60 protein-coding genes, 1 tRNA gene and 1 pseudogene are annotated in these 54,594 nt (G+C 63.0%); 27 read left to right on the forward strand and 35 right to left on the reverse strand.

All coding sequences use genetic code 11. The features are described from left to right. From AC07UW_RS13120 to AC07UW_RS13190, 15 genes and pseudogenes are all read right to left on the reverse strand, one after another. Positions 1 to 361, reverse strand: a pseudogene (locus AC07UW_RS13120) (type IV secretion system protein); the annotation flags it as partial. A 588-nt stretch (positions 362 to 949) separates the two neighbouring features. Continuing rightward, positions 950 to 1,519, reverse strand: coding sequence for a DUF4189 domain-containing protein (locus AC07UW_RS13125; protein ID WP_080278374.1), 570 nt, complete (start codon positions 1,517 to 1,519; stop codon positions 950 to 952). A gap of 27 nt (positions 1,520 to 1,546) precedes the next feature. Beyond that, a complete protein-coding gene (locus AC07UW_RS13130) occupies positions 1,547 to 2,698 on the reverse strand; it encodes a TrbL/VirB6 family protein (RefSeq protein ID WP_425518196.1) in 1,152 nt (383 codons plus the stop codon). Positions 2,699 to 2,750: 52 nt separating this feature from the next. After that, positions 2,751 to 3,575, reverse strand: coding sequence for a TrbJ/VirB5 family protein (locus AC07UW_RS13135; RefSeq protein WP_336029317.1), 825 nt, complete (start codon positions 3,573 to 3,575; stop codon positions 2,751 to 2,753). Continuing rightward, positions 3,572 to 6,016, reverse strand: coding sequence for a VirB4 family type IV secretion/conjugal transfer ATPase (locus AC07UW_RS13140; RefSeq protein WP_248149073.1), 2,445 nt, complete (start codon positions 6,014 to 6,016; stop codon positions 3,572 to 3,574). The genes AC07UW_RS13135 and AC07UW_RS13140 overlap by 4 nt, the downstream gene beginning before the upstream one ends. A 75-nt stretch (positions 6,017 to 6,091) precedes the next feature. Further along, positions 6,092 to 6,400, reverse strand: coding sequence for a VirB3 family type IV secretion system protein (locus tag AC07UW_RS13145; RefSeq protein ID WP_025878714.1), 309 nt, complete (start codon positions 6,398 to 6,400; stop codon positions 6,092 to 6,094). Continuing rightward, positions 6,393 to 6,797 (reverse strand): TrbC/VirB2 family protein, encoded by a 405-nt coding sequence (locus tag AC07UW_RS13150; protein ID WP_140227287.1) that lies wholly within the window; start codon positions 6,795 to 6,797, stop codon positions 6,393 to 6,395. The genes AC07UW_RS13145 and AC07UW_RS13150 overlap by 8 nt, the downstream gene beginning before the upstream one ends. Before the next feature lie 73 nt (positions 6,798 to 6,870). Next, complete coding sequence (locus AC07UW_RS13155; protein ID WP_336029326.1) at positions 6,871 to 7,827, reverse strand: lytic transglycosylase domain-containing protein; 957 nt, start codon at positions 7,825 to 7,827, stop codon at positions 6,871 to 6,873. Between the two features lie 3 nt (positions 7,828 to 7,830). Further along, the gene (virB11, locus tag AC07UW_RS13160; protein ID WP_100436501.1) at positions 7,831 to 8,874 is read right to left on the reverse strand and encodes a P-type DNA transfer ATPase VirB11; all 1,044 of its coding nucleotides are present in this window, start codon (positions 8,872 to 8,874) and stop codon (positions 7,831 to 7,833) included. 11 nt (positions 8,875 to 8,885) lie between these two features. After that, the gene (locus tag AC07UW_RS13165; protein ID WP_495212201.1) at positions 8,886 to 10,157 is read right to left on the reverse strand and encodes a TrbI/VirB10 family protein; all 1,272 of its coding nucleotides are present in this window, start codon (positions 10,155 to 10,157) and stop codon (positions 8,886 to 8,888) included. After that, positions 10,154 to 10,933, reverse strand: coding sequence for a TrbG/VirB9 family P-type conjugative transfer protein (locus AC07UW_RS13170; protein ID WP_025878719.1), 780 nt, complete (start codon positions 10,931 to 10,933; stop codon positions 10,154 to 10,156). The genes AC07UW_RS13165 and AC07UW_RS13170 overlap by 4 nt, the downstream gene beginning before the upstream one ends. Further along, entirely contained in the window at positions 10,930 to 12,018 is a 1,089-nt protein-coding gene (locus tag AC07UW_RS13175; protein WP_140227289.1) for a VirB8 family type IV secretion system protein, read from the reverse strand. The genes AC07UW_RS13170 and AC07UW_RS13175 overlap by 4 nt, the downstream gene beginning before the upstream one ends. Before the next feature lie 89 nt (positions 12,019 to 12,107). Beyond that, positions 12,108 to 12,554, reverse strand: a complete 447-nt coding sequence (locus tag AC07UW_RS13180) for a hypothetical protein (protein WP_025878721.1) — start codon at positions 12,552 to 12,554, stop codon at positions 12,108 to 12,110. Between the two features lie 415 nt (positions 12,555 to 12,969). Then, a complete protein-coding gene (locus tag AC07UW_RS13185) occupies positions 12,970 to 14,649 on the reverse strand; it encodes a type IV secretory system conjugative DNA transfer family protein (protein ID WP_336029340.1) in 1,680 nt (559 codons plus the stop codon). Positions 14,650 to 14,685: 36 nt separating this feature from the next. Continuing rightward, entirely contained in the window at positions 14,686 to 14,943 is a 258-nt protein-coding gene (locus AC07UW_RS13190; protein ID WP_223495500.1) for a hypothetical protein, read from the reverse strand. Positions 14,944 to 15,065: 122 nt separating this feature from the next. On the opposite strand from AC07UW_RS13190, the gene AC07UW_RS13195 reads away from it, so the two are divergent. Next, positions 15,066 to 15,518: an HD domain-containing protein gene (locus AC07UW_RS13195; RefSeq protein WP_336029345.1), complete on the forward strand. Its 453-nt coding sequence runs from the start codon at positions 15,066 to 15,068 to the stop codon at positions 15,516 to 15,518. 77 nt (positions 15,519 to 15,595) lie between these two features. Beyond that, on the forward strand, positions 15,596 to 16,804 hold the full coding sequence (locus AC07UW_RS13200) for an MFS transporter (protein WP_099784627.1): 1,209 nt from the start codon (positions 15,596 to 15,598) through the stop codon (positions 16,802 to 16,804). Between the two features lie 91 nt (positions 16,805 to 16,895). Here the strand turns inward: AC07UW_RS13200 and AC07UW_RS13205 are convergent, their stop codons facing one another. After that, the gene (locus tag AC07UW_RS13205) at positions 16,896 to 17,183 is read right to left on the reverse strand and encodes a barstar family protein (protein WP_336029349.1); all 288 of its coding nucleotides are present in this window, start codon (positions 17,181 to 17,183) and stop codon (positions 16,896 to 16,898) included. Between the two features lie 177 nt (positions 17,184 to 17,360). Here AC07UW_RS13205 and AC07UW_RS13210 point away from each other — a divergent pair, with 177 nt between their 5' ends. The 4 genes from AC07UW_RS13210 (at position 17,361) to AC07UW_RS13225 (ending at position 18,585) form a co-directional block, all read left to right on the forward strand. Next, positions 17,361 to 17,609 carry a hypothetical protein gene (locus AC07UW_RS13210; RefSeq protein WP_025878727.1) on the forward strand — a complete coding sequence of 83 codons (249 nt, stop codon included), beginning with the start codon at positions 17,361 to 17,363 and terminating at the stop codon, positions 17,607 to 17,609. Positions 17,610 to 17,618: 9 nt separating this feature from the next. Then, a complete protein-coding gene (locus tag AC07UW_RS13215; protein ID WP_315828887.1) occupies positions 17,619 to 17,795 on the forward strand; it encodes a hypothetical protein in 177 nt (58 codons plus the stop codon). 144 nt (positions 17,796 to 17,939) lie between these two features. After that, positions 17,940 to 18,209 (forward strand): hypothetical protein, encoded by a 270-nt coding sequence (locus AC07UW_RS13220; protein WP_312106567.1) that lies wholly within the window; start codon positions 17,940 to 17,942, stop codon positions 18,207 to 18,209. Between the two features lie 127 nt (positions 18,210 to 18,336). Beyond that, entirely contained in the window at positions 18,337 to 18,585 is a 249-nt protein-coding gene (locus tag AC07UW_RS13225) for a hypothetical protein (RefSeq protein ID WP_495212202.1), read from the forward strand. Between the two features lie 38 nt (positions 18,586 to 18,623). Here the strand turns inward: AC07UW_RS13225 and AC07UW_RS13230 are convergent, their stop codons facing one another. Then, the gene (locus AC07UW_RS13230) at positions 18,624 to 20,159 is read right to left on the reverse strand and encodes an FAD-dependent monooxygenase (protein WP_495212203.1); all 1,536 of its coding nucleotides are present in this window, start codon (positions 20,157 to 20,159) and stop codon (positions 18,624 to 18,626) included. Positions 20,160 to 20,241: 82 nt separating this feature from the next. Between AC07UW_RS13230 and AC07UW_RS13235 the strand changes: the two genes are divergently transcribed. Both AC07UW_RS13235 and AC07UW_RS13240 read left to right on the forward strand, forming a co-directional pair. Then, positions 20,242 to 20,886 carry a TetR/AcrR family transcriptional regulator gene (locus tag AC07UW_RS13235; RefSeq protein WP_336029362.1) on the forward strand — a complete coding sequence of 215 codons (645 nt, stop codon included), beginning with the start codon at positions 20,242 to 20,244 and terminating at the stop codon, positions 20,884 to 20,886. Positions 20,887 to 20,959: 73 nt separating this feature from the next. Further along, positions 20,960 to 23,101, forward strand: a complete 2,142-nt coding sequence (locus tag AC07UW_RS13240) for a TonB-dependent siderophore receptor (RefSeq protein ID WP_495212204.1) — start codon at positions 20,960 to 20,962, stop codon at positions 23,099 to 23,101. Positions 23,102 to 23,158: 57 nt separating this feature from the next. Here AC07UW_RS13240 and AC07UW_RS13245 read toward each other — a convergent pair whose 3' ends face one another. After that, positions 23,159 to 23,440, reverse strand: a complete 282-nt coding sequence (locus AC07UW_RS13245; protein WP_033831436.1) for a hypothetical protein — start codon at positions 23,438 to 23,440, stop codon at positions 23,159 to 23,161. 210 nt (positions 23,441 to 23,650) lie between these two features. On the opposite strand from AC07UW_RS13245, the gene AC07UW_RS13250 reads away from it, so the two are divergent. From AC07UW_RS13250 to AC07UW_RS13280, 7 genes are all read left to right on the forward strand, one after another. Then, positions 23,651 to 24,325, forward strand: coding sequence for a response regulator transcription factor (locus tag AC07UW_RS13250; protein ID WP_025878734.1), 675 nt, complete (start codon positions 23,651 to 23,653; stop codon positions 24,323 to 24,325). Next, the gene (locus AC07UW_RS13255) at positions 24,325 to 25,674 is read left to right on the forward strand and encodes a sensor histidine kinase (protein ID WP_495212205.1); all 1,350 of its coding nucleotides are present in this window, start codon (positions 24,325 to 24,327) and stop codon (positions 25,672 to 25,674) included. The genes AC07UW_RS13250 and AC07UW_RS13255 overlap by 1 nt, the downstream gene beginning before the upstream one ends. A gap of 96 nt (positions 25,675 to 25,770) precedes the next feature. Continuing rightward, the gene (locus AC07UW_RS13260) at positions 25,771 to 26,418 is read left to right on the forward strand and encodes a hypothetical protein (RefSeq protein ID WP_495212206.1); all 648 of its coding nucleotides are present in this window, start codon (positions 25,771 to 25,773) and stop codon (positions 26,416 to 26,418) included. Positions 26,419 to 26,554: 136 nt separating this feature from the next. Further along, on the forward strand, positions 26,555 to 27,745 hold the full coding sequence (locus AC07UW_RS13265; protein WP_495212207.1) for an efflux RND transporter periplasmic adaptor subunit: 1,191 nt from the start codon (positions 26,555 to 26,557) through the stop codon (positions 27,743 to 27,745). 8 nt (positions 27,746 to 27,753) lie between these two features. Beyond that, entirely contained in the window at positions 27,754 to 29,706 is a 1,953-nt protein-coding gene (locus tag AC07UW_RS13270; protein ID WP_495212208.1) for a MacB family efflux pump subunit, read from the forward strand. 90 nt (positions 29,707 to 29,796) lie between these two features. After that, positions 29,797 to 30,189 carry a hypothetical protein gene (locus tag AC07UW_RS13275; protein ID WP_088100240.1) on the forward strand — a complete coding sequence of 131 codons (393 nt, stop codon included), beginning with the start codon at positions 29,797 to 29,799 and terminating at the stop codon, positions 30,187 to 30,189. A 31-nt stretch (positions 30,190 to 30,220) separates the two neighbouring features. Then, positions 30,221 to 30,598 carry an EF-hand domain-containing protein gene (locus AC07UW_RS13280; RefSeq protein ID WP_495212209.1) on the forward strand — a complete coding sequence of 126 codons (378 nt, stop codon included), beginning with the start codon at positions 30,221 to 30,223 and terminating at the stop codon, positions 30,596 to 30,598. Positions 30,599 to 30,644: 46 nt separating this feature from the next. Here the strand turns inward: AC07UW_RS13280 and AC07UW_RS13285 are convergent, their stop codons facing one another. The 3 genes from AC07UW_RS13285 to AC07UW_RS13295 all read right to left on the reverse strand — a co-directional run bounded on the left by AC07UW_RS13285 (position 30,645) and on the right by AC07UW_RS13295 (position 33,289). Next, positions 30,645 to 31,970: a Smlt3024 family type IV secretion system effector gene (locus AC07UW_RS13285; protein WP_495212210.1), complete on the reverse strand. Its 1,326-nt coding sequence runs from the start codon at positions 31,968 to 31,970 to the stop codon at positions 30,645 to 30,647. 26 nt (positions 31,971 to 31,996) lie between these two features. Further along, positions 31,997 to 32,866: a Smlt3025 familytype IV secretion system inhibitor gene (locus AC07UW_RS13290; protein WP_495212211.1), complete on the reverse strand. Its 870-nt coding sequence runs from the start codon at positions 32,864 to 32,866 to the stop codon at positions 31,997 to 31,999. 129 nt (positions 32,867 to 32,995) lie between these two features. Then, positions 32,996 to 33,289, reverse strand: coding sequence for a hypothetical protein (locus AC07UW_RS13295; RefSeq protein ID WP_495212212.1), 294 nt, complete (start codon positions 33,287 to 33,289; stop codon positions 32,996 to 32,998). Between the two features lie 97 nt (positions 33,290 to 33,386). Between AC07UW_RS13295 and AC07UW_RS13300 the strand changes: the two genes are divergently transcribed. Further along, complete coding sequence (locus AC07UW_RS13300; RefSeq protein ID WP_495212213.1) at positions 33,387 to 33,746, forward strand: helix-turn-helix domain-containing protein; 360 nt, start codon at positions 33,387 to 33,389, stop codon at positions 33,744 to 33,746. Positions 33,747 to 33,819: 73 nt separating this feature from the next. On the opposite strand, the gene AC07UW_RS13305 is transcribed toward AC07UW_RS13300, so the two are convergent. Next, positions 33,820 to 34,227, reverse strand: a complete 408-nt coding sequence (locus AC07UW_RS13305) for a hypothetical protein (protein ID WP_336029404.1) — start codon at positions 34,225 to 34,227, stop codon at positions 33,820 to 33,822. A gap of 523 nt (positions 34,228 to 34,750) precedes the next feature. Between AC07UW_RS13305 and AC07UW_RS13310 the strand changes: the two genes are divergently transcribed. Continuing rightward, positions 34,751 to 35,182 carry a hypothetical protein gene (locus tag AC07UW_RS13310; RefSeq protein WP_336029406.1) on the forward strand — a complete coding sequence of 144 codons (432 nt, stop codon included), beginning with the start codon at positions 34,751 to 34,753 and terminating at the stop codon, positions 35,180 to 35,182. Between the two features lie 129 nt (positions 35,183 to 35,311). Here AC07UW_RS13310 and AC07UW_RS13315 read toward each other — a convergent pair whose 3' ends face one another. Continuing rightward, positions 35,312 to 35,728, reverse strand: a complete 417-nt coding sequence (locus tag AC07UW_RS13315; RefSeq protein ID WP_336029409.1) for a hypothetical protein — start codon at positions 35,726 to 35,728, stop codon at positions 35,312 to 35,314. 37 nt (positions 35,729 to 35,765) lie between these two features. On the opposite strand from AC07UW_RS13315, the gene AC07UW_RS13320 reads away from it, so the two are divergent. From AC07UW_RS13320 to AC07UW_RS13330, 3 genes are all read left to right on the forward strand, one after another. After that, on the forward strand, positions 35,766 to 36,251 hold the full coding sequence (locus tag AC07UW_RS13320; RefSeq protein ID WP_495212214.1) for a DNA methyltransferase: 486 nt from the start codon (positions 35,766 to 35,768) through the stop codon (positions 36,249 to 36,251). A gap of 55 nt (positions 36,252 to 36,306) precedes the next feature. Next, positions 36,307 to 36,528, forward strand: a complete 222-nt coding sequence (locus tag AC07UW_RS13325; RefSeq protein WP_495212215.1) for a helix-turn-helix transcriptional regulator — start codon at positions 36,307 to 36,309, stop codon at positions 36,526 to 36,528. 223 nt (positions 36,529 to 36,751) lie between these two features. After that, positions 36,752 to 37,930: a tyrosine-type recombinase/integrase gene (locus AC07UW_RS13330; RefSeq protein WP_495212216.1), complete on the forward strand. Its 1,179-nt coding sequence runs from the start codon at positions 36,752 to 36,754 to the stop codon at positions 37,928 to 37,930. Between the two features lie 25 nt (positions 37,931 to 37,955). Here the strand turns inward: AC07UW_RS13330 and AC07UW_RS13335 are convergent, their stop codons facing one another. Further along, on the reverse strand, positions 37,956 to 38,837 hold the full coding sequence (locus tag AC07UW_RS13335; protein ID WP_495212217.1) for a hypothetical protein: 882 nt from the start codon (positions 38,835 to 38,837) through the stop codon (positions 37,956 to 37,958). Position 38,838: 1 nt separating this feature from the next. Next, positions 38,839 to 39,453, reverse strand: a complete 615-nt coding sequence (locus AC07UW_RS13340) for a hypothetical protein (RefSeq protein ID WP_495212218.1) — start codon at positions 39,451 to 39,453, stop codon at positions 38,839 to 38,841. 37 nt (positions 39,454 to 39,490) lie between these two features. Here AC07UW_RS13340 and AC07UW_RS13345 point away from each other — a divergent pair, with 37 nt between their 5' ends. Then, positions 39,491 to 40,390, forward strand: coding sequence for a hypothetical protein (locus tag AC07UW_RS13345; RefSeq protein WP_495212219.1), 900 nt, complete (start codon positions 39,491 to 39,493; stop codon positions 40,388 to 40,390). Positions 40,391 to 40,419: 29 nt separating this feature from the next. Here AC07UW_RS13345 and AC07UW_RS13350 read toward each other — a convergent pair whose 3' ends face one another. The 3 genes from AC07UW_RS13350 to AC07UW_RS13360 all read right to left on the reverse strand — a co-directional run bounded on the left by AC07UW_RS13350 (position 40,420) and on the right by AC07UW_RS13360 (position 43,664). Continuing rightward, positions 40,420 to 40,902 carry a hypothetical protein gene (locus tag AC07UW_RS13350; protein ID WP_495212300.1) on the reverse strand — a complete coding sequence of 161 codons (483 nt, stop codon included), beginning with the start codon at positions 40,900 to 40,902 and terminating at the stop codon, positions 40,420 to 40,422. 779 nt (positions 40,903 to 41,681) lie between these two features. Next, the gene (locus AC07UW_RS13355; RefSeq protein WP_495212220.1) at positions 41,682 to 42,509 is read right to left on the reverse strand and encodes a CPBP family intramembrane glutamic endopeptidase; all 828 of its coding nucleotides are present in this window, start codon (positions 42,507 to 42,509) and stop codon (positions 41,682 to 41,684) included. A gap of 297 nt (positions 42,510 to 42,806) precedes the next feature. After that, positions 42,807 to 43,664, reverse strand: a complete 858-nt coding sequence (locus AC07UW_RS13360; RefSeq protein ID WP_495212221.1) for an SOS response-associated peptidase family protein — start codon at positions 43,662 to 43,664, stop codon at positions 42,807 to 42,809. Positions 43,665 to 43,679: 15 nt separating this feature from the next. Here AC07UW_RS13360 and AC07UW_RS13365 point away from each other — a divergent pair, with 15 nt between their 5' ends. Further along, entirely contained in the window at positions 43,680 to 43,892 is a 213-nt protein-coding gene (locus AC07UW_RS13365) for a helix-turn-helix transcriptional regulator (protein WP_495212222.1), read from the forward strand. Positions 43,893 to 43,956: 64 nt separating this feature from the next. Here AC07UW_RS13365 and AC07UW_RS13370 read toward each other — a convergent pair. Together AC07UW_RS13370 and AC07UW_RS13375 are read right to left on the reverse strand one after the other, a co-directional pair. Then, a tRNA-Ser gene (locus tag AC07UW_RS13370) sits at positions 43,957 to 44,046 on the reverse strand. 85 nt (positions 44,047 to 44,131) lie between these two features. Beyond that, positions 44,132 to 45,124, reverse strand: a complete 993-nt coding sequence (locus AC07UW_RS13375) for a LysR family transcriptional regulator (protein WP_025878750.1) — start codon at positions 45,122 to 45,124, stop codon at positions 44,132 to 44,134. Between the two features lie 122 nt (positions 45,125 to 45,246). Here AC07UW_RS13375 and AC07UW_RS13380 point away from each other — a divergent pair, with 122 nt between their 5' ends. Then, a complete protein-coding gene (locus AC07UW_RS13380) occupies positions 45,247 to 45,834 on the forward strand; it encodes an FMN-dependent NADH-azoreductase (RefSeq protein ID WP_033831454.1) in 588 nt (195 codons plus the stop codon). A 130-nt stretch (positions 45,835 to 45,964) separates the two neighbouring features. Continuing rightward, positions 45,965 to 46,315: an SH3 domain-containing protein gene (locus AC07UW_RS13385; protein ID WP_447945299.1), complete on the forward strand. Its 351-nt coding sequence runs from the start codon at positions 45,965 to 45,967 to the stop codon at positions 46,313 to 46,315. Between the two features lie 202 nt (positions 46,316 to 46,517). On the opposite strand, the gene serS is transcribed toward AC07UW_RS13385, so the two are convergent. Next, positions 46,518 to 47,798 carry a serine--tRNA ligase gene (gene serS / locus AC07UW_RS13390; RefSeq protein ID WP_495212223.1) on the reverse strand — a complete coding sequence of 427 codons (1,281 nt, stop codon included), beginning with the start codon at positions 47,796 to 47,798 and terminating at the stop codon, positions 46,518 to 46,520. A 113-nt stretch (positions 47,799 to 47,911) separates the two neighbouring features. Here serS and AC07UW_RS13395 point away from each other — a divergent pair, with 113 nt between their 5' ends. Then, positions 47,912 to 48,556 (forward strand): energy transducer TonB, encoded by a 645-nt coding sequence (locus AC07UW_RS13395; RefSeq protein ID WP_025878754.1) that lies wholly within the window; start codon positions 47,912 to 47,914, stop codon positions 48,554 to 48,556. Between the two features lie 118 nt (positions 48,557 to 48,674). Beyond that, complete coding sequence (locus AC07UW_RS13400) at positions 48,675 to 49,244, forward strand: energy transducer TonB (RefSeq protein ID WP_495212224.1); 570 nt, start codon at positions 48,675 to 48,677, stop codon at positions 49,242 to 49,244. Positions 49,245 to 49,398: 154 nt separating this feature from the next. Here AC07UW_RS13400 and aroA read toward each other — a convergent pair whose 3' ends face one another. From aroA to AC07UW_RS13420, 4 genes are all read right to left on the reverse strand, one after another. Then, positions 49,399 to 50,706, reverse strand: coding sequence for a 3-phosphoshikimate 1-carboxyvinyltransferase (gene aroA, locus AC07UW_RS13405; RefSeq protein WP_495212225.1), 1,308 nt, complete (start codon positions 50,704 to 50,706; stop codon positions 49,399 to 49,401). A 74-nt stretch (positions 50,707 to 50,780) separates the two neighbouring features. Next, positions 50,781 to 51,971 (reverse strand): prephenate dehydratase, encoded by a 1,191-nt coding sequence (gene pheA / locus AC07UW_RS13410; protein WP_025878757.1) that lies wholly within the window; start codon positions 51,969 to 51,971, stop codon positions 50,781 to 50,783. Positions 51,972 to 52,022: 51 nt separating this feature from the next. Beyond that, a complete protein-coding gene (gene serC / locus AC07UW_RS13415) occupies positions 52,023 to 53,108 on the reverse strand; it encodes a 3-phosphoserine/phosphohydroxythreonine transaminase (RefSeq protein WP_495212226.1) in 1,086 nt (361 codons plus the stop codon). Positions 53,109 to 53,343: 235 nt separating this feature from the next. Further along, positions 53,344 to 54,153 carry an FHA domain-containing protein gene (locus AC07UW_RS13420; RefSeq protein ID WP_025876986.1) on the reverse strand — a complete coding sequence of 270 codons (810 nt, stop codon included), beginning with the start codon at positions 54,151 to 54,153 and terminating at the stop codon, positions 53,344 to 53,346. A gap of 125 nt (positions 54,154 to 54,278) precedes the next feature. Here AC07UW_RS13420 and AC07UW_RS13425 point away from each other — a divergent pair, with 125 nt between their 5' ends. Beyond that, positions 54,279 to 54,554: a polyhydroxyalkanoic acid system family protein gene (locus AC07UW_RS13425; protein WP_025876985.1), complete on the forward strand. Its 276-nt coding sequence runs from the start codon at positions 54,279 to 54,281 to the stop codon at positions 54,552 to 54,554. Positions 54,555 to 54,594 lie beyond the last annotated feature (40 nt).

Here is a 54,594-nt window from a genome sequence, read left to right on the forward strand (position 1 = left end):
CACCGGCAGTGACTGCAGGACCGCCCGTGCCCAGGCCGATAAACCACATCGCACGCGTCTTCGCGCTGTCCAGGGTGACGTCGCCGGCCACGTCCAGCACGCTCACCGACGTCAGCGCCAACTGCATGTAGCCAAGATTGCGATCGATCAGCTCTTCGGCCGTGTCGTCCTTGCCGGTCACCACATAGGTGATCTCGTCCTGGACGTCCTGGGTCAGGAAGGACTGCAGATCCTTGCCGAACATCGCCATCGACGTGGCCACGGTAACGATGAGCGCCGCGCGCGCCATGTTCGTGGCCAGCGCTGCCATCGAATCGCGGCTGCGCCCGGTCACGATGCGGAAGCCCTGGATCAGCACCCAAGTCGAACAATGCGGGCTTTCAGGAGTTGGCAGATGGTGCGCTACGTCTGAGCCCTGATGAAGCATGTCTGACCTCATCGCTATGAATCTTCAGCATGGCCAGCTGGCTAATTGCTGCGACTGCCTTATTCGTAAATGGCTTCGCCGGCGCGAACATCCCACCACCCGAACGCGACGAATCCGGCGGCGGACCACTAGGCCCAGCGACGTTGGCACGGCACTAACAGCCATCTACGAATATGCGCGGCTACCCATGAGCCCTCCGGCGGGGCGTCCCAACCCTCGGGCGTGGAGTCACTCCTCCAATCGCACGGAATATCACCTAGCTGGCTAATGCCTGCGTGATATGTATCTAAAGCCAGGCGAGCAACAATCTTCTGAGAAAAAACACGGACGCAAAGTGCAGATCCAAATTAAAACAACAGAGCCAAACGGCAATCACAATTCATGCCAGAGAAAAATATTGCGAACCAATATCCACTTTCGATCCTACTGCCTCTATCCCACGTCATCTATCTGAAAGCGAGGCATCTTTGATTACCCACAAGCTGCGTTGATTCGTCGTTCTTTGGATCACCGAAGGCAGCCCTAGAACTTTTTGAAAACGGGCAAGGAACATTCGGAATAGACTACGGTGCACTTCCCCCCCCCCGTGTCCTTGCAATGCTCGATTGCGTTTCCGGCCACAGTCTCTGCATCAACCGCCGTATCCAGCGAGCCCTGCCCCTTCCCTGAAGATGGCACCGCAAATGCAACGCACTGGTTGTAGTACGTTACAGAAGACTTGCAGTCCTTTGCACCTTCCGCCGCGCACTTTTTGATGGCCACAGCTACTGCTCGCCGTTCGCTCGATTCATTGGAAGATGTGCCGACGAGACTTGAAGTAGGCGACTCGGCTACAGCCCCCCATCGCGTCAACCATTCGCCCAGTGGCTGAGGCGGCGCAGAAACTGCTGGGCCGGAAGCACCGCTACTCGTCCCGGGTATTGGCGCGCAGCCTTGAACGCCCTGCCCACCGATAGGATACGACCCTGGAGGGCACCCACCTTCTGCTAAGGCTGGCCCCATGCAAAGAATCAGCGCAATAAGTACTGTCGAGCTAACGACTCTATGCATGGCACCCTCCAACTTCCACGGAGCTAAAAACTCATTTCGCATCGTACACTCCAAATTCGGGGGGGGGGGCTATGAGTTCCCTGCCCCAGCATTTCCACGTTGCCCAGTTTGAACCTGAGATTCTGATGCAGTTGCGAACCGAGGCGTTGTGTCTTGAACAGGAACCTGACTTGATGCTTTGGAATTGGTCGGAACAGAGGGCATAAAGAATCCTCCGCCCGAACCTGACGAACCCGGCGGCTGACCCTGCGGGCCAGGCGAAGCCGACCCAGCACTACCGCCTATCTGCGAATATGCCATGAAGGTACCCAGCGTACCCTGGAAGAACATCGCGGCCATTGGGGGCGCAGTCAGAATCAGCGTCGTGAGGATCAACCCCATGCCGCCCTGCTGCAGCGCCATGCTGCTCATGCCTTCGGTCAGATTGGTGCTCAACAACGCGCCCAACGCGGACGCACCCCAGAACGAAGCAGCGACGCGGGCGACCATTTCCATCGCAATACCGGTCATTGCTGCCAGCACGGCCATCGAGAACATGGTACCGATTCCATAGAACAACCATCGCTGGAACAACGATTTGGTCTGCTCGAACAGCAGGCACAGGATGAACAGCGGGCCAAAGCCGATGAACATGGCCATCGCAACCTGGTACAGCAGCAACATGGCACCGGCAGTGACTGCAGGACCGCCCGTGCCCAGGCCGATGAACCACATCGCACGCGTCTTCGCACTGTCCAGGGTGACGTCTCCCGCCACATCCAGCACGCTTACCGATGTCAGCGCCAACTGCATGTAGCCAAGATTGCGATCGATCAGCTCTTCGGCCGTGTCGTCCTTGCCGGTCACCACATAGGTGATCTCGTCCTGGACGTCCTGGGTCAGGAAGGACTGCAGATCCTTGCCGAACATCGCCATCGACGTGGCTACGGTGACGATGAGCGCCGCGCGCGCCATGTTCGTGGCCAGCGCTGCCATCGAATCGCGGCTGCGCCCGGTCACGATGCGGAAGCCCTGGATCAGCACCCACAGCGTCATCAGCACCAGGGCGATCGAGCCGACCCAGGTCATCATGCGACCGAGCACGCCTTCGCCGAAGTTGGCGATCTCCTCTCGCAGGTACTCCAGGATCAGCTTGAAGAACACGAAGTCGCCCACTGAGGCGAACAGCGTTCCGTGCAGCAGATCCCCGATCACCATGCCCTGCATCATTCCCTGACTCATCACATCACCCGCCCCGTATCGGGGCCCTGCTGGAGTGCTTTACGCACGTGGTTCACTTGGAGAGAGCTGCTTTCAGCGCGGCTGCCTTGATCACGGTGCCGAGCGGGTTGCTTTCGCCTTTCAGTGCGCGCTCGGTCAGGTTGCGCTGGCGCCCCTGGAGGGCGGCAATCTGCTGGTCGTACACCTTGATCTTGGTTTCCCATTCCTTGAACGCCTTGTCCATCGCAAGCTGGCTGGCCGTATTGTTGGAAATATCCTCCTGCAAGGCACCCTCGTTGCGGAACGCGTTGCGGATGTTCCGAAGCTGCCCCAGCATCTGCTCCATGGCGGGCATCGACTTGGTCACCACGTCGACGGTTTCGTTGTATTTTTTGTTCTCAAGTACCTGGATGTAGGCACAGATGGAGCGCTGCTGCGCACCGATGTCACCACCCGGGCTGACACCCAGCAACGACATCAGGCCTTCTTGGCTGACCATCGAACCGCCTCCGCATTTCTCGGCGACGTTCCAGTTCTCGGGAATCCGGGTAAGCACAGGCGTGGGCGGCATCAGGGGTGAAGCGATGATCTGGTACCAGTTCTGCAGCCTGGAGATCCAGTTGTCCACCGTCTTCATGTACTGCGCGGCGGTTTCCGACCAGCGCCCGGCCTCGGTGAGGTACTCGCCAGCGGACTTGTATTCCTGCAGGAAGTTCATGATCCAGTTCGCAGGGTCATAAACAGTCATCGCCTGCGCCTGATGGGTGCCGGTACTGAACGTTGTACCCAAGGTCAGCATGGCGGCAAAGATCGGCGCCAAGCGCCGGCGACGCGACGCGCTCTGTCGGGTTTCATTTGCCATGGCATTTTCCTTGTGCAGATCGGTGATGGTCTTCATGCCGCCTCCTCGTCCTTATCGGCCCGCTTTCCCGAGCCCTTTCGATTCTTGTAGAAGGTGTCCAGCCACTGGTCCGGGGTCAGCTCGTCGACGGTGACCCGTGCACGCACTGCGGCGGTCTGCAGGACGCGATGCATGACCTCGATGTTATCGGTCGATGCGGAGATGACCGACAGGATGTCATCCATGCCCCGCAGGTTGAGCTGACACACGCTGGACGCATGGCCCTGTTTGACCAGGAAGCATCGCGAGCGCTCGTCCAGCGCAGTAACCACTTTGAATTCGGCCTCGGTCAGCTTCAGGCCGTCCATGTAGTCGCTCTTGCTGGCGTTCGGGTTGGGCAACAGGATCAGCGTCGCGGTCTGCTCGATCAGCGCTGCGGAGATGTCGCTCTTCAGCGCATCCTCCGGGCTCTGCGTCGCGAAGATGCCGAGGCCGTTCTGCTTACGGATGGTCTTCTGCTTGTTCTTGGCGAATTCCTTCAGCCCACCCTCGCCATCCAGGATCTTCCAGAATTCGTCCATCACGTAGATCAGCGGCCGGCCGTCGATCAACGACTCCAAGCGGTGCAGCAGGTAGTTGATGACCGGCACTCGCACTTCTGGGTTGTCGATGATGTCGGTGTAGTCGAAACCGATGATGTTGGCCTTGCTCAGATCCACGGTATCGACCGGGTTGTCGAACACCCAACCCAGCGAATTTCCCGACGTCCAGCGGCGCATGCGCGCGTAAAGGCCGTCGTCGCCCATGTTGGGCAGGCTCTTCTGGAAATTGGTCATGCTGCGCAGGTGCATCGGCGTGTCGAGCATGCTTTCCACCGCCCGGTAGATGTCCTCTTCCTCGCGGGCGCTGTACTCGCGCTTGCCGGCCAGCACCTTGATCAGGTCGGCCAGGAACTGCACGTTGCTTTCGTTGTTTTCGCACTGGAAAGGATTGAAGCCTGTCGGCGCACCGTTCTCCAGGGCCAAGTAGTTGCCACCACAAGCGCGCACGAAGATCTCAGCACCGCGATCCTTGTCGAAGAAGAAAATGGTCGGCGACGGCTCGTACTTCTGTACCTGACTCAGCAGGAAGTTGATCAATGCCGTCTTACCGGTACCCGACTTACCAATCACCATGGTATTGGCAATCGCCTTCTCGCCCAGCGAATTCTCCGACGGGTGGGTCGCATGGAAGTTAAAGTAGTACGGCTGACCGTTGGTGGTCTGCAGGGTGGTAACGCAATCGCCCCACGGGTTGTTGTGCTGTTTGCCGGTGGCGAAATTGTGCAGCGGCGACAGACCCAGGAAGTTCAGCGAGCTGACGTTGGCCAGGCGCGTACGGAAGCGCCAGTTGGCCGGAATCTGCGAGTAGAACGACGAGGTGACAGCCAGATCTTCCTTGGTCGACACGAAACCGGCGTTGGACAGTTCAGCGCGCGTCGTGGCGACGTTCTGAGACAGCTTCGCCTGACTGTCGCCGTACACGGCCATGATGAAATGATACTCACCCAACACGAAGTTGCCCGAAGACAGCTGATCCATCGCGTAGTCAAGCTCGGCGATCTGACTGACAGCTTTGTCACCCGAAGAAATCATCATGCCCTTGGTGCGATCCAGCACCTTCAGCGCGTCTTGTCGCCCCATCGGACTGAATGAATGAGTGATGACGTATTCGTAGTCTAGATACTTCAAACCATTGAGAATGCCGGGGTATGTACCCTCTGCATACTCCTTGATATTGAGGATGGCGCCAAAATGATTGACACCATTTGGAGTATTGATGACGAAGTCACCGGTTTTCGCCGAAAACATATGGCGACTGATCGGAAGATAGTCCTTCACCGGGGCGGACAGCACCGGCACCGGCTCGTCGACCCTGTTGATCAGGTAGCCGAACAGCTCCAGCGTCTCGGAGAACACGACACCATTCTTGGCTTCATACATGCCCAGGCGGTACGGCGCGTAATCGCGGATGACTGCTTCAACGTTGCCGGCCAGCTCAAGGAGCTTTTCCACCGCCTGATCCTGTTCCCCCTGCAGCTTCTCGATGCTGGCCGACTTTTCGACGAAGCGCTTACCGGCCACGACTGGACGATAGATCATCGTCAGGTAAAGCTCGTTCTGCATAATGCGCTGCGATGACAGCATGCCCATGTACTGATCGGACACGTCCTGGTTGAAGCGCTGGTTGTAACGACTGCTGCCCTTGAGCGTGCGTCGGCGACGGATGTCGTGCACCCAGAAGGCCACATTGACGAAATCTGGTGCACGCAGGGTCTGCAACAGGCGGTTGAAGGTATTGTGCCGGTGCTCCAGCTCCCACTCCTCGCGACCGACGAACGGCAGGCCTTCCAGGTACCACGTCAACAGATAGTCCCCGCCCGTGGTTTTGACCACGTTCGGTGCCACGTGTGACGAGAGAGGAACGAACTCGCTGATGGAGGTATCTGGAGAGAACATGCGACTGCTTCCAAAAAGTGCGCCAGGGAACTACAAAGTGGCAGGCGGGAGCGGGCACCCGCCTGCCGATGCCCGTCAATCCGTGCGGGCGGCTTTCTTCCGGTAGTGGTTCGGGCTGAACACCCACATTCCATCGTGGTCCTGCAGGTTGCGCGCCTTGAACTTGAAGAGTAGACGCAGGCCCAGCAGGCGGAAAATCAGCTCATCTCGCTTGGCCATCTGTCGCATGATGAAAATCGCGACTGGAATGGCAAGCAGGAACCAGAAATTGGTATAGACGCTCAACAGCAGCAACCCACCTGCCACCATGAAGAATGGCAGGTAGGGAACGCCCAGAAACATCGCAGGGCGAGTGCAGCCGCGGAACAAGACGTTCTTATGCACTGTAGTACTGCAGCACGTTGTTGATGACGGCAGCCGAGCTGCCCGAGCAATTGCCATCACTGCCCTCACCCAGCAGCATGCGGGCGATCTGGCCGGCAGCACCGATCAGCACGCCACCGATAAGGATCGGCGCGACATCGGCGATGCGCTTGTGGGCGAAGGCGATCTGGTAGCCAGCAAAGATAACGGCAATCGTCACCACAGCGATCGAGGCGATGTTCAGCAGGCCATTGATGTTATTGAAGAAGCCGCAGACCTTTTCGTCGGTGCCGCCGAAGTCGGTCGGGCCCGACGCAAACACCTGCGGTGCGAATACTGCGCCGACGAAGAGGGTGGCCATCAGCATGGACTTCAGCGTGCGCTGGGCCTGGACGAGGTCGAGATTGAAACGCTTCATGGATTGATTTCCTTGTTGATGGACTAACACAACTGAATCGACCAGCCGGGGGACTGGTCGCACCACGACTTCGTCAGAACACGAAGGCCGCATCCCCAGGGGGAATCTGTTGAGCCGGCATGGACTGCACCGGCGCGTTGTACATGTTGTCGGGGGACGCCGATTCGCCCTGCTGCCCCCAAGGCTGCAACATCACCGGGCTCTCGCCACCACCGGCGGCGACGCCAGGCAGCTGCTGCGGCATCATCGGCTGTCCGCGCTGCCCCGCAGCGCCCTGCGGCGCCTGTTGCGCATAGCTTCCATCTGGCTGCGACTGCGGCTGCATCATCCGATCCACAGAGCCCAGAACAACCCTCGACAACGCCTGATCGGCAAGATTCACGAGACTTCCACGCGCCATCGCGCCCGCAGAGGGATAGACGGTATACGCTCGCGCTGGATCGTTGGACGGAACATACGTCGGGCCATCGGCCTGAGCTACGATGCGGGCTTGAGCGGGGGAAGCGATCTGCGGATGGTGCTCGACCTTGACGGTTCGCCGCTCACCACGGTCAACCACGTCGATGGGTAGCGCGCCATTGCTTGCGACCTGCTGCCCACGGCGCATCGAATCAAAGACCTTCTGCACGTAGCCGTGGCGGAATCCCGTTTCAAAGTTGCCCGAGTAGTAGCAACTGAAGGACTTGCCCCAGTCCTTACCCGAGCGCTTGTAGCACTCTGCAAGAATGCGGGAGCCGGCCTGCAGGTTCGGACACTGCTGGAACGCCTTCTCATAGGAGTCCAGACCATACTTGCCAAGATTGTAGCGATTGACCTGGGCCAGTCCGACGGAGAAGTTGTAGCCCTTCTCCTCAAGCATGCGCACGGTGGCCAATGCCTCATCCAGCGCCTTGGGCTGGCGCACCAGTGCGCCGCCAACTACGCCAATGGCGTACGGGTTGCGCGAGGACTCAACATTGATGACGTGCTGCATCACGTCCATCGAGACGGCCATCTCCGGACACGCCATCATTTCCAATCCTGGCAACATTGCTCAAGCCTCCTGCCCCTGGGCACGCCCAGGATTGAAATCGATGCCGGTGATGTAGCGGGCACCAGCATGCGCCTTGATATGCACGACGATATCGATGGTCATCATCAACAAACGCTTGATGACGTTGAATTCCAGACCTGAGCCCTCGGTCGACGCTTTCACCATCAGCGCCAGCTGGTCCCACGTCTGCTCCGGGCTGCCGGCGTGGCAGCTGGTGATCGAACCGGGGTGACCCGAGGCGCAGTTGCGAATGAAGTAGAACGCTTCATCACCGCGCAGCTCGGCCAGGATGATGCGCTCGGGCTTCATGCGCAGACAGGCTTCCATGCAGCTCTTGGCCGTGACGTTGCTGGCGCTCTGCCCGCCTTTCGAGTACAGCAGGTGCACCACGTTGGGCTGGGTCAGGAACAGCTCGCGCGCGTCCTCGATAGTGACCAGACGCTCGCTGTCCGGGATATGGTTCACCAACGCTTTCATGAAGGTGGTCTTGCCGCTGCCGGTAGCGCCAGACACCACAATATTCTTGCGGTACATGACCGCTCGCCGGAAGAACTCCGCGTACTCGCGGGAGTGGCGCAGTTCCAGCAGTTCGCGATCCTGCTCGCTGATGCTGCCATCCTGTTCGAGAATCTGGTTGAAGAAACCATCCTCGTGGTACTGCGTAAGCGATTTGGTGTGCTTGGAAGGCAGGCGAATCGTGATTGACACCTTGCCGGCATCACATGCCGGTGGAATCACGAACTGCGCACGCTGGCCGGTCGGAAAGGTCAGCGAGACCACCGGATCGGCATCGGTGATGCGCTGGCCCGTGTTGCTCTCGTTGACCACAGCGGTGCAGAACTGCCGCGCCCGCTCGAATGTCAGACTCGGCACGTCCATGCGTTGCCACCCTGCCCGCGTCTCCAGGTACAGCTCACCCGGACGGTTGATGCAGATTTCCGTTACATCGGGCGAGTTCATGTACTCGGCGATGCCCAGCACTTCGTACTGATAGCGCAGGAAATCGCTGGAGACGAGGGCGAGGGGTGACACTTCGGCGTCCATGGTCGTATGGGTTACCTGCGCGGGTTCAGCACATTGGCGAAGTCGACGTCCTTGGCGACGTAGACATTCACAATCGTGCCTTGGTTGATCGTTACGGTCGGCTGACGACGGCCTTCGCTGAGAGCCTCGTTGGCCAATCGCTCCATGGTCCGCGCCGTAGCACTTTCATAGGGCGAGCGGACAGCAAACCCATTGCTTGCGACGGTGGTCGACTCCGGGCCGTGCTCTGCAGCGGCGTACTTGAAGGCATCGGCGATGAGGCTGATCATCAACGCCGATGCAATGCGACTTCCCCAATGTGCGCTGTACTGGCCCGGATGACCGGCACCACCCAACTGATCGACGCCGGGACTGGACATGGCCACGTCGATGCCATTGGGGGTGGTGATTCGGTCCCAGATGACTTCCACGCGCTTGCCATTCGGGCCACCACCGTATGCGCCGTAGATCTTCGACCCCTTCGGCAACAGCAGGTTGCGCCCATTGATCGAGTACACCGGCTCGGTCACCAGGCAGGAGGTATAGCCCGCGATGTCGGTGATGATCCGGGTTTCCAACACGCACCGCAGGTAAGTACCACGAACCAGCAAAGCATCCGGGCTGCGGATGAACGCGGCATTCGAGACATCTTCCACATCCGGGCCGCGGCGTACCTTCTGCTGCTGTTGGGCCTGCGGATTGGCCGCCTGCATTGCAGCAATCATTGCCTGACTGTAGTCGGCCCCCTGTCCTGGCGGCTTGCCAGCAGAATCGCCTGCATTAAATCCGGCGCTGCTGCCGATACGACGATCGAGCAGCGATGGCCCACGTGGTTCCTCGCTCTGCCGCAAGCGCGCGCGGTCGGCGTCCTGCAGACTGACCATCGGAATATCCGGCTGCGGCGCAGGCGGCAACATCGGAATCGGATCGGCAGGTGCAATGGGCGCCGGCGCGCTGGCAGCCGGCCCAACCGTCGGCAGATCCGGCGTGGAAACACGGGATTCCTGGCGGTTGCCTGTCGTGGCGCTCTTGTCGTCCTGACCCTTGCGGAACAGCAGGAAGCCCATGGCAACGAGCAGCACCACAATCCCGCCAAGGAACATCAGCGCCTTGCGGTTCAGGCGCTGCTCTTCAGCCGAGCGCAACTGCGGTGCAGCAGCATCGAGATTGGGCGCTGCTTCTGCCTGCTGAGCACCGAAGTACGGGTTCGTTGGCGTTTCGGCCGGACCCTGACCACCGTAGGGGCCATGCCCTTCGTCGCGCCCGCTGTTCGGATCGTTTCCGGGAGTGTTCTGCTGGCTCATTTCTTCACGTTCCTTCGCAGACCAACGACGTAGTCGCCGTGGCGGATGACCAGGTACGGGTAAGTCCCGTGGACGATCAAGGTATTGCCTTCGACAGTGGTGTTGACGACGAAGTCCTCACCGTATTCCTTTTCACGGCCGAACACGGCGGGGAAGATGCCGGTTTTGTATTCAGGTGAATTCGGCAGTTTCAGGTACGTGAAACGACCGTCGTCGTAGGCGTTGACCGGAATCAGCCACCCCATTTTCTTCGCCTTGCTGGTCGAATAGGAGTAGTTGAAGTTGTACTGCCTGTCCTTGGCCATTTCAGTGCTCAACAGCGGCTGCGCCTCTTCCTCAACGGCCTCCTGGGCAACACCGAACACGGTGTCGTTGGGATAGCTGAAGGCGATCTTGTACTGCACGCCGGCGCGACGGGCCTGCTCGAGCTGACGCCAGTCTGTCGCCACGACCTTCAATTCGAAGATGTAGGAATGAGTCTCGGTGCGAACCATCATGTTGGTATCGACGTCGACGTTCTTCGGCTTGATGTAGAACACATTCTCGCGGCGGGTCAACTCCCAGCCGTTGCTGAAACCAGTGCTGTAGTCGAGGATCTTCTCGCTCGGGCTCAGCTCGATCTGGGTAGTGAGACCCAGGCCGGTGCGAACCGGATAGATGCGATCCTTCTCATACTCGTAATGGTCTACCGCCTGCGCCATCGCCGCGGTGGAGAACACCAGCGACAACAACGACAGCAGCGCCAATGCGCTCCCCCTGACTTTTCGACTACTCATCGGTTGCTTGCTCCATCAGCATTTCCGGTGGAATTGTTCTGTACCGGCCTCATGGCCGGTTGACCGGGCATGGTCTGCCCTGGCGCGGCTTGGCCCTGCATCGGCTGCTGCATCGGCTGCCCCTGCACGGGCTGCCCCTGCACGGGCTGTCCTTGCATAGGCTGTCCCTGCATCGACTGGCCGGACATCGGCGGGGTGATCTGGACATCGCCCGGCACGGCGAGCGGCTGCCCCGTTGCCGGGTCGATCATGGTGGCCGCTGCCGGGTTGTTCGGGTCATACACGCCTTGTTGTGCTTGCGTGGCCTGCTGTTCTGCCTGCTGCTGCAACTGCGCATCATCCGGACCCGGCACACCGCGCGAGTAATCATTGTCGCGGCGATACTCGAAGACCTGCATGCCCAAAGGATTGAGAATGCGCTGCTGCTCGTTCAGCGCCAGATTCGAGTCATAGCGGAACCGCAACGTGATCAACTGATTGTCCAGGTAGGACGTCGTCGCCTTGTTCTTGTCGTAGACGCTGCGCTGGATTCGTACCGAGGCCCCGCGGAAACCACCGTTAACCTGAGCCTCCAACGGCGTAATGCTGAGAATCTTCACCCGGATGGCACGATCCTTGCCATACAGGGTCACCGGGCTCTGTGGGTTGTTCGGGGAATAGAAGGCACGGATGGCGGCACTGGTGCGCGTGTCGGACATGACGTGCACTAGCGCCCAGTCGCGCAGGCCCATGACAGCGAAATCGTAGGATTCGCGCGCCATGACGTACTGGGCTACGTTGCTGCGATTGATCGCATCGCTCGCGGTGATCGACTGCCCTTCGAAATTGCCGGTCAGGCGCGCAACCGTCGCCGTACCCGTATAGGCATCAGCCATCACCAGGAACGGCACCTTCTCCTTCAACGGCAGCATGTAGTAGTAGCCACCGGCCAGCGCCAGCGACATCAGCAACGAACCGGTGGCGACCCACCAGGCACGACGCTCGCTGCGTCGGGCCATGTCGGCCACGGTGATCTCGTAGCTGACCGCCTTGGCGACCGACTGCTCGACCTTGGGGCTGTTGCCTGCATCCTTCTTGCGGAACATGGGTTCTTCCGTACTGCTGAAACATCAATGGGCGCGACGCCCCTGCGCCAAGCGCGGGGTGCGGCACGTTCGATGATTTCGACGCGGTCTCAGCTGCCGCTGCTGGCTTCAGGATCCTGGGCCGACGCGGTCGGCGTCGATCCAGCGCTCTGCACGACGATCTGGTTGCCGACGATGGAGACGGAAACGCCCTGCGCCGCATAGGCCGCCGTGAGATCGATCACGGCCTGCTGTGCGTTGGTGGTGTCGATCTCCGACACCGCGCCATACAGGGTGAAATCCGAACTGAGGCGATAGTCCAGCGTGCGACCGGAATCCTTGGCCCAGCGCTCGAGCATGGCCTTCAGCGTGCGATCCATCGGCGACGCCTGATAGACGTAGCTGGAGTACAGCGGAATCTCGGTCGGAGCCGTCGCGAAACGGTTGACCGGCTTCCAACGCCCTCCAAAGTCGGGTGCGGGCTTGGTGGCACAACCTGCCACCATCAACGCCGCCACTGCGGCGATGGACATTTTTGCAATAAACGCCTGATTCATACGGGCTTCACTTTGACGTACGAAAAAGCAGTCCCGATGTTGGTCCCTTGGTCGTTCGGCACTGCGCGATGCACGCCGAAAACGTAACGAATGCACTGCTTAACAGCACATGGGCACGGTTCCCCTGCAGCTCGAAAGCTGCCAACCAAGTCGCGTGAAGCAACCTCATCCGAGGCCCCTTTCACGCACCCTCACCAACGTCGGAACCATCCCTGTTCCCATGGCTGAAACTCCTGGCCACTCTGAAAGCATGACGAATCACACAGATTCGCAAGCCATGCATAGATTCGCACAACCACGCGTCAATTCCATGTCAGACAAATCTGAAATCTACCGACGTATGGTGCTTTTTTGACGCAGCTCACTAATTCACTTCCATGAACGCGTGCATCCGTCACACTTTCAAGGCTTCAACTTAGACATCAAGCATCGGCACGTCAACCTTTGGCAGTAGACGTGACGTGAAATAGCGATCCTTGTAATAGCGAATCTTGTCGCACTTGACCGGATGCGGGATGCCTTCGTACAGGAAGACTTCCTTGTCCGGCCCCATCGCCTTGAGCTCCTGCGGCAGCATCAGCGCGCGGCGCTCCTCGGTGAAGCTATGGGTCTTTTCACGCGCGTGGGTGACATTCTTCTTGCGGATGGTGGTGTAACCCAACATGTCCGAATAGTCGTTGGCATCCTGCTGTTCGCGCGGGGCGTACAGAATCTGCAGCGCATGGTTGGTGATGATCGTGCGTGAGACTTCGCGGCCATAGGTGGCATCGAGCTGCGACATGCTCTGGATGATCGGCAGCAGGCGCACGTTGTAACCGGCCATGTAGGACACCGCCGAGGCGATGATTTCGACCTTGCCGATCGAGGTGAATTCGTCCATCAACAACAGGCACTGGTACTTCAGGTCCGGATTGGACTTGGGCAGTTCCTTGGTGTTGAGGTTGATCAGCTGGCTGAAGAACAGGTTGATGATCAATCGGCTTTCGGCCAGCTTGTTGGGCTGGATGCCGATGTAGATGGTCATCTTCTTCTTGCGCACGTCGGTGAGCAGGAAGTCGTTGGTGCTGGTGGCCTTGTCCAGCACGGGGTTGATCCAGGGATTCAACGGTTCCTTGAAGGTGCCCAGAATCGAGGCGAAGGTCTCGTCGGCCTGGGACAGCATGTTGGCAAACGCCGAACGCGCGTTGCTGCTCAGGAATGGACGCTCGGACAGGCCCTTGAGGAACTTCTTCAGGTCGCTGCCATCGCCGGAGGACAGGCGGTAGACCGCGCCCAGGGTTGGCGTGCCCTGCCCGCCCGGGAAGCCGCTGTTGCGCTCGTCATCCCAGTTCTCGAACAGATAAAGGGTGAAGGCGATGAAGGCATTGCGCGCCTGGCTGATCCAGAACTTCTGGTCTTCCGAGCCATCGGGATACAGCATCGCGCCGATGCTCATCAGGTCCGAGACACGGAACGCCGGGTCGTCCGAGACATAGCTGAGCGGGTTCCAGCGATGGGTGCGGCGATCTTCGGCGAAGGGGTTGAACAGGTAGATCTCCTGCCCCTGGCTGGCGCGCCAACCACTGGTCAGGTCGAAGTTTTCCTGCTTGATGTCCAGCACCACCAGCGATTCGCCGTACTCCAGCAGGTTCGGGATGACCACGCCGACGCCCTTGCCCGAACGGGTCGGGGCCGCCAGGATCACGAATTGCTGGCCGTCCAGCCGCACCAGCTTGCCGCCATGGCTGCCGACCACGATGCTCTGGCCGCTCTTCTTGAACATGCCATGCTTGGCCAGATCGGCGCCGGTGGCAAAGCGCGCGTCACCGTGCAGCGAGCGCTTGTCCTTCTTCAGCAGCACGACCAGGCCGACGATGGCCAGCACCAGCAGCGGCAGGCCGAAGCCGAGGTAGCCGGCCCATTTGATCTTGCCCACGAACGGGGCAACCTGCGGCTGGCCGAGGGCGTGGAAATACTGGTAATAGGTATTCCAGGTGAGCAGCTTGGTATCCAGACCAAGCAGCAGCAGCGTCAGGTAACCGGAAAGCACGAACCCGAGCAGCAGGGTCGCCAGCGTGATGATGGCGATGAGCAGATACTTCTTACTGGACAACACCCGAATCCTCCATGATGCGCCCGAGGGCGCGACGGCTTAGCGGCGGCGTCGCTGCGACGCCTTTCTCCGCAGGTTGACTTCATTTTCCAGCCCGGGCTCCACGCCCTCTTCCCGCACCAGTTCCTCAAGGTACCGGCGCGCATCGGCCAACGACATCAGATCGGTCAGACGCTCCCCATCGTCGACAATGACCGCATGGCCGACCACATCGCCGGGAGCGTACACCGGCTCGTGGGTCACCGCTACCAGACGGAAGCGGCCGCGTAGTTCCAGCTGATGGGTGTATTCCTGCATGTCTCATCTCCCTGATGGAATCCAGATGCCATTCCTGCAGCGTCCGATGATGCCTGCACGGCCGTAGTGGCGGCATGTAGACGACCCGTACGACAATACACGCTCGGGACGGAGAGATCGCGATGGACTGGGTGGCACGCGCACGCACGCTGGCAATGGAGGCCCATGCGGGCCAGGTCGACAAGGCAGGACATCCTTACATCGGCCACGTCGGCCGCGTGGCCGCTGCCATGCGCGGCGATGATGAGGCCGAGGTGGTGGCCTGGCTGCATGATGTGGTCGAGGACTGCCCCGCCTTCGCTGGGCAGGTGCAGGCCTTTCCCGCCCCGTTGCAGGACGCGGTCCGGCTGCTGAGCCGGACGTCTGCGGCGGATTCCGACACGTACTACGCACGAATTTCGGCGGATCCGCTGGCACTGAAGGTCAAGCTGGCCGACATCGCCGACAATGCCGATGAAGCGCGGCTGGAATCGCTGGATGCCGCCACCGCCGAGCGCCTGCGTGACAAATACCGACGGGCCTTGGCGGCGCTTGGCCAGCCGGCCACGCCGGCAGCACCACCCATCGAACACTGATTTACCCCCAGCCCGGCTGATGCCTGTTGCGGTGCAGCAGTACAATGGGGCGCTTCCCCGCCCCTTTGCGCCCCCGAATGAGCCCCAACTCCCCTCTGGCCGCTCGGCTGACGCCGCGCCAGCGCACCCTGATCATCCTCGCCCTGTCTTTGGGGGGCTTTGCCATCGGCACCAGCGAATTCGCCAGCATGGGCCTGATGCTGGAGATCAGCCGCGGCCTGTCGATCAGCGAAACACAGGTCGGCCACCTGATCAGCGCATACGCCATCGGCGTGGTGGTGGGCGCACCAATCCTGGCGTTCGTTGGCGCCAGCTTCCCGCGCCGCAAGCTGCTGCTGGCACTGATGGGGTTCTATGCCGTCGGCAATCTGGCCAGCGCATTGGCCCCGAACTACGGCACGATGCTGGTGGCGCGCTTCGTCGCTGGCCTGCCGCATGGCGCCTACTTCGGCGTAGCGATGCTGGTGGCCGCAGCGATCAGTCCGGCCGGCCAGCGCGGCCAAGCAATGTCGCGCGTGCTGCTCGGCCTGTCCGTGGCCATCCTCATCGGCAATCCGCTGACCACCTGGCTGGGCCAGCAGCTGAGCTGGCGCACCGCCTTCGCCCTGGTCAGCGTGCTGGCCATCGCCACGGTGGCGATGATCGCGCGCTTCCTGCTGCCCGATCCGGATGAGGTGCGGACCTCGCCGATGCGCGAGCTGCGCGCATTCAACACCACCCAGGTTTGGCTGGCGCTGTCGATCGGTGCGGTGGGCTTTGCAGGCATGTTCTGCGTGTTTACCTACCTGGCACCGACCCTGGTGCAGGTGACCGGCGTGGCCGAGTCGTGGATGCCGCTGGCGGTGGGCGTGTTCGGCATCGGCGCGATCATCGGCAACATCGCCGGCGGCTGGCTGGTCGACAAATTCCACTTCAAGGCCGCCGCCGTGGTGCTGGTGTGGTCGATCGTGATGCTGCTGCTGTACCCGCTGGCCGCCGAATCGGTGTGGACCATCGGCCCGATGATCATCACCGTGGGTACGATGGGCGCCCTGGCTGCGGTGTTGCAGACGCGCCTGATGGACGTGGCCGGCGAGGCGCAGACCCTGGCCGCCGCCTCCAACCATGCGGCGTTCAATACCGCCAATGCGCTCGGCCCGTGGCTGGGCGGCATGGCGATCAGCGCCGGCTTCAGCCCGGCCACCACCGGTTACGTAGGTGCGGCGACTGCGGTCGGCGGCCTGCTGCTGTGGTGCGTGTCGGTGATGCTGGAGAAGCGCAGGATTGCCATCGCCGGCAGCCGCTGAACTGCGCACGGTTCGTCAGCCGTCGCCCAGGCGACGGTGTTGCCCTGGAGGCAACAGGTAGCACCGCGCTGGCAGCGGCTGCACACCGCACCTACCGCAGGCAATAGCTGAAGCGTTCGTCCAGTGCCATGGCCTCATCCTGGCGCTGCACCCGCTCAAGCACGTCGACGATCTGCTGGAAGCGAGGCCCCAGCGCCTCTCTGGAAACCTGATGGCCGTTCCAGGTCAGCTGCAGCGGGCGCTCGACGCTGGCACTCAGCAGATCCCAGAGGGCGTCGAGATTGTTCCCATAACCGCGCTCGACACCCAGTGCGAGCGCCAGCGCCTCGTGGAATGCCCGCTCGCTGTGGATGCGGTTGCCGTCCAGTTCGATGTCCATTGCGGGCTACTCCGTTACCAGCGGCGAGTGGAAATTCAACTTGCATGCCATGCCGGCCGCATGCGCAGTCCTGAAGCGTAGCAGCGGACCTCGTTGACTTCGCCACCGCGCTGGCCTGACAGCCTCATCACGGTGGGAAAACGAGGATGGAGACATCTCTCTGCAACCGAGAACACCATGCCGGACACCGGCCACTTCGCCATCCATGCCTTCGAGGCCGCGTTCAACATTTCCGGCGATGTGGAGCGAATCATTTCGCTTACCGTGTCATGCCGTCATTGTGCGGAAATCACCTGCGCCCAGGATGCAAACCTGTTGCACCTGCCGGGCGGTACGCTGTTCCGTTGTGATGCCTGTGGCTGCCATCAGGCCATCAGCAATGCGCGCCTTTCGGACTGGCAACTGCCGCCCCTGCTGGGCGTATGAGGACGTACCATGCCGTTGACTGAAGACCAGCTCACCATCCTGCGCGCCATTGCCGATGCGCACCCTGTGGGAAGCGATGCGGCGACGTGGGCCGTGAAGGAAGGCCTGGCCGTGCAGGCGGAAGATGCGGATATCGACCTGACCCCACACGGGCGCGACATGCTGGCCTCCCAACCGGCGCGCTGACCGGTCAGCACTGGCATGCAGCATGCACATGCCGTGGTGAGCTCATCACGGCATTTGCGCGCTGGCGGTGCGACGAACACGCGGCGTAGATCCGCCTTGCTGCAGAGTTGCGTACGCCAGCTTCCCACGCGCGACACAGCCCTCATGCACCGCCAGCTTTCCCCCACCTGCCACGATGCTATTGCCCTGCGGGCCGGCGCGCTGGGCAGTGTGCTGGGCGTGGCGCTGTTCAAGGCCTTTGCGTTGTCCGCCGCAGCGGCCGGCTCGATGATGACGGTCGGGCTGTGGTTGCTGGGATGTATGCTGCTGGCGGCATGGGCGTTGGCGGCCTGCCTGACCTGCCTGGCCTTGAGCCGGCGCGTGTTCGTGTTGATGCTGGCGCTGTCGACGGTGTTCCTGATCTGCATTGCCTGATCGGCAGTCGGCAGCTCTCGAGTATCCCCATAATTGTTACTCAATAACAAGTGCTGCCAGTCGGGTTGCGCGTGTGCCGGGTCACGGATTGAATTCGATGGCCAGACCGGCCCTTCTGAGATCCCCCATGCGCCTGCTGCAGCCCCTGCTCCGCTCCGCTCTCTGTTTCCTTGCTCTCGCTTCGATCAGCGCCTGTGCCACCTATGATGACTCCGCCATGCATGCCGCCTGCCAGGAGTCGCCGCATGTGAAGGACCTGCCGCCTGAGCTTGCCGCCCGCGAAAGCCGATGCAGCAAGAGCGTCGAGGTCTGGTCGAGCGAGCGCAAGGGCAGTGACCAACCGCTGGACCTGAGCGGCAAGAAGAAGGATCTCTGAAAGAGGGCGGCACAGCCCTGCGCGGGCTGCGCCGGAACTCAGGCAATCGCTTCCCTGCCAACTGAGCTCGTCCATTCCTGTACCGCCTGCGCCAGTCCTGCCGCATCGGCGCCATCACTGGCCCAGGCAACAATGCCGTCCGGACGAACCAGCAGCGCCGACAGGCCCAGCGAATCGACGGCGGGCTGCGCGATGGACAGGATGCGGGCCCGTTCAACATCAACCGCCTCGCACAACAAGGCAGCGGCATCGAACACCAGCAGCACCGCCTGCCCTGCCCGCAGTAGTTCACCCATGCGGCGGCCATCGGTCAGCAGGAAATCCGGCGTGCTGCGGCCCACCAGCGGATGGGTATGGCCTAGATCCAGCTGCTGGCCCACACCCCAAACGCGCTCGGCGAGATACGTGGCGCCATCACGTGTTTCCGCCAGATCGGCCACGATGGCAGCCAGTGCACGTGAGCCCGCGCTGGGGCGCATCGGTGCGACCTGCGCGCGCGACCACTCCAGCACTCGAGCGCCGATCGGATGGCGTTCGGCCTGATAGGTATCCAACAGCGCATCAGCTGCCTCGCCGCGGACGACGGCGGCGAGCTTCCAGCCAAGGTTCATCGCATCGCCCAGGCCCAGGTTCAGACCCTGCCCACCCAGCGGCGAATGCACATGTGCGGCATCGCCGGCCAGCAGCACGCGGCCACGACGATAGGCGGTGGCCTGCCGTGCGCCGTCGGTCCAGGTGGTGGCCAGATGCAGTGCGGTGATCGTTGCTTCGCGGCCGGAGATGCGGCGCAGCAGTTCCTGTGCCGATTCGCGATCAAGTGGCTGGCGGTGGCCCGCGCCACCGTCGAAGTCGGCCAAGGCGATCGTACCCGGCGGATTGAAGTTGCACATGCCCTGCGCGGTGGTGTGACGCCCCGGGCTGAGTACCGTCGGATCTTCCAGTTCAACACTGAGCGAGTGGCCGGTGAACTCCGGGGCGGTACCAGCAAAGCTGAAACCACACTGCTTGCGCACGGTGCTGCGGCCTCCATCGCAGCCGACCAGCCAGCGCCCGCGGAAGGTCTGCCCACCCGCCTCGACCTGGACCTCGTCGGCCCCCATCTGCACACTCTGCACGCCCGCACCACGCAGGATCACCGCGCCCAGCGCCTGCGCGCGTTCGGCCAGCACGGCCTCCAGCGCCTGCAGTTCCACCGCCATCTGCGTGCCGACCGGGCTGGGCAGGCGCCACGGCCAGCGACCGCTGTCGACGTTGTCCAGTGCGAACGGAATACCCGCAAAGTGGCCACCCAGCTTGCGTGGCTGCGAGAGCCAGTGCGCGGTTCCCGGCGGCGGCGGACCTTTCTCCGGCTTCAGCACATGGCCGGCAGCCACGGCATCCAGCAGGCCGCGCCGGTCGAGCGCCTCCAGCGTCGGAGCATTCAAACCGCGCAGCCCGAACGGCAGGCGCTTCAGCGGCGAATCCGGCGAGGCCGCCTGCTCCAGCACCAGCACCGCGCTTCCTGCCTGACCCAGTTCGCAGGCCAGCAACAGTCCCACCGGGCCAGCCCCGGCAATGACGACGTCGTACCGCATTGGCAATCCTCGTGAGCACCGGGTCGGCGCTCTGGCGGCGACAATGTTACACTCGGTGTATGTTTCCACAAGTGAGCCACCCATGGCCCCGCCACCCGGCCGCCGCGAGCAACGCAAAGCCGAGACCCGGCAGGCGATTTCCGACGTCGCTACCCGGCTGATCATCGATCGCGGCTTCGAAGCGGTGTCGATGAGCGAGATCGCTGATGCCGCCGGGGTTTCGCGCAAGACGGTGTTCAACTACTTCGCCAGCAAGGAACAGCTGGTGTTCGACCGTGATGAGGAGGCGCGCCAGCTGCTGCGCGAAGGCATGGCCGCGCGCACATCCATGACGCCGCTGGCCGCCTTCCAGGCGCTGGTGCGGGAATTGCTGGACACCGGCCATCCGCTGCTGCGGATCAACGCCGGTGCGGCGTCGTTCTGGGAAACCGTGGCCCAGAGCACGGTACTGGTGGCCCATGCGCGGCAGCTGCAGGCGCTGCTGACCAATGACCTGGCACAGCTGATGGCCGCGTCGGCGGGGCGGTCCGCAGATGATGCCGAGGTGCGACTGGGCGCCTCGATGCTGATGGCATCGATGGTGGCCGCCTATGAACAGGGACTGCGCGTCCTGCCGTTCGGCGGCGATCCGCGGCAGGCGATGCTGCCGCTGATCGTGCGCGGCGCCACCGGCGTGCTGGTGGCTTTGGCTGGTACGCCGTATACGGATCCGTCCGCGCGTCCATAGCGCAATCGGGGGATGGGCACCCGTTCATTGCAAATGCTAATCTTTCTCATTTGCAGACAAGCCCGATACGCCGATGCCCCATTTCCTGCCCCGCCGCAGCATTCTGTGCCTGGCGACGACACTGGCTTTCGCCACCCCCGGATACGCGGCCGACGCCCCGCCCAGCCGCGTGCAGGAGCTGGACAAGGTGGAGGTGCGTGGCCGCGCACAGACGTTGTACCGGGTGGATGACGCGGCTGTCGGCACCCGCACCGATACACCGCTGGAACTGGTGCCGCAGTCCATCCAGGTGCTGCCGCGCGAGCTGATCGACGACCAGGCTGCACGCCAGGTGACCGATCTCTATCGCAGCATCAGCGGCATCAGCTACTTCAGCTATGCCGGGGTGACCCTGCGTGGTTTCCGCCAGGAGAACGTGTTGTATGACGGGCTGCGGGGCGACCCCTATGCGGGATTCTCGGTACCGCAGTTGTTCAACATCGAGCGGGTGGAGGTGCTGAAGGGACCGGCCGGTGCGCTGTACGGGGGCGGCGACGCTGGTGGCGTCATCAACTATGTGACCCGCAAGCCGAAAGCCACTGCCGAACGCCGCGTTGAACTGCAGATGGGAAACAGGGATTTCCGCGCTGGTTCGATCGAAGGTACCGGCCCATTGAATGCCGCCGGCACGGTGCGCTACCGCGCCGGCGTGTATGGCGACAGCGAGCAGGGCGTACGCTGGAACACCGACAGTGAAAGCGTGATCGGCGATGCCTCGCTGGCTTTCGACGTGGGCGACACCGGCGAGTTGACGCTGCAATTCACCGACATCACCCAGAACCTTGGCGGCAACCGCCTGCGCGGTGTGCCGGTCGATGACAACGGCAATTTCCTGACCGACCGCCGCTGGAACCACAACGAAGCCAGCGATTTCCTGGACATGCGTGCCAAGGTAGCGCTGGCGCAGTACCGCTTCGCGCCGCGCGACGACTTGGACGTGGACGTCGCCGCACGCTGGTTCAGCAACAACGAACACCAGATGTACCACGAGCCGATGGGCCTGATCGACCGCGACCGCGATGGCGTGGCCGAATGGATGACCCGGCAGCTGCGCAACCAGACCCGCGACAACGAGGCGTTCACCGCCAACGCCAATGCGGTGTGGCGGGTAAGCACCGGTCCGGTGGAACACAAGGTGCTGTTCGGTGCGGACGTATACCAGCTGGATGCGGACTTCACCGCGCAGACCGCCAACAGCGCCGACCTCGCGCGCGGCGCCGGCCCGGTGCGTGGCATCGACCTGTTCAATCCGGTGTATGGCGCCAGCACCTGGCATGAGTACAACCTGTCCAGCCTGCCCTGGCGCAGCACCAGCACGCGCAGCAGGCGTTATGGCGGTTACCTGCAGGACGAGCTGGCCCTGACCCCGCGCTGGCACGTGCTGGCCGGCCTGCGCTGGGACGGTTTCAAGGACGATGACCGCCTTGCCGGCAGCAGCGTGGATGGCAACGACATCAGCTGGCGCCTGGGCAGTACGTTCACCGTTCGCGATGGACTGAACCTGTATGCCAACGTGGCCAGCGGCTTCGTGCCGCAGTCGGCGGCCAACCAGAATTCCGCCGCAGGCGGCCCGTTCGATGCCGAGCGCAGCAGGCAATGGGAAGTGGGCATGAAATCGCTGCTTGCCGAGCGCCTGAGCCTGAACCTGGCGGCCTACCGTATCGACCGCAGCAACATCGTGCAGGCCACTGGCGAGGTCATCAATGGTGTGAACCAGCTGGCGGCGTTGGGCCTGGTGCGCAGCACCGGCATGGAACTGGATCTTCTGGCCGACGTGACCGAGCGCTGGGTGCTGAACCTGACCTACGCCTACAACGACGCGCGGGTGAAGGACGCGGGCCCCAATGGCATCACCAATGCCTCTGGCGATCGCTTCGCCAATGCACCGCGCAACAAGCTGGGCCTGTGGACGCGCTACGACCTGCCGGCGATCAACTCGGCCATTGGCTTCGGTGCCGACTACGTGGATGAGCGCATCAGCCTGGATGGCCAGCGCGTGAAGCCGTACACCGTGTTCGACATGAGCTGGAAAACCACGTGGAAGCAGTGGCAGTTCCAGGCCAACGTCAAGAACCTGTTCGACAAGGTGTATGCCGCCAGCGGATTCATCGAGCGCAACGGCCATTTCCCGGGCGAGCCGCGTCGGGTGTATGTGCAGGCCGGTTACAGCTTCTAGGCCAGCGCTATTGAGCAACGCCTCAGGGAGGTGGAATGGCCACCTCCCCGGCCTGCGTCAGCCCGAGCAGGACACCAGCATCGAGCGGGTGGCCATCTGGGTGGAGGTGAATCCGTTCTTGTTGCCGACCGCGATGGCATTGCCCTCATCGCCATCCTTGCTGAAGACCACGTAGCCGCCCGGGCACATCTGCCCGGCCTTCTCGTAGCAACCGCTCCAGGAACTGGAGCCGCTGCAGTCGATGGAAACGCCGCGGCGGCCATCCGGGGTGACGGTCATCTTGGCGGTGGTGCAGCCGGTCAGCGTGGCGAGGAACAGCAGCGGAACGAACAATTTCATGGTGACTCCAGGGATGGGAACTGCGAAGGGCGCCAAGGCTGGAGCGCCTGGATTGCGTGAACCTTGCGCCGTCCCCGCGGCGTCATCGCATCCCTGCATGACCTGCCGGCGGCTGTGCAGGCACGCCATGTTCACGCAATGTTCCTGTAATACGGTGCCGGCGCGTGCCGAACCGCCCTTCTGCGGCCCCACCCTGCCCAAGCCCTGCTGATGCACATCCTGCTGATCGAAGACGAAGCCGAACTGGCCGCCACCCTCAAGTCTGCCCTGCAGCGCGAGCGCTATGTGGTGGACGTGGCCAATACCCTGGCACTGGCGCGGGAGGCGGCCCTGTGCGGCCTGCACGATCTGGTGCTGCTGGACCGCACCCTGCCCGATGGCGATGGCCTGGCGTTGATTTCGGTGCTGCGCGAGCGCAACCCCGGGGTGCCGATCATCGTGCTGAGCGCGCTGGGCCAGTTGCCGGACCGGATTGCCGGGCTGGATGAAGGCGCCGATGACTACCTGGCCAAGCCCTTCGCGCTGGAGGAGCTGTTCGCGCGGATCCGTGCTGCGGGCCGTCGCCCAAGCGGATTGCAGGTGGAGTCCATCAGCATCGGCCGATTGGTATTCGACCCCGCCTCGGGCGAGGCCAGTGTGGGCGGCCAGCGGCTGGAGCTGCCGCGGCGCGAGATCCGGGTGCTGGCCGCCCTCGCACGGCGCCTGGGCCGCACCGTGCTGCGTGAATCCATCGAGATGGCGGTGTATGGCTTCGACGACGGCATCCATTCCAACACCCTGGATTCGCACGTCTCGCGCCTGCGCCGAAAGCTCGCTGACGCCGATGCGGGCGTGGAGATCCACGCCATTCGCGGGGTTGGCTATCTGATGCGGGAAAGCAAGTGATGGCGCGTCGCCCGTCGTTGAAGCGCCCACTGATCGTTAAGACGCTGATCTACCAGTTGCTGGCCCTGCTGGTGGCGTTCTTCGCCCTGCTGATGGTGCTGGTGCGCGCCGACAGCGGTGGCTACTACACCATCCAGACCTTCGCACCGGTGGCTGCCGAGGCGGTGCACCGCGACCGCGCCGGCGAACTGTACGTAGTGCACACGCCAGAGCTGGCGGAACTGCTGAAGATCGTCCCGGGTGCTTGGTTCATCGCCGAAGACGAGCATGGGCACCACGTCACCTTCGGCCATGTGCCTCCGGCCTATGCCTCGCTGGTCGGCGCCCTTGATGGTATCCCCTACGGCGACCTGCGCGGACGTGATCGCAGCGATGGCCTGGCGGTGGTGGTACGCCAGCACAGCGGACCGGCCGGCAAGCTGACCATCATGGCCCATGGCGAAACCGATTCGCTGACCATGCAGATGGCGTTGGCCGCGCACATCATCACCCTGCCGATCTTCCTGCTGCTGGCGCTGGCCACCATCATCCTGACGCCGATCATCGTGCGGCGGGCACTGGCCGGTGTTGAGCGCATCGCGCAGGAAGCCCGCAACATCTCGGCCAGCCGTCGCGGCATCCGCCTGACCGCGACCGCAGTGCCGGTGGAGATCGCGCCGCTGGTGACCGCCGTCAACGATGCGTTGGGCCGGTTGGATGAAGGACACGAGCGGCAACGCCGTTTCATCGCCGCAGCAGCGCATGAGTTGCGCACGCCGATCGCGATCCTGCGGGTGAAAATCGATGCCGCGGATGATTCGACTTCGCGCAGCCTGGCCGTGGAAGTCGCGCGTCTGGCGACGCTGGCCGAGCAGCTACTGGACCTGCATCGCATGGAAGAGGACGGTCCGAAGGAAACCCTCAACCTGGCCCGGGTGGCCAAACGGGTAGCTGCCGATCTGGCGCCACTGCTGATCCAGTCGGACAAGACGGTGGCAGTGGCGGTGGAGCCCCACTTCCCGGTGCTGGGTGAGGCCGGCGCGGTCGAGCGGGTGATCTCCAACCTGGTGCTGAATGCCGCCGAGCACGGTGGCCGCCATATCATCGTGCGGGTACAGGGCAGCTGCCTGGAAGTGGAAGACGATGGCCCCGGCATTCCGGTGGACCAGCGCGAGCGCGTGTTCGAACCTTTCCAGCGGCTGCGTCCCCGCCAGACCGGTGCAGGCCTGGGACTGAACCTGGTACGGCAGGTGATCGACCGTCACGGTGGTCACGTCACGATTCTGGATGCCCCAGGTGGTGGCGCGCTGATCCGCGTCGAGTTCCCGCAGCATCCGGGCGTAACCTCAGCGCCACCGCTAGAGCACTGAAGGCGCCCACACATCCGTGACTGTCGCCTGTCCATGCGCGGCAGACAGCGATGACAGGCAAGGTTGCGGCAATGTTCGCTGCGCAGCATCGGATCGATGGCGTCTGCGGTGCCATCGCGTTCCGTCCTGACAGGAAGCCTGCACGTGACCGAAGGAGTTCCTCCCCCCTCCTCTTCTGCCCGATCCCGCGCGACACCGGCCACATCCGACCTGACCGCGGCTGCGTGGAATAGACGCTCGCATGCCGATCGCGCGCGCGGAATGCCGCATTGGCCTCAGTGGCTGCGCGCGATCCCTGCGGCGAAGCGTCCGAACGCACTGATGCGCCTTTTTGCTGCGCTGTTCCTGTTGCTGCCAGGCGGTGCACTGGTGGTTTCAACGCACCGCCATGCACACGCAGCCCTGACCAGCGCGGTGCTGCTCTTCGTCGTCGCACATGCCGCACTGCACGCGCTGTCCGCATGGCGATCAACCACAGAGCGAACCCTCCCCGCTCCTATGCGCACCGTCGACAGGCATGCAGCCTGGATGATGCTGGCCAGTGCATGGGTCCCGCTGGCAATACAACGCGTGCACGTGCAGCCGATCAGCACGCTCGCCGTCGCAGGGCTGGTGATCGGCACGGTGTGCCAGCTCTGCAGCCTGCGCATGACGTCCGACCGTCTGCGCAGCACGTTGCTGGTGCTGGCCAGTGCCCTGCAGTTCATCACCGTGGCGCTGGTCATCGCCATGGAAGTGAACTGACAACCACGGCAGCGGCGCAAGGTTCACGCAACCCAGCACCTCGAGACTCGACGGCCATCCACGCCCGGCACCCGGCGCGTGCATCTCTCCTGCCGCGAGGACCACCAATGACCTGCCCCTTCTGGATGCTGTGCGAATGAGCACCGCGCCGCGCAAACACCGCCGACTGCCGATCATCGCTGGTGCGGTACTGTGCACTGCCATTGCCGCTTGGCTATGGCTGCGGCCCGCTCCGCCGCCGCCGCTGCAACTCGCGCCGGTGGTACGTGGGAACATCGCACAGGTGGTGGAGGCCACCGGTACCCTGAAGCCATCGCGATTGGTGAGCGTGGGCGCGCAGGTCTCCGGTCGCATCGAAACACTGCACGTGCAGCTGGGCGACAAGGTGAAGGCCGGTGACCCGATTGCCGACATCGATTCACGCACCCAACGCAATGCGCTGCTGAGTGCGCAGGCGGCGCAGCGCACCGCACGCGCCAACCGCGATGCACTGGCCACCGATCTGCGCCAGTACGAACTGACCCTGCGGCGGCAGCAGCAACTGGTGGCATCGCAGCTGGTGGCACGTGCCGACTTCGATGCTGCAAAGGCCAAGGTGGACGCGACCCGCGAACAGATCACCGCGCTGGACGGTGAGATCGTGCAGCGGCAGACCGACGTGGACATCGCGCAGACCAACCTGGAGTACACCCGCATCACCGCCCCCACCGACGGCACAGTGCTGGCGGTCGTCGCTCGCGAAGGGCAGACGGTGAACGCGGTACAGAGCGCACCCACCATCGTGATGCTGGGCAACCAGGACGTGATGACCGTCTATGCCGAGATCTCGGAGGCCGATGTTGTGCACACCACGGTCGGCCAGGAAGCCTTCTTCACCATCCTTGGCGATGCGGGCCGCCGCTACAGCAGCACGCTGCGCGACATCGCGCCAGCGCCCGAATCGATCACCAACGAAGATGCATCCAGCCTCACGTCACCGGCCTTGTCCGCCGGCAGCCGTACCGCCATGTACTACAACGGCCAGTTCGACGTGGACAACAGTGATGGGCGCCTGCGCAGCTACATGACCGCCCAGGTACGCATCGTGCTCGGCCGTGCCCACAACGTGCTGACCATTCCCTCCGCCGCGCTGGGTGCGCGGGCCGGCGATGGCAGCTACACCGTGCAGGTGCGTGGTGCAGACGGGCGCGCCGTGGCGCGGCGCATCGCCATCGGGCTGGATGACCAGATCCAGGTGGAAGTACGCAGCGGCTTGAAGCGGGGCGAGCAGGTGGTGCTGGTGCAGGCCAGCGATGAAGCGGCCGCCGCGCCCGTGCACCCCCGATGAGTGCAGTCATGAGCGAGCCACTGCTGAGCGTGCGTGGGGTGCGCCGTGAATTCACCGCCGGTGAACAGATCCTGGTGGTGCTGGACGGTGTGGACCTGGACATCCGCGACGGTGAACTGGTGGCCATCGTCGGCCAATCCGGCTCGGGCAAGTCCACGCTGATGAACATCCTCGGCTGCCTCGATCGGCCGTCTGCCGGCGAATACCAGATTGCAGGACGCCAGACCGCGCAGATGTCGCCCGACGAACTGGCCGAACTGCGCCGGGAACACTTCGGCTTCATCTTCCAGCGTTACCACCTGCTGGCCGACCTGACCGCGCTGGGCAACGTGGAAGTGCCGGCGATCTATGCCGGCATGCCCTCCCCCGCGCGCCAGGCGCGGGCCGCCGAACTGCTGGCGCGGCTGGGCCTGGGCGAACGCATGCAGCATCTGCCCGGCGAGCTGTCGGGTGGCCAGCAGCAGCGCGTGTCGATTGCCCGCGCGCTGATGAATGGCGGTGCGGTGATCTTTGCCGACGAACCTACCGGTGCGCTGGATACACAGTCGGGCAAGGAAGTGATGAAGATCCTCGGCGAGCTGCATGCCGAAGGCCACACGGTGGTGCTGGTGACCCATGACATGGCGGTGGCCGAACACGCCCAGCGCGTCATCGAGATCCGCGATGGTCGAATTGTCGATGACCGTGCGACGGGTACTGCCTCGGCAGCGGGCATGGCGCCGACCGCGCTGCCGCAACGCAGCGATGGCAGCGGCTGGCAGGCCGTGCGTGATCGCTTCTCCGAGGCCTTCCGCATGGCCCTGCGCGCCATGAATGCACACCGCATGCGTACCTTCCTGACCATGCTCGGCATCATCATCGGCATCGCCTCGGTGGTTTCGGTGGTCGCGCTGGGTACGGGCGCGCGGCAGGCCATCCTGTCCAACATCTCTTCGCTGGGCACCAGCACCATCGAGATCTATCCAGGCTCCGGCTTTGGCGATCTGCACGCGGCACGGGTGGAGACCCTTACTCCGGGCGACAGCGCGGCCCTGGCCGGGCAACCGTTCGTGGACAGCGCCACCCCGGGCGTAGCCACCACGGGCACCGCCCTGCGCGGCAACCGTTCGGCCAGCGTGCAGGTACAGGGCGTCAGCGAACAGTACTTCCGCGTGCACGGATTGAAGCTGGGGGAAGGCGCCTTCTTCGGCGCACCGGGTGTGGCTGGCTACCAGCAGGTGGCGATCATCGATGCCAACACGCGTGCGCGCTTCTTCGCCGCAGCCGAGAACCCCATCGGGCAGACCCTGCTGCTGGGCAACGTGCCGGTGCGCGTGGTGGGTGTGGTGAAGAAGGACGCTGGCGCGGCCGGCGACACCTCGCTGCTACGGGTATGGATGCCCTACACCACGGCCATGGCGCGGATGCTGGGCCAGAGCCATGTGTCCAGCATCACCGTGCGCGTATCAGATGCGATCAGCATGGACGTGGCCGAGCAGGCCATTGCACGCTTGCTGATGCGCCGCCACGGCAGTACCGACTTCTACATGAGCAACAACGCGCAGATCCGCCAGTCGATTGAACAGACCACCGGCATCCTCACCATGATGATCAGCTCCATTGCCGCCATCGCGCTGGTGGTGGGCGGTATCGGGGTGATGAACATCATGCTGGTGTCGGTGACCGAGCGCACCCGTGAGATCGGCGTACGCATGGCCGTGGGCGCGCGCCGCAGCGACATCCTGCAGCAGTTCCTGATCGAGTCGGTACTGGTGTGCCTGCTTGGTGGTGTGCTGGGCATTGGTGTGGCGTTGCTTCTGGGCGCAGTGCTGGCACTGGCCGACGTGGGATTCAGCCTGGTGTTTTCAGCGAATTCAATCATCGCGGCGTTCGCGTGTTCCAGCCTGATCGGCATCGGCTTCGGCTTCCTGCCGGCACGTCGCGCGGCGCAGCTGGATCCGGTGGAAGCTCTGGTCCGGTAGGCGCTGCAATTACCTGTCGTGACGGCAGGTTCGCGCAATGTCTGCGGTGTGTACTGCAGCTACCGACGATGTCCGCACAGGAGCTGGACGATGTTTCTGAAAACAGGAAGGACTGTGCTGCTGCTTGTGGCGGCCGCACAACTGCTGGTGCTGCTGCCCTACTCGGGCGATGCCCATGCGCAGCGTGGCGACCGCCACAACCCGCAGTGGAACCAGGACTATCGTGACCGCGAGCGCGATGACTGGCAGCGCCGCGAGCGCGAGCGGGAACGCGAACGTGAGCGCCGACACGACGCCAAGGCCACAGGCGTAGTGGTAGGCGTCGTGGGTGCGGCCGTGGTGGCGGGCGTGATTGCGGCAGCGGCGAAGCGCGAGCGGGAAACACGTGAGCGCGCCGATTACTGCATGAACCGCTACGGCAACTACGACCGCCGTACCGACAGCTATCGCGACCGCGATGGCTACACCTACCCCTGCCGCTGACTCCCTCGCTCAAGGACTACATGCAATGCATATGAACAAGACCGCCCTGCTGATCGCGCTGTGCGCCGCCCCGCTGCTTGTACAGGCGGCGCCAGCCGACCCGAAACAGGCCTATATCGATTCCACCTTCACTGCGATGGACAGCAACAAGGACGGTCGCGTCGACAAGGCCGAGTTTGCTACGTATCAGCAGGCACGCTTCAGTAAGCAGGCTGACTCGATCGATGCCGCGTTCGCTGCGATGGACAAGAACAAGGACGGAAAGATCAGCAAGGAAGAAGCGGCCGTGGTGCCGGAGATTGCGAAGTACTTCACGGGACTGGATACCGACGGCGATGGCTACCTGTCGCTGAAGGAAATGCAGCAGGCGATGGTGGCTGCCCAGACAGCCGACGCACCGGGCAAGTGACGGGTGCGGGGGCAATGGGAATACCCCACTGCCCCCTTGCTGCGCACTATGCCTGCCGCATTGCCGGATGCTCGCGCACTTGGTTGTCCAATTCCTGCTGCTGACGCTGGGACAGGGCCTGTTGCCGTTCCGCGCTGGCCAGTTCCAGCCGCTGCAACGACTGCTCTACCGGTGTCTGCACGGCCACATCGGTGGGCATGGAAGCCCTCAGGTGTGCCGGGTCGTTCATCTCGCCCTGCACCACGAACACGTTGCGGCCCGCTGGGCTGTCCGCCGTCTGCGCGCTGAGTAGCACATGGTCGGCACGGTCCAGGTTGTTCTGACGGGCAAGGGCCATCACGCTGGCGGTCAGACGTTCACTGCTTTCATCCGGCGTGCGTCCTGCTCTGGCATCGATGCCGGCGACATGCCCGCTGACCTGCTGCAGCAGACTGTACTCGGCGTGGCCCGGTCCAATGTCCGCCAGACGGGTGGGTGTGCGCTGGAGATCCGGCAGGCCATCTGCCGATGCGGTAAGCGGACTGCGGGTGATGGTTCGGTACGGATCTTCCGGGTGGAACTGGGTGGCCTTCTGCTGGCGCTCCAGGCGGACTTCGCGCGCGTCGTTGAGTTCGGCGATGCGGGCCGGATCGGTGATCTCGCGCAGCGAACTGTGCCCACCGCCGGAGGTCACACTGACCCACTTGCTGTCCTTTTCAAAGTACAACGCGTAGGAATTGAGGCCGCCGATGACGTTGGGGTCTACCGAGGAGCGGCCACCCAGGGCCTGGGTGACTTCATGGAACGTCAGCGTGCCGAGGTACTGGCTCCCCTTGCTCAATCCCATCTGGGTGATCGCATCGCGGCTGGTACTTCCCACCCGCGGGAGTCCGGCCCCATCGTTGTCGAGCATGTTGGTCCAGATCTGCTCCAGCTTCTGCGGGCCACTCTTTTCCAGTGCGGCCTGAAGCAGCACGCGGGGTGTCCAGCAATTGGGATCCAGGCGATGCTGCTCGAACGCACGGTCGTGCGCGGTCATCACATCCTTGCCGGGCAGGTTCAAGGCAAGATCCGGGCGCTGCTGCTGCGACCAGTACTGCCGCAACACGAGGTCCTGCTTGAGCAGACTCTGTCCGAAGGCTTCCCATTGCCGTTCACTCAACACCGCATTGGGGAAGCGTGAACCATCGTCGTGCTGCGTTCTCGCATGTTCCTGAGCGTAGCTGTTTGCCACCCGCCCGGGCAGGCTGTCGTTGCGCACAACACCCAACGCCAGCGTTCCATAACCGTCTGCACCGGGAAGTTGCGAGAGATAGTTCCAGTAGAGCTCCCGGTTGCCCGAATCCGCGTAGGCAGTGAGGATCCTGATGTCCTTCTGGGTCAGTCCACCCATGACTTACTCCTTGAATTGTCTTCGGATCACCTGGCCTTGGTGCGTGCCAAGGCATCCAGTACCGCGTCTTCCATACGCTTCCAGTCCTTCAGGAATACCCGCTTGTAGTTCAAGGTGATCGAGAGCTTGTTCTCGACATCCACGAAATAGTGCGTACATCCTGCTGCCACCGGGTCTTCCAGGTCGATCACCTGATTGCCTTCCAGGCGCACGCCATCACCCCGGAACGAGATGGTCTCGCACTTTATAAATGTGGTGAGCTGACCATCTTCGTTGCGCGCAACATACCAGTCATCTTCATAGGCCGGGTTTCGAACAGGAGGCTTGCCGTAGCGGGCCTCGTAGTCCTTTGAATAGCGGGCCATCTTCTCTTCATCGATGGCATAAGGGACCAGCCCCAGCGTCGCTGGCCGGGCAATCCGCAGGTCCAGGCGTGCCCGTGGATCACCACGTTCCACCGATCCCTCCTCGGTGATGGCCTCGTTGGACGACAGTCGCGCAAGCGACGTTTCGATTGGAATCCTGTCGATGTAGTTCACCGCCACCGCGATCTCCTTGCGGAAATCATTGGTCCTTGGATTAGCCCGCGCCCCCGGCAACGTCGGCGTCATGTCCGGCCATTCAATGACCAGCGAAACGCCTTCACCGGGCCAAGGCGCAATCTGGCTGTCCAGATAGTTGGCGGGGATACGGAAAGTATTCGGCCCCAGCTTCACGTCCACTGGCGCGTCGGTGTAGGTGTGGCCGTTGAGGGTACGGCCGGTCTGCGTTGCGCCAGGCATGGCGGGATTCCTTTCGTGTTCGGTGGATGGCGGTCGTGCGCAGGCACTGGCGCTCACAGCGACGGCGATTGCGATTGCGAGTGCCAGGCACCGGCCGGAGGACATCGGGTGCATCGGGCCATTCCATTGCAGGGTTTGGCTCCACTATAGGCAAAGGCCGATCAACGGGACAGGAACGTCATCACTACCCGCCCACGATCAGAATTTTCCTACGCACCTCCATCGCCGTGCCAGTTGGTACCTTCATCGCCACTGCAGATCGACGTGGCACTGCGGGCAGGAGTGGTAGGCAGATGCCGGGCGGACCGCGAGTGCACCCACAATGCCGATCAGTATCGACATGGCCAGCATCCCGGTGACGCCCATCAATACGAAACCAACTGCACCGCCAAGCAGCGCGAGAAGCGTGAATGCCCACCCGGAGCTAGACCAATGCACGCGGCCATTGCGGATGGCCATCGGGCCGCGGTATCCGCAGGCAAGGCAGATTGCCGATGTTGTGCTGCCAAGCGGCGCTGGCCGCGAAGACGGCTTCATACGCTACTCCGAATCACGGCGCTACAAATAATGTAGCATACGAATTGTGGGGCGATTGCCATCCTGTAGACCGTTACAGGATGCGCCCAGGCGGGTAATGTCCCCCACATCTCTCCGCGACCAGTTCACCAAGCGCCTCAAAGAAGCGCGCTTGGCGATGGGCATTTCCCAGCGCGAGCTGGGCCGGCGCATTGGCTTGTCTGAGGATGTGGTGTCCAGCCGGGTGACACGCTACGAACAGGGCACGTCGGAGCCGGACTTTGCCACTGCCGGCAAGATGGCTGCCGAACTGGGCGTTCCTCTCGCCTATCTATTGGCCGATAGCGATGTACTGGCCAATGTCATTCTCGCCGCCGCCAGGATGCCGCACGCAGAACAGCGACGATTGGCGACTGAATTGAAAGAGCGCGCGAAGCGGTTGAGCGGCGCAGAGCAAGCAGAAAGCGACAGCGACTAGCACGGCGCTTGAACCGCAGGCATGGGGACCACGTTGGAAGTCCCCACCCTTCCCGTTGCGGCGCACCTGTGAATCAAGGGTCAAGACAGCGCTCTACCTGCAGCGACAGTGCTTCGCATGCATCAAACAGACCATCGACCAGCGCTGCCGACGGATAGGAGCCCGGATCGTCGTTCTCCCGCGCTACGTGTGCGGCGTGCAACATGGCAGTGAGCGCGGTGATGCCCGATGCGCTGCGGGTGGCCAAGGCCAGATCGAATGCGCGGCCGGGCGTGAGGCGTTTTTCGGACCACGGTGTGCCGTCCGCACGATGGCCTTTGCCGTGGCCTTGCAGGAACGTGAAGAACGCCGACGGAGGCGCGGACTCGGCGGCATCACTGAGTGCGTCTTCCATCTTTTCGGCGAGAGCATTGGGAAGATCGCGCACGGCATCGCCGAGCAGCGCGTGCAGACGGGGATAGTCGGGAAGCAGGTCAGGCATGGCGGCAACCTCGCGGTGTAGCCACCTGCAGATGCAAGGTGGCGGACGGTGCGGGTTGGCGTGCCGGATACATGACGCAAGAAGCCGACGGATCACAGGATCCCCACGCACCATCCGCCATGAACTGGCAGAGCATGCATTGTCGCGCATCATGTAAGTTCGAGACGCCAATCCCGGCCAAGGCGAGTACCTTGGCGCAACCATCGTCCACGCGTCCTTTCAGCAGATCGAGAGGGAAATGCGTCGCGAAGTGGTATCAAGACTTAGATCAGAGAGCATTGATCCCAAAACGTGAAAATCAACACCAATGCATTGTGCGGCCCAAAAAATTTCGTCAACTCCATAGACCACATGATGCTCCGCGGCTGTTGCTCCTGCTGCTCATACGGGTGGATTCCGACAGCCAGTGATCGCGGCTTACCTTCGCCGGATTCGTGTAAAGTCACGCTGAAAGGTGCCACCCGCCTATCAATGGCGATTTTCTCGGGGGAAGAATATGCATTCCATAGCTGCAAAGATCACAATGCTCGCTGTTCCGTTGCTGGCCGCAGGTTGCTTCATGCCCACCAAACAACCCGACGCAGCAATGGTCAAGCCGGCACCTGCAGATCGGGTATTTGCACTCCCCGACCAAGGCGCTTCCACCGGGAATGTGGTGGTAACCCGCGACATCGGCGCTGTTGGTAGCAAGTGTGCAATAGGCGTTATGGTCGATGAGCAGATGGCCGCCCATCTCAACACAGCCGAATCAGTCACCTTCGCATTGAAGCCAGGCCGGCACTTGCTGACGGTAACCGGAATTGACGGCCCCGGCCTGTGTTCATTCAATGCCACCAAATCCGCGCTGGCCAGACGCCGTTCGACCGAGATCTTTGTAGATGCCGATACAACGCGGAAGTACCGGCTATCTTTCCCTGCAGTGGAGTCACCGCCGGTGATCGAGCCTGCGTTCTGACGACACTTTCTCGTTGCAGCACAAATGCAAACGCCCCTTTCGGGGCGTTTTTGCATTCTTGGCGGCCTACTTGATCCAGCGCTTGGAACGCGTCGGCTAGACCTTTGTGACGCGACTATCGAGCGGGATCTACTTCCGCTCCATCGTCGGGCGACCGCCAGCAGGCCAGAGAATTCGGTAGACCAGCTCGTCGCCAGCAGCGATAGTCACATTCTGGAACGTTGAGACGTTCTGACAGAGACCGCCGCCGGCCTCAAGCTTCAGGAAATACGAGCCGGGCACCACGTGCATGCTGGCCGATTCGCTTGGCTTCAACGCAACGACCTTCTGATCATCAATCAGGATGTCGAACGAGCAACCACCACCTGCAAATCCTTTGTCACGGGTCACTTTGATTGTGGCCGACCGTTCGGCACTGCCATTAAAGTAGCTGGCGTCGTACACCCTACTGGCTGACACAGCTTTGGCGGTTCCGGGGGTGACTGGCGTCGAGGAACACCCCGCGACGAGCGCTGCAACGAATCCCAAAACAGCAACCTTCTTCATATGGCCTCCCTGTAGGCCTTCGAGTCTACCGGATGCGGTGGGACAGCAGGCGCCGATCAGCTACAGCGCGCCGAGCGAGAAAAGCGCTGGCATCCTCAAGATGCGGCCAGGTCAACTGCACATCGACGAGGGCAGCGCAGCCCGCTTCTTCTATTGCGCTAGGGCAACCAACGCAGATCGCGGTGCCGGCCTGGACGCGTGCAAGAAGTCGGCCGCAGGCATGCTGTCCAGCACCAGTGGGCAGCAAATTATCCGCCGCGATGAGGGTGATCAGGTCGCCCCAAAAAGGGACACCCCCCCTACCCTGAAGCCGACCGATCTCACGCGCTACCTGTGCCGGCTGGTCACTCCAACCGGGGGCGTGGTGCTGGACCCGCTCATCGGCAGCGGCAGCACTGGCAAGGCCGCAGTACTCGAAGGCTTCCAGTTCACCGGTACTGAGTTGGACCCGAACTATGCCGGGATCGCTGAGGCAAGCAACAGCGTTGCGCAACCTGGATTGCCGTTAGGAGCAAACGCATGAACACCGCCACCGAGCAGCTGCGCGCTGCGTTGGCCACGAATTGAAGGAGGACATCATGCCGTCGAAGAACACGCGCGAAATAACCGTCGCGGAACTGCACGCGGACCTGCAGCCGATCGAGGTTGTTGCCATCCGCACCAGCCTCGGCCAGTCGTGGATCTATCGCCGCATGAAGGAAGGCTCGTTCCCGCACTCATATAAGATCGGAGCGCGTCACGTATGGTGGAAAAAGCACATCGACCGCTTTGTCGCCGGCGAATCCACAGAATGTGGGTGAAAGCATGGGGCGAGCGGCGTAGACAACGAAAAGCCCCTATTTCCAGGGGCTTTTTGAAAAAACTGGCGGAGAGAGTGTCTGAATTTAGGGCGTTCCCTAGCTTCCGTGCGCCTTCGTGAAACCAGTCTCAGTCCTTGCGCCAGCTAGGTTTCACCATCCGGTCTGATTCGTACGCCTTCGCGGCAAGTCGCGCTTGCTGGGCGGGTACATGGATGGGTAGGAAATGGGATTGAAGATCAATCGCCTGACGGCGAGACGCGTGGCCACGCTCATCGACCCGGGCTACCACGCCGACGGCGGCGGCCTGTACCTACAGGTGACCGCCTCGGGCGCCAAGAGCTGGGTATTCCGCTATCGCTTTGAGGGAAGGCGCCCAGAGATGGGACTTGGCCCGCTTCATGTGATCGGTCTGGCCGATGCGCGGGCGGCGGCTGACGCCGCGAGAAAGATGGTTCAAGCCGGGCAAGATCCGCTCGCCGGGCGGCGCGCAACCGCGGTGGTGACCTCCTCCATCCCGACGTTCTGGGAGGCTGCCGTGGCTTACATTGCTGAGCGTCAGGTCGGGTGGACCAACCCGAAGCATGCCGCCCAGTGGACCAGCACCCTAGAGACTTACGCCAAGCCAGTGCTGGGAGACCTGCGGGTGGATCGAATCGAAACCGATCATGTCCTGGCCGTCCTGCGCCCAATCTGGGCCACCAAAACAGAGACTGCCAGTCGCGTGCGGCAGCGCGTTGAAGCCGTGCTTGACGCGGCAACCGTGCAGAAGAAGAGAAATGGGGAAAACCCGGCGAGATGGCGCGGGCACTTGGCCATGATCCTCCCGAAGCCGACGGCTGTGACCAAGGTCGAGAACTTCGCCGCCCTTCCGTACGCTGAACTTCCAGCCTTCATGACCGCCCTGAGATCCCGCCACGGCGAAGCAGCGCGCGCCCTCGAGTTCACCATCCTCACGGCGGCCCGCACTGGCATGACGCTGGGAGCCGCGCCGCAGGAAGTGGATCTCGCCGCCGGCACGTGGACCGTACCTGGCGACCGGATGAAAGCCAAGGTGGAGCATACAGTTCCACTCTCTAAGTCTGCGCTGGCGCTCGCACGACCACGCATGGAACGGGGTCTGCTGTTCCCCAACGACTTCAGCAACGAAACCCTGAGCGAGAACGCCATGCTGGCTCTCCTAAAGCGGATGGGCTTTAGCCACATCACTGTTCACGGTTTCAGGTCGACCTTTAAGGACTGGGCCAGCGAGACCACCGACTTCCCGGACGACCTTTCAGAGGCCGCTCTTGCACATAGGATCCGCGATAAGGCCAAGGCAGCCTACAAGCGAGGAACCATGCTGGAGAAGCGGCGTACATTGATGGAGGCTTGGTCAACCTACTGCAACAGCCGCTCTGAGTAACCGGGGCTTAGATGTCCAGCGAACCTCAGGCAGCCTCGGCATGAAGAATTATCGCAGCCGCCCTAGCTGGATCATTCAGGTCTCGCACTCGGAGGTTCTCTCGATCCGCAAACTCCTCCAACTCCAAGAAGGCAGAGCGTGCCACGTCGATCTGTTGCTCCGAGTAATCTGGACTATTTGCGGGAGGAACCCACAACATCAACTCATAGGAGTGTCTAGTATTGAGCAGCCGATCATGCCGGCGAAGTGCTTGGAGATCCATCAGCTTTGACTTCGCTCGCTGTCGTCTAATGGTCATGTTGGAGGCCACGAGCGCATCAAAATTCGCGGCTATCTTCTCTCCCAAGTAGCCAATTCGAGTGGCACTCGCACCGTGCTTAACACGAACTTCGTGATTGAATCGGACTTCGAGTGCGGGGTTGGCACCGAGCACCTCGGCCCTAATGAGGGCCGTCCACTGGTCAGTATCCATCGTGGATCTTCCATCCGACAAATCCTGCACTTGTAGCTGGCTTGCTTTCCATAGACTGGCGATAAGCCTACCCCCCATGTGGGCAGCCTGCTCGGAACTACTCGCGAGAGCAGTGCGAATCGGGCCCAGCATGCACCCGGCAAACGGCGAGTCCCAGCTTTCAAGCGGCTCACCGCTGGCGAAATGATCCTGCACCGATTCCACCGCGAAGGCGATCAATCCGCCAATAGCGGTGCTCTGACCACCGTACATGCACTGGAGGGTCGCATCAGAAATAGTGCGCTGAACAAACCCGCCTTGCTCCGGACAATAGGCGGCAACCGCGAACGCAATACGCTCGCCACTACCTACCATCGGCTCCAGAAAGATTGGTGCCCAAGCAAACTTTCCTGAAGGCGCCGCAGGAAAGGCTTCGACGTTAATGCCATTCCACATATCAAATCACCCCCAGCTGTCGGGCGGGAACTCTATCGCCACCCAGTCTCGCCAAGTGATTCTGGCGCTCCGTAAGCCAGTCACGAAGCGGTATCAGTGAAGCCGGTGGCCAAGCCGCAGAGTCTGCTTGGTCGATAAGGTCCTGAACCGAACATTTTTGCATTTCGTGCATGGACGCGCCCACAACCTGCTGCAACTTCAGCAGTTTCGACTCGTCGGCGCCATCAATAACAAACTCAAAAAGCTGGTTTATCGGGGATAGCGCATCCAATTCAATCAGCGGATGCATTGCCTTGTCATGATCGATCAACCAAAAGCCTTGACCGTCGTAAATCATATTCCCTGGATGTCTATCGCAGTTCCCGATCCACTCGTCGAAACAGGCCGCATCGACGACCTTGGCCCACTCCTTCAGGCGACGAAGAACGACCTCTGCGGCGGTATCCATCCAGCGAGCAACGTTGGGGTGACCAACGGCGCCGCTGCCGAATCCGATACCGGGACCACCAAATTCGGGGCCAATGAGCACCACGAGCGGCTCAGGAACGGGAAGATCAAGAGATTGTCCCAATAGACTGCAGGCGACCTCGACCTGCACGCGCTGCAGGTCAGCCACGGGCTTCACCCATGCTTCTACAGCCCCTTGGGAAGTCATGACCATCCCCCGCACTGGCCTGCTGTCGCCAGTGGTCCCCTCCTCCAGTACAACCGCCAGACGCCCGAGCCGAACTGCCATTGGATCCATCCATGCCCCTGAATGGGCGAAGACTATCATCGGCGACGCCAAATCCCAACCTGCCAACGGTCCTCAACCACAGTGGCGCATCCAAAGACTTCCTCGATATTCCGGGGCAGCTGTGATCGTCGCCGCCCCCAATTCACTGCTGCACGTTGCTAAGCTTGATCTCCTTGAAGCCAAGGAAGGACGGCGCGTGAAACTGCAAATCATAAATGCTGGAACGCCTGACGTGGCAGCATCACTACTTGGCCTTAGCACTACTGATTGGATCGCGGTACTGAGCGCAATTATCGCACTCATCGCCCTGTACTTCGCAATCAAGCAAGGTTCGGTCCAGCGACGGCACAATGTACTAAGCGCAAAGCCATTGCTCGAGTTCCACATGTCCACTTCACGAAATCTCCTTAGCATTCGGAACGAGGGATTCGGCCCCGCGTCCGTTGTGTCGTTCTCAGCGGAGATTGATGGACAGACTCTGGATATGACCACCCGCAGCGGGCTCGACGGATTTTTTAAAGCTCTAACCAAAGGTGTCGATCAAGATCTGGTATCGGAGCGCGTGCGAATGGCGCCTGGCAGCATTTTTGGAGTCGGCAAAGAGTTGGTGGTAGTAACGCTCCAGGAGGAGCTTTCCTATCGCAACAGACAAAGAGTGGCTGTGAACATTGGACGCCTAAGGTTGCTGATAAAATTCAAATGCATCTACGGTTTTTCACATCAGACTGAGGGCGAATTCGTAAACATGAGCGCGGACGAAGATCCATGTCCAACGGAATCCGGGCCGACCTCAAACTCCGCACAGACTGATGCCTAGACCAGCAAGAATTAGGCCCAAGCCGACCGTCATAGCCTTGCCCAGAACCACAGTTTCTCTGGATCCTTCGCCCCGGTCATGACCTCCGGCCTGCGCGGCTCCAGCGCTTCCTTGACCCGCTTCAGCTCCTCAGTCCCCGCCTCGGCCAGACGCCGGGCCTGCTGCAGCTGTTCGGGTGTCGGCGGCAGGCCGGGCAGCGTCGGTAGAGGTTCGCTCGGGGAGTCGTCCACCATCCGAGCCACAGCGGCTCGCAGCCGCATCTCTGGGTAGAGCCTGGCCGCGCGCCACCGCTCGGCGTACCGCTTGCCCTGGTCGACGCTCGCCGCCCATACATCCTTGGTCTGCCACATCTTCCGGGCATCGAGGTGCACTCGCACCCCGCGCTCCTTCGCCGACGAAATCTGGGCGATCTGCCGGCCACTCCACCACAGCACCCATATGTCCCTGAGCTGGACCCAGCCGGAGGGTGGCGGTGCAGTGCGGAAACCTTGATAGCCGTGCATGGGAAGCATGGCCAGGAGCATACGACCGGGCGTCGCAAATTCTGCGAACGGCAGGGCAGCGTGACTGAACGGTTCGGCCGACGGCACCGGCGCGGCGCTGCTCAGGCGCCGTCGCATTGAACCGATCAGTCACCACAGCGTGTAAAGCTGCCGCATTCAGCAAGGTGTAATATCGCTACAAGGGCGGCGATCGCGCACGCCAGGGAGTCTGCAGCTTGGCCGATACGGGGTTGTTTCTCCTCAGCGATGTTTCCGGCCAAGAAGATGGCGAAGGCCACCTTCTCCAGGTGACCAAGGTGGTCTGCCGCTGCCTCAGCTGTACGTGCCACTTCACTGCCCGGCCCGGTGAAGGTCTCATTGACTTAGAGCGTGGTGCCGTTTTGATTTGCCCCAAGTGCTCACGGCGCCAGGCGATAAGCATCGCGAGATTCGCAGACTTCTTGGAAAAGCAGACGCGCGACTGAACTCGCTAAATCGCTACGACGCTGTCCGCTTAGCCAAGGACGCAGCCGCGATATCGCCACCCAAACGTCGCCCCTGATCAAGCAATCCATGATCGAACCCAGGGAGGAGTGAATCGCACTCGGCGCGAACGACTGAGGCCCACAGCAGATCCCACACAAACTCCACCCTTTCAGGTGCGTGATGCGCGGCAATCAGGGTCCTAAGAGCGCATTCCAACCCAACCAGCCTACCTAAGAGGTTGCCACCCGCGGTCAATATTTCGTGGTCACTTAGACCGTCAAACGCGTCTTCCATCGTGAGAATTCCCTAGTGGATTTTATCGATCAGACTGTGGAGCGTTTCAGAGCCTTGAATGGCCCGACTCTATGAATTACGAGCAAGAGCAGACCTACAGTCAGTGCCACTGTCGAGAGCTCAGCCAGCAGATCGAACCAAGTAGATCCTTCGTCACTGGCGAGGGATACCGGTGTCACGAAAAGCGATATGTAGAGATTTCCAACCCAATGCGAGGCAACCGCAAATGCGATGGATCCAGTTCTCAATGTCAGCCAAGTCCAAAGCATGCCTGAAGCAAAGCGGGCGAGGAATGGAACTGGATCGAATGAGCTATGCGCCGCAGAGAACAGCAAGCCGTTAAAAATGCACAGTATCCAAACCCTCTCAGTGAATGTCCTGGATACATGAAGCAAAGCGCCACGGAACACAATCTCTTCAGCGGCTGCCATAACAAGCAGGAAGAGAGCATTAGATAGAAGGTAGCGGCCCCCTACTCCAGTGCTTAGAGCCCGGAAAAGCGGCATATCACCAACCTTCTCCCCTGCGAGCCAGTAGATACTGGGCACGCCTTGCGCGACAACAGCAATCAGAACGCCCATTGCGCCGTAGAAGATCCATATCGAGCCAGAGGGTGCGAGCAGGGAAGAGGCCCGGCGTTGATAAACGATCATCGTCGCGACGAGTACAGCCAGTGCCACTAGAGCGAAGAGGACTGCATGAGTCCCTTGAATGGCATACTCCGTACCCACGGTGCCGGGGACATCCTCCAACGCCGCGACCGTCGGAAACGCTGCTCCGGTGACTTGCGCCAGTCCAATGCTCACGGCAAACAGGAAAACCGCCGCGATCGTTGCAACACCGATGGCTAAGGCCACCAATAGGAGCCTGAATAGTGGCCACGTAGTAGCCGCCTCAGGCCAGCGAAAATTCTCTCCCCTGTTCATAACTCCAACAGCTCCCCGTCGTTCGCGAAGTTGTTGGTGAGACGTCACATCCAGCTCAGTCGCCACCAAATCGGCAATGATGAGCTCGACTCCATCCGAGCAGCCCGCCAATCAAGAGCGGTTCTCATTTGCACCAGATCTTAGTGCGACGAACTGCACAGTCAATCGTTACTGACAGCACTTGCATGCCATATCAAATAATGAGTGCGGCATGGCCGGCACCTACAGCTACACATTGACGACATGTGCTCGTAGAAGGGGTGCCGTGTCGTCAAAGATCCAGTACAGCGCGGCCAAGTTGGTCGGATCCGGGTTCAGCCAAGCGTCGAGTTGCTCGGGCTTGATGTTGATGATGGTGCGGTCGTGGCCGGCGGCGGCGACCTCGGATACCGGGTCGCAGGTGATCGCCGCGTACGACAGTAGATCCGGCTCCTTGCCGGCCGGGTCCACCCAGTGCGACCTCAGGCAGGCCACCAGCATTCGCTCACCCGTCCGCGGGGTGAACTGCACCACCTGGTTCTTGCCGTCCAGACCCTCCACGTTCTCGTAGAAGATATCGACCACCATCAAGCCGTGGGTGTGGCCGAAGGCCGGTGCCCAGAACTTCTCCAGGCTGTCGCGGCGGGCGTTGTAGGTGCCAGGGAAACGCTGGTCGTAGTTGGCCGGCTTCCCGGCCAGGCGGCACTGATAGCGCATCGGCTTGATGGTCACCTTGCCGCCCTCGGAAACGATCACCGAGGCGTAGACGCCGGAGAACATCCGGCTGTCCCGGCCCCTGCCCTCGGCGCGCTTAAGGTCGGCCAGCTTACCCATGGCGCGCTCGATCTTGTTGCCAGCGATCCGCACGTCCTCCCGGGACTTCTTCGTCTCCTTGGCCTGCAGCGATCGCTCCGCATCAGCGGGCGCTTTCGGTTGGCGAAAAGCTATGGCCGCAATCGCCGCAGTCCGCGTTGTGGCAGCGTAATGGATGCGACAGCAGGCAGTCCGCATCCAATCCAGCGACAGGGGGCCTTCGTGTCCCAGGCCGGGTACTGGTGGCCAGCCCGCCATCACATCGTAGGCATCCACATCAGCCTGCGTCTGCAACTGCTCGATTGCCTCATGGGCGCGGCTGAAAAGCTGGAAGAGCTGCTGTCGCTGGACCGCGTGCGGCAGATGACCGGCATTGGCACCACCTTCAGCTACGGCGAGATCAAGGCCGGCCGCTTTCCGCGATCAATCCGCATCGGAAGGCGCGTACCGTGGATACAATCCGAGGTGAAAGGCTGGGTTCGGCAGCAGATCGCCCTGAATCGGCCTGCGCAGGATGGGTAAGCGGGCGGGCAGCAATAGCTGAGACAAAGAAAAGCCCCTATTTCTAGGGGCTTTTCAAAAATTCTGGCGGAGAGAGTGGGATTCGAACCCACGGAAGGTTTAACCCTTCGCCGGTTTTCAAGACCGGTGCCTTAAACCGCTCGGCCATCTCTCCGTATCGGCCCAGCCTGCTGGCCGGGCACGCATTCTCGCACGGCCGGGCGATTTGCCCAAGACCGTTGTTCCATCGGAGGCTGGCCTCAGCCCGCGTCCACCGCCAACGCACCCAGCGCACTGGCCTTGATACGCTCCTTGGCCTTCTCGCAGGCGCCACCGCAATCCAGGCGCGAGGCCTCCAGCTGCGGCGGCAGGTGTTCGGCCAGGAAGTCGATGAATACCCGCACCGCCGGCAGCAGGCCGCGACGCGAGGCGAACACGGCATGGCACACGCCCTGGGGCAGCGACCAGTCCGGCAGCACCACTTCCAGCTCGCCGTTGCGCACGGCATCGGCGCAGACGGTTTCCGGCAGCATGGTGATGCCGAAGCCGTCCTTCACCATGCTCTGCAGCAGCGGGAAGTCGAAACCGGCCACGCGCGGCTGCAGGTCCACCCGGCGCACCGCGCCCTCCGGTCCGTGCAGTTCCCAGCGCTGGCGCGCTTCGTCCTCGCTGATGCTCAAGGTGACATGGTTCGCCAGCTCTTCCGGGTCCTTCGGGCGACCGGCGCGGTCCAGGTACTTCGGGCTGGCCACCAGCAGTTCCTGCACCTGGCCGAAGCTGCGCATCACCAGGCTGCCGTCGTCGTCCAGCCGCGAACGCACGCGCAGGGCGACGTCGTAGCCCTCGTTGATGATGTCGACACGGCGGTTGCTGATGTTCAGCTGCAGCCGCACCTTCGGGTACTGCTCGAGGAACTTGGGCAGCAGCTTGGGCAGCTGCATCTGCGCCAGCGATACCGGCACGCTGGCGCGTACCAGGCCGCGCGGCTCGGCGCTGAGGCGGTCCACCACCTCGCGCGCGGCCTGCGCCTCGGCCAGCATGGTCTGGGCGTGGCGGTGCACGCTGGTACCGACGTCGGTGACGGCGAAGCGGCGCGTGGAGCGCTGCAGCAGGCGCACGCCCAGGTCGGTTTCCAGCTGGCTGATACGGCGGCTCAGGCGCGACTTGGGGATGCCCAGTGCGCGCTCGGCGGCGGCGAAACCGCCGTGGTCGACCACCATCGCGAAGTAGTACAGATCATTCAGGTCATGCATACCCGAGTTCCATTGGTAGAACAATACGTGGCATTCAACCACCTTTATCCCGTCGATGCAACAACCTATCGTTCTCTCCGTCGGCGGCAAGCCCGCCACCTCTCCCGAACATAGGTACTGCCATGAAGCTTCTGCACATCGACGCCAGCGTGCTTGGCGACAACTCCGTCTCCCGCCACCTGACCGCCGCCGTGGTGGCCCAGTTCAAGCAGCAGATCGACGGCCTGCAGGTTGATTATCGCGATCTTGACGCCAATCCGGTACCGCATCTGCGCAGCGGGTCGCTGGCCAAGACCGACCCGGCCGAGGCCGCTGATGCTGAACAGGTGCTCGAGCAGTTCCTGGCCGCAGACATCGTGGTGATCGGTGCGCCGATGTACAACTTCAGCGTGCCCTCCACCCTGAAGGCCTGGATCGACCGCGTGGCGGTGGCCGGGCGCACGTTCAAGTACACCGAGAACGGCCCGGTGGGCCTGGCCGGTGGCAAGCGGGTGATCGTGGTCAGCAGCCGTGGCGGCATCTACACCGATTCGCCGGCGGACTTCCAGGAGCCCTTCCTGCGCCAGACGTTCGCCTTCTGGGGCATCAACGACATCGAGTTCGTGCGTGCCGAGGGCATTGCCTATTCGCCGCAGCACCGCGAAGACGCGATTGCCGGTGCGCTGGCAGCGCTGCCGTCGCATGAGGCGGCGGAAGTGGCAGCGGCTTAACGCGTTCCAGCGTTCGGCGCCTCTCTCCCTCGTCTGGGCGCTGAACGCGGGCCGGGATTCCCTCCCCCATCCCGGCCCACCCTGGCGGTCCTGCTTTTGCGGGGCCGCTTTTTTTTGCCACCATGGGGCGATGGACTACATCGTGATGGCTGCGCACCGCAGCGAATTTCCGCACCCGATCACCCTGCACCGTGGCCAGGCGCTGGTGGTGGGCGCGCGATATGAGGGGCCCGAGGGTTGGGAAGACTGGTTTCTGTGCGAGGCCGAGGGACAGCAGCCGGGGTTCGTGCCGGCGCCTGTGATCGGTCGTGATGCGCAGGGTGGCGCGTTTGCCACGGAGGACTACTGCGCGCGCGAGCTGGATGTGGACCCGGGGCAGCACCTGCGCGGCGTGCGCACGCTCAATGGGTGGGCGTGGTGTGTGCCGGCGGCTGGCGAGGCCGGTTGGGTACCGCTGGAGAAGCTGCGCTTGGTGGGTTGATGGATTGCGTCATCCACGCATGGCGTGGATCTACTGCAAAGCCCGGGCCTTCGGGTACATCGATGCCGCACCGCCTCGGTAGATCCACGCCATGCGTGGATGTCGCACCGCCTCAGTAGATCCACGCCATGCGTGGATGCGGTGCCGACATGGCCGGCACCCATCAGAAGGCCGCCGGGCATGGCCCGGCGCTACCGGCTGATCAGCCGATGGTTTCGATGCCGCCCATGTACGGCCGCAGGGCTTCAGGCACGGTGATGCTGCCGTCGGCGTTCTGGTAGTTCTCCATCACTGCGATCATCGCGCGGCCGACGGCCACGCCCGAGCCGTTCAGGGTGTGCGCCAGCTCCGGCTTGCCGGTGGCCGGGTTGCGCCAGCGGGCCTGCATGCGGCGGGCCTGGAAGTCGCCACAGTTTGAGCACGAGGAAATCTCGCGGTAGGTCTCCTGCGACGGCAGCCAGACTTCCAGGTCGTAGGTCTTGATGGCCGAGAAGCCCATGTCGCCGGTGCACAGCAGCACCTTGCGGTACGGCAAGCCCAGCTTCTCCAGCACCACTTCGGCGCAGCGGGTCATGCGCTGGTGCTCGGCGTCGCTGTCTTCCGGGCGGCAGATCGAAACCAGCTCGACCTTCTCGAACTGATGCTGGCGGATCATGCCGCGCACATCGCGGCCACCGCTGCCGGCTTCGGAACGGAAGCACAGCGAATGGGCGGTCATGCGCAGCGGCAGGCGCTCGGCGTCGAGGATCTCGTCGCGGGCGATGTTGGTCAGCGAGATTTCCGAGGTCGAGATGAGGTAACGCTTCTGCTCACCCAGCTGGGTGATGAACATGTCCTCTTCGAACTTGGGCAGCTGGCCGGTGCCGTACAGGCTGTCGGCGTTGACGATCACCGGCACGTTGGTTTCCTGGTACTCGTGCTCGCCGCTGTGCAGGTCGAGCATGAACTGGGCCAGGGCGCGATGCAGGCGGGCGATCGGGCCACGCAGCACGGTGAAGCGCGAACCGGACAGCTTGGCGGCGGTCTCGCCGTCCAGCCACTTGTTGCGGGCGCCCAGTTCGACGTGGTCGAGCACCTTGAAGTCGAACTGGCGCGGGGTACCCCAGCGCGACTGCTCGACGTTCTCGCTCTCGTCGGTGCCGGCCGGCACGTCTTCGGCGGGAATGTTCGGGATGCCCATGGAGATCGCGTCGATCTTCTCGCGCAGCTCGTCCAGGGCCACTTCCGAGGCCTTCAGCTCATCGGCGAACGCGGCAACCTCGGCCATGATGGCCGAAACGTCCTCGCCCTTGGCCTTGGCCTGGCCGATGGCCTTGGAACGGCTGTTGCGCAGGCTCTGCAGCTCCTGAGTACGCACCTGGATGCGCTTGCGATCGGCCTCCAGTGACTCCAGGGCAGACACGTCGAGCTCGAAGCCGCGGCTGGTGCGCAGGCGTTCGGCGAGGTCGGCGGGCTGGTGGCGGAGCAGGGCTGGATCAAGCATGGCAGGCGTCGTGGTGGGTAACAGGAACGGGATTATCGCCTGTTATACGGAATTCTGCCGCCCGGTTCATTCCGGCCGTGGCAGAATCGAGGCATTCCGTACTGGTCTGGTCCATGTCTGCTCCCCGTCCGTCGCCTGCCAAGTCGTTCACCGTGCATATCCCGCGCAACGCCCTGAAGATCGCCGGCATCGCCTTCGGCGTGGGCATCCTGCTGTTCGTACTGGTCTGGCTGACCGGACGCGACAAGGAATTCTTCCGTGCCGACCCGGCCGCGCAGACGCCGCAGGAAACCGCCCAGGTGGAACCGCTGCCCGAGCCGCTGGCCGCAGCCGCAGGTTCCAGCGACATGCCAGACGCCAAGCCGGCCCCGGTGCCGGACGAAGAAGATGCGCCGAAGCTGGTGGAAACCGCCCCGCCCCCGCCACCGGCCACGGTTGAACCCGCTCCGGCCGCGCCGGGCACTGCGGCACCGGCAACCGCCAATGCGCAGCCGATGCCGATTGCCGGACAGTCGCCGCCGCCGGCCTACCCGGCCGCCGCCCTGCGACGCGGTGAAGCGGGCAGCGTGGTGGTGCGGGTGGAGGTGGACGCCACCGGCTACCCCAACAACGTGACGGTGATCCAGCGCAGCGGTTCGCGCGAGTTGGACCGTGCAGCAACGGACGCGGTGCGTCGCTGGCGCTTCAGCCCGGCAGTCAGCAATGGCCAGCCGGTGCCGGGCAGCATTGAAGTGCCGTTCGACTTCAAGCCGCAGTAACTGAACGCTTCCCCGCAGAAAAGCTGAACCTTGCAGGTTGCGTTGACGCAATGCTGACACGCTGCGACGCCGCCTCGGGCAACACTCTGGGCGTCGTTACTGACGTGAGGAGTTTGCGATGACTGCCACCACCCACGAGAACCTTCATTCGCCGCAACTGCAGCAGGATGGCGCGCTCGAGCCGCGCTCGACCTCCCCTTGGCTGTGGCTGGCCCTGATCGTGGCGATGTTCGCCGCGGCACTGGTCTGGCTGCGTTTCTCCAGCCATGACGATGTCGCGCCTGCGCCGGTAAGCGAGCGCATGCTGCCGGCCACGGAAACGTCGGTTGCCGCCACGCCCGCCCCGGCTGCGCGACAGGCCGTGCCCGCGCAGAGCGAGCGCAAGGCAGCCCCGGCCGTACGCAACCGTGAGGCGCGTCCGCTGGCGAGCAACAGCAAGCCCAGCTATCCGGCCGCCGCGCTGCGCAGTGGCGTGCAGGGCAGCGTGGTTGCCAGCTTGAACGTGGATACGCGTGGCAACGTGACCGACGCTGCGATCGTGTCGCGCAGTGGTGAGCGCAGCCGCGACCTGGACCGTGCCGTGCTGAACACCGTGCAGGGTTGGAAGTTCGAGCCGGCCATGCACCAGGGCCGTGCGGTGGCCAGCGTGGTACGCGTGCCGGTGGATTTCCGTACCGAACAGCGTTGATCGCCGGCTGACGCCTGAAATGAAAACGGAGGCCTCGGCCTCCGTTTTTTTTTTGCGCCTGCCGGAGAGCGGTAGTGCCGGCCGCTGGCCGGCAACCCCATGAACCTTTGGCGGGACGCGCGAGATGCCGGCCAGCGGCCGGCACTCCCCCCGATCAGGCCAGGTTGAAGCCGGCGCTGCGTGCGAGGCCGTCGAAGTCCGGGAAGGACGTTGCGACATTGGCGATGTCGTTGATGCGCACTTCGCCGTGGCTGATCTGGCCGGCAATGGCGAAGGCCATCGCGATGCGATGATCACCGTGGCTTTCGATGGTGCCACTGCCCAGCGATACGCCGCCGTGCAGGGTGGCGCCATCTTCGGTTTCGTCCACCTGCATGCCCAGCGCGCGCAGGCCGGTCGCCATCGCGGCCAGACGATCGGATTCCTTCACCCGCAGCTCGGCGGCGCCGGTCACCACGGTCTGGCCTTCGGCGGCAGCAGCGGCCACGAACAATGCCGGGAACTCGTCGATCATGTCCGGCACCAGCTCCTCGGGAATGCGCGCACCCTTCAGCGGCGCGTAGCGCACCAGCAGATCGGCCACCGGTTCGCCGCCCTGCTCTGCCGGGCTCTGTTCGGTGATGTCCGCGCCCATCAGGCGCAACGCGTGCAGCAGGCCGGTACGGCGCGGATTGAGGCCGACCTGCTTCAGGCGCAGTTCGGAGCCGGGAATGATGCTGGCCGCGACCAGGAAAAACGCGGCCGAGGAGAAGTCGGCCGGCACGACGATATCGGTCGCGCGCAGGCGCTGGCCACCACGCAGGCGGGCCTTGCCCGGCGAGAAAGCGATGTCCACGCCGAACGCGGACAGCATGCGCTCGGTGTAGTCACGGGTCGGGTGCGGTTCGGTCACGCTGGTTTCGCCGTGCGCGTACAGGCCGGCCAGCAGCACGGCGGACTTGATCTGCGCACTGGCCACCGGCGAGGCAAAGTCGATGCCGTGCAGCGTCTGCCCGCCATGCACGTGCAGCGGCGGCGTGCCGTTTTCCTCGGTGTCGATCTTCGCGCCCATCTGCGACAGCGGACCGGTGACGCGGCGCATCGGACGGCCGGACAGCGATTCGTCGCCGACCAGCGTGCAGTCGAATGCCTGACCGGCCAGCAGGCCGGCCAGCAGGCGCATGCCGGTGCCGGCATTGCCACAGTCGAGCGGTGCAATGGGTGCCTGCAGGCCATCGATGCCGACGCCGTGCACGACGCGCTGCGACGCACTGGGGGTTTCGATGCGCACGCCCAACTGGCTGAAGATGCGCGCGGTGGCGCGGGTGTCTTCGCCTTCCAGGAAGCCTTCGATATGCGAGGTGCCATCGGCCAGCGCGGCGAACATCACCGAGCGGTGCGAGACCGACTTGTCGCCGGGAATGGTCAGGCTGCCCTGCAGGGGCTGGCCCTTGCGGGCGATCCAGTGCTGCGCGTTGCTCATCGTTGAATGGTTCCGTAAACGCCGGCTCGCCGGCGGTGCATCAGGGGCGGCGGCCGCAGCCGCCGCAGCAGGGATCAGGGCACGGCTACCGGATAGGAGCCAAGCACCTTGATCTGCGCCGAGTGCGCTTCCAGTTCGGCCAGTGCGGCCTGCATCGGCGCGTCGTCGATGTGACCGGCCAGGTCGATGAAGAAGCCGTATTCCCACTTGCCGTGGTGCGAGGGACGCGACTCGATGCGGTTCATGCTGATGCCATGGCGCGCGAACGGGCTGAGCACATCGAACAGCGCGCCGGGCTTGTCATGGATGAACACCAGCACCGAGGTACGGTCATGGCCGGAGGTCGGGAAGATGTTGCGACCCACCACCAGGAAACGGGTGGTGTTGTCGGCATCGTTCTGGATCGGCTTGGTGACGACCTTCTTCAGGCCGTACACATGGCCGGCGCTCTCGCCGCCAATGGCCGCTGCATCGTCGGCGTTGCGCGCACGGCGCGCGCCTTCGGCGTTGCTGGCCACCGGGATCTTCTCGGCCTTGGGCAGGTTGGCGCGCATCCAGGCCGAGGTCTGCATGAACGACTGCGGATGGCCGTAGACGCGCTCGATATCCTCGATGCGGCCACTTCGCGACATCAGGTACTGCTGTACGCGCAGTTCCACTTCGCCGCAGATCTTCAGGTTGGAGGTAAGGAACATGTCCAGGGTGATCTGGATGGTGCCCTGCCCCGAGTTTTCCACCGGCACCACGCCGAAATCGGCGTTGCCCGCTTCCACTTCCTGGAACACTTCTTCGATGCTGGCCATCGGCAGGCCCAGCGCCGAGCGGCCGAAGTGCTTGAGCACGGCCTGCTGGCTGAAGGTACCTTCCGGACCGAGGTAGCCGATCTTCAACGGCTCCTGCTGGGCCAGGCAGGCCGACATGATTTCGCGGTAGACGTGCACCAGCAGCTCATCGCTGAGCGGGCCTTCGTTGCGATCCACCACCATGCGCAGCACCTGCGCCTCGCGCTCGGGGCGGTAGTAGTCGACGGCGGCGGCGAGCTTGCCCTTGGCCTTGCCGACCTGGTGGGCGAACTGTGCGCGCTCGGCAATCAGGCTCTGGATGTCACGGTCGATCTGGTCGATCTTCGAACGCACATCGGCCAGTGCCAGTGGCGCCAGGGTCGGCACCGCGGTTGCCTTCGACTTGCCCTTGGGCTTGGAGGTGGCGCTGTCCTTGGCCGGCTCGGCCTTCTTCGACGCCTTCTTGCTGGGTTTGCTTGCCATCGGAATTCCTTGTTGCGGGGCGCGCACCCGACGATGCGCGCCGTTCATTGCTCAGCCGTGACGCTGCTGGAAATCGGCCATGAAGGCGACCAGCGCCTCCGCCCCGGCCAGCGGCATGGCGTTGTAGAGCGAGGCGCGGATGCCGCCGACCACCTTGTGACCCTTCAGCGCCAGCAGGCCGGCGGCCTTGGCATCGGCGACGAAACGGGCATCAAGGTCGGTGCTGGGCAGGAAGAACGGGATGTTCATCCGCGAGCGCGCCGAATGGGCGACCTCGTTGCGATAGAAGCCGCCGGAGGAATCGATGGCGCCGTACACCAGCGCGGCCTTGGCGGCGTTGCGCTTGGCGAACTCGACCACGCCACCTTCGGCCAGCATCCACTTGAACACCAGACCGGCCAGGTACCAGTTCCAGGTGGGCGGGGTGTTGAGCATGGAATCGCGGGCGACGTGCGAGCGGTAATCGAAGATGTCCGCGCGTGGCTGGCCACTACGCTCCAGCAGGTCGCGACGGATGATCATCACCGCGATGCCGACCGGACCCAGGTTCTTCTGCGCACCGGCGTAAATGATGCCGTAGCGGCGTACATCCAGCGGCTCGCTGGCGATGGACGAGCTGAAATCGGCCACCAGTGGCACGTTGCCGGTCTCGGGCACATCACGGAACTCGACGCCGTGGATGGTCTCGTTGGCGGTGATGTGCACGTAGGCAGCATCGGGCGAAAGCTGCCAGCCGGCGCGTTCGGGCAGCTGGCGATAACCCTCGGCCTCGCTGCTGGCGGCGATGTTGACGTCCACATAGGGGCTGGCCTGCTTGACCGCGGTCTTGCCCCAGTGGCCGGTGACCACGTAGTCGGCACGCTGGCCGGGGCTGGCGAAGTTGAGCGGGATCAACGCCTGCTGGGTGGTGGCGCCACCGGGCAGGAACAGCACCGCATAGTCTTCGGGGATATCGAGCAGGCGACGCAGGTCGGCCTCGGCCTCGGCGGCCACGGACATGAATTCCGGTCCGCGATGGCTCATTTCCACGATGGAGGCACCGCTACCGTGCCAGTCCAGCATTTCCGCCTGCGCCTGGCGCAGGACCGATTCCGGCAACGTTGCAGGGCCGGCACTGAAGTTGAACGCGCGCGTCATGGCACACCTGTGGGGCAAGATCCCTAGTATGCCGCACTGCACCAGCCTTGCGGCCTTGTGGCGCAAGGGAAATTTGGTTGCATCCGTATCCATTGCCGCGGCGGCTCTGGTAGTGCCGGCCGCTGGCCGGCAACTGCAATCACCTTGGTTCACCGAGGTTGCCGGCCAGCGGCCGGCACTACCCAAAGCGGGTTGGTCCGGGCGGTAGCGCCGGGCCATGCCCGGCGGAACGAATTCAGCGCGCGCCGAACCAGAGCAGGAGGCTGAGCACGGCTGCCAGCAGCAACGCACTGCCCAGCAGCCACGGCCAGCGCCGCACCCGACGCGGGGCGACCGGCACCACCGGTGCCTGTTCGGCTTCGTCGCTGCCTTCGTCATCGGCCAGTGGCGGTCGCCGGCGCGGGTCGTGCGGCACTTCCAGCACGAACCGGTGCTGGCCGTCGAACACGACCTGGTCGCCGGCCTGCAGCCAGCAGTGGCGTACGGCAACGCCGTTGACCCGGGTGCCATCGGCACTGCCCAGGTCGCGCAGCAGTACCCGCTCGCCGTGGACTTCCACCCGCGCGTGCTGTTCGGCGAAGGCGGGCTCATCGATCTCGATGTCGACATCGCTGCCACGGCCGATCACCCGCGCGCGCGACAGGGGGTAGCTGCGGCCGTGGTGCAGGCCGCCCACACCGCGCAGCAGGCGCTGCTCGTCACCGCTGCCTTCGACGCTGGCTGCCGGCGCCGGTGCCTGCAGCAGGGTGTCGACCTCGCCCTGCAGGACCATTTCCACGCCATCGACGTAGACCGCGTCGCCCGCCCTCAGCAGGGCCATGCGCCGCACCGGGCGACCATTCACATGGATGCCACGGATACCGTTGCCGACCTGCAGCCAGAGGCCGCGGTCGTCCATGCAGAACTGCGCGAGCAGCAGCGCGCCATTGCCGGCATCGCCCAGGCGCACGCTGCCGTTTGCCTGGCGCACGATGCGCTGCACCCCGGGCCGCAGGGGCTGGTCGGGCTGTTGTTGTTGACTGAAGTGAACTAGCAGGTTCTGCACGCGGCGCAGACTAGCAGGTTGGCCGCCCACGAAGAAGAACCTGCGATGAGCGCTTGGCGTAGGCGCTGTCGATGCGCACAATGCTGGCCCTCTCAATTGATCCCCGCCCTGCGCCAGGAGCCTGCATGTCCACCATCGATGTCCGCCACGCCCATACCCTGCCCGACACCCAGGCACGTGAAGCGATCGAACAGGTTGCCGCCAAGCTGGGCGAACGCTTCGGCCTGAAGTCGTCGTGGGCCGCCGACGTGCTGAATTTCTCCGGCAGTGGCGTGGACGGTGCGATCGAACTGCAGCCGGGCGCGGTGCGGGTCACGGCCAAGCTGGGCTTCCTGCTGTCGGCGATGAAGGGCATGGTCGAAAGCGAGATCCAGCGCGTGTTGAAGGAAAAGCTGGGCTGAACCTGCGCTGCGGCCATCACGGCCCAGCAACGGCGCGCCG

Source organism: Stenotrophomonas sp. GW821-FHT02D01, from assembly GCF_059421765.1.

Bases quoted from the DNA above. Each gene is read 5' to 3' on its own strand.
- AC07UW_RS13215 (WP_315828887.1), top strand. From the start codon at position 17,619: ATGCCGTTGACTGAAGACCAGCTCACCATCCTGCGCGCCATTGCCGAT.
- AC07UW_RS13300 (WP_495212213.1), top strand. From the start codon at position 33,387: ATGTCCCCCACATCTCTCCGCGACCAGTTCACCAAGCGCCTCAAAGAA.
- AC07UW_RS13295 (WP_495212212.1), bottom strand. From the start codon at position 33,289: ATGAAGCCGTCTTCGCGGCCAGCGCCGCTTGGCAGCACAACATCGGCA.
- aroA (WP_495212225.1), bottom strand. From the start codon at position 50,706: ATGAGCAACGCGCAGCACTGGATCGCCCGCAAGGGCCAGCCCCTGCAG.
- AC07UW_RS13165 (WP_495212201.1), bottom strand. From the start codon at position 10,157: ATGAGCCAGCAGAACACTCCCGGAAACGATCCGAACAGCGGGCGCGAC.
- AC07UW_RS13140 (WP_248149073.1), bottom strand. From the start codon at position 6,016: ATGTTCTCTCCAGATACCTCCATCAGCGAGTTCGTTCCTCTCTCGTCA.
- AC07UW_RS13125 (WP_080278374.1), bottom strand. From the start codon at position 1,519: ATGCGAAATGAGTTTTTAGCTCCGTGGAAGTTGGAGGGTGCCATGCAT.
- AC07UW_RS13325 (WP_495212215.1), top strand. From the start codon at position 36,307: ATGCCGTCGAAGAACACGCGCGAAATAACCGTCGCGGAACTGCACGCG.
- AC07UW_RS13235 (WP_336029362.1), top strand. From the start codon at position 20,242: ATGGCCCCGCCACCCGGCCGCCGCGAGCAACGCAAAGCCGAGACCCGG.
- serC (WP_495212226.1), bottom strand. From the start codon at position 53,108: ATGACGCGCGCGTTCAACTTCAGTGCCGGCCCTGCAACGTTGCCGGAA.
- AC07UW_RS13395 (WP_025878754.1), top strand. From the start codon at position 47,912: ATGTCTGCTCCCCGTCCGTCGCCTGCCAAGTCGTTCACCGTGCATATC.
- AC07UW_RS13285 (WP_495212210.1), bottom strand. From the start codon at position 31,970: ATGGGTGGACTGACCCAGAAGGACATCAGGATCCTCACTGCCTACGCG.
- AC07UW_RS13200 (WP_099784627.1), top strand. From the start codon at position 15,596: ATGAGCCCCAACTCCCCTCTGGCCGCTCGGCTGACGCCGCGCCAGCGC.
- AC07UW_RS13255 (WP_495212205.1), top strand. From the start codon at position 24,325: ATGGCGCGTCGCCCGTCGTTGAAGCGCCCACTGATCGTTAAGACGCTG.
- AC07UW_RS13305 (WP_336029404.1), bottom strand. From the start codon at position 34,227: ATGCCTGACCTGCTTCCCGACTATCCCCGTCTGCACGCGCTGCTCGGC.
- AC07UW_RS13210 (WP_025878727.1), top strand. From the start codon at position 17,361: ATGCCGGACACCGGCCACTTCGCCATCCATGCCTTCGAGGCCGCGTTC.
- AC07UW_RS13175 (WP_140227289.1), bottom strand. From the start codon at position 12,018: ATGTTCCGCAAGAAGGATGCAGGCAACAGCCCCAAGGTCGAGCAGTCG.
- AC07UW_RS13315 (WP_336029409.1), bottom strand. From the start codon at position 35,728: ATGAAGAAGGTTGCTGTTTTGGGATTCGTTGCAGCGCTCGTCGCGGGG.
- AC07UW_RS13265 (WP_495212207.1), top strand. From the start codon at position 26,555: ATGAGCACCGCGCCGCGCAAACACCGCCGACTGCCGATCATCGCTGGT.
- AC07UW_RS13240 (WP_495212204.1), top strand. From the start codon at position 20,960: ATGCCCCATTTCCTGCCCCGCCGCAGCATTCTGTGCCTGGCGACGACA.
- AC07UW_RS13245 (WP_033831436.1), bottom strand. From the start codon at position 23,440: ATGAAATTGTTCGTTCCGCTGCTGTTCCTCGCCACGCTGACCGGCTGC.
- AC07UW_RS13155 (WP_336029326.1), bottom strand. From the start codon at position 7,827: ATGTTGCCAGGATTGGAAATGATGGCGTGTCCGGAGATGGCCGTCTCG.
- AC07UW_RS13380 (WP_033831454.1), top strand. From the start codon at position 45,247: ATGAAGCTTCTGCACATCGACGCCAGCGTGCTTGGCGACAACTCCGTC.
- AC07UW_RS13365 (WP_495212222.1), top strand. From the start codon at position 43,680: ATGGGCGCGGCTGAAAAGCTGGAAGAGCTGCTGTCGCTGGACCGCGTG.
- AC07UW_RS13280 (WP_495212209.1), top strand. From the start codon at position 30,221: ATGAACAAGACCGCCCTGCTGATCGCGCTGTGCGCCGCCCCGCTGCTT.
- AC07UW_RS13275 (WP_088100240.1), top strand. From the start codon at position 29,797: ATGTTTCTGAAAACAGGAAGGACTGTGCTGCTGCTTGTGGCGGCCGCA.
- AC07UW_RS13190 (WP_223495500.1), bottom strand. From the start codon at position 14,943: ATGCAGGAATACACCCATCAGCTGGAACTACGCGGCCGCTTCCGTCTG.
- pheA (WP_025878757.1), bottom strand. From the start codon at position 51,971: ATGGCAAGCAAACCCAGCAAGAAGGCGTCGAAGAAGGCCGAGCCGGCC.
- AC07UW_RS13270 (WP_495212208.1), top strand. From the start codon at position 27,754: ATGAGCGAGCCACTGCTGAGCGTGCGTGGGGTGCGCCGTGAATTCACC.
- AC07UW_RS13135 (WP_336029317.1), bottom strand. From the start codon at position 3,575: ATGAAGACCATCACCGATCTGCACAAGGAAAATGCCATGGCAAATGAA.
- AC07UW_RS13350 (WP_495212300.1), bottom strand. From the start codon at position 40,902: ATGCTTCCCATGCACGGCTATCAAGGTTTCCGCACTGCACCGCCACCC.
- AC07UW_RS13330 (WP_495212216.1), top strand. From the start codon at position 36,752: ATGGGATTGAAGATCAATCGCCTGACGGCGAGACGCGTGGCCACGCTC.
- AC07UW_RS13425 (WP_025876985.1), top strand. From the start codon at position 54,279: ATGTCCACCATCGATGTCCGCCACGCCCATACCCTGCCCGACACCCAG.
- AC07UW_RS13345 (WP_495212219.1), top strand. From the start codon at position 39,491: ATGACCATCCCCCGCACTGGCCTGCTGTCGCCAGTGGTCCCCTCCTCC.
- AC07UW_RS13130 (WP_425518196.1), bottom strand. From the start codon at position 2,698: ATGAGTCAGGGAATGATGCAGGGCATGGTGATCGGGGATCTGCTGCAC.
- AC07UW_RS13250 (WP_025878734.1), top strand. From the start codon at position 23,651: ATGCACATCCTGCTGATCGAAGACGAAGCCGAACTGGCCGCCACCCTC.
- AC07UW_RS13400 (WP_495212224.1), top strand. From the start codon at position 48,675: ATGACTGCCACCACCCACGAGAACCTTCATTCGCCGCAACTGCAGCAG.
- virB11 (WP_100436501.1), bottom strand. From the start codon at position 8,874: ATGGACGCCGAAGTGTCACCCCTCGCCCTCGTCTCCAGCGATTTCCTG.
- AC07UW_RS13260 (WP_495212206.1), top strand. From the start codon at position 25,771: ATGGCGTCTGCGGTGCCATCGCGTTCCGTCCTGACAGGAAGCCTGCAC.
- AC07UW_RS13225 (WP_495212202.1), top strand. From the start codon at position 18,337: ATGCGCCTGCTGCAGCCCCTGCTCCGCTCCGCTCTCTGTTTCCTTGCT.
- AC07UW_RS13335 (WP_495212217.1), bottom strand. From the start codon at position 38,837: ATGTGGAATGGCATTAACGTCGAAGCCTTTCCTGCGGCGCCTTCAGGA.
- AC07UW_RS13375 (WP_025878750.1), bottom strand. From the start codon at position 45,124: ATGCATGACCTGAATGATCTGTACTACTTCGCGATGGTGGTCGACCAC.
- serS (WP_495212223.1), bottom strand. From the start codon at position 47,798: ATGCTTGATCCAGCCCTGCTCCGCCACCAGCCCGCCGACCTCGCCGAA.
- AC07UW_RS13150 (WP_140227287.1), bottom strand. From the start codon at position 6,797: ATGAAGCGTTTCAATCTCGACCTCGTCCAGGCCCAGCGCACGCTGAAG.
- AC07UW_RS13385 (WP_447945299.1), top strand. From the start codon at position 45,965: ATGGACTACATCGTGATGGCTGCGCACCGCAGCGAATTTCCGCACCCG.
- AC07UW_RS13170 (WP_025878719.1), bottom strand. From the start codon at position 10,933: ATGAGTAGTCGAAAAGTCAGGGGGAGCGCATTGGCGCTGCTGTCGTTG.
- AC07UW_RS13180 (WP_025878721.1), bottom strand. From the start codon at position 12,554: ATGAATCAGGCGTTTATTGCAAAAATGTCCATCGCCGCAGTGGCGGCG.
- AC07UW_RS13230 (WP_495212203.1), bottom strand. From the start codon at position 20,159: ATGCGGTACGACGTCGTCATTGCCGGGGCTGGCCCGGTGGGACTGTTG.
- AC07UW_RS13220 (WP_312106567.1), top strand. From the start codon at position 17,940: ATGCACCGCCAGCTTTCCCCCACCTGCCACGATGCTATTGCCCTGCGG.
- AC07UW_RS13310 (WP_336029406.1), top strand. From the start codon at position 34,751: ATGCTCGCTGTTCCGTTGCTGGCCGCAGGTTGCTTCATGCCCACCAAA.
- AC07UW_RS13195 (WP_336029345.1), top strand. From the start codon at position 15,066: ATGGACTGGGTGGCACGCGCACGCACGCTGGCAATGGAGGCCCATGCG.
- AC07UW_RS13290 (WP_495212211.1), bottom strand. From the start codon at position 32,866: ATGCACCCGATGTCCTCCGGCCGGTGCCTGGCACTCGCAATCGCAATC.
- AC07UW_RS13205 (WP_336029349.1), bottom strand. From the start codon at position 17,183: ATGGACATCGAACTGGACGGCAACCGCATCCACAGCGAGCGGGCATTC.